Below are 53,011 nucleotides of genomic sequence, written 5' to 3' on the forward strand. Positions count from 1 at the left end.
TTGCGGGCGCGGCGCACCAGGGCAGCGGTGCCCAGCAGGGCGACCGTCGCGCCCGCGGCGCCGGCCGCGGTGGCGTCCTTGCGGCCCAGGCGGCGGCCCGCGACCGTGTGCCGGCCCGCGACCTCCTCCAGCAGCTCGGCCAGCACCTCCTCGTTCGTCCACCGGGGGCGCCAGCCCGCCTCGTGCAGCCGGCTGCCGCTGACCACCCACGGGTGCATCGTGTAGGCGAGGTCCCCGGCGGGCGACGGCGTCAGGCCGATGCGGTGCAGCCGGGCGGCGGCGCCGAGCGCCACCGAGGACGGCAGCTCCATGCGCCGGATGCCGGACAGCTCCTCGACCTCCTCCTGCTCCAGCCAGCCGTCGCAGCCCACCGCCAGCTCGCCCTCGACCTTCTCCAGCGCCGCGTACTGCAGGGCGCTGACCAGGTCTTCCACGTGGCAGAACTGCCAGGCGGGGCGGGAACCGGCGACGACGAGCAGCCGGGGCGACTCGAAGTAGCGGGTCAGCGCGGTGTCCGTGCCGCCCACCAGGACGGTGGGGCGCAGGACGGTGACGTTCAGGCCGGGGTGCGCGCGGGGCGCGCGGTGCGCCAGGCGCTCGATCTCCAGGAGGTCGCCGACCCCGGTGGCGTCGGCGGTCGCCCGCAGCTCGGCGTCCTCGGCCAGCGGCACGTCGTTGTCCGGGAGCGCACCGTAGACCATGGCGGAGGTGCAGAGCACGACCCGGTGCACGCCGGCGGCCGCGGCGGCCGTGAGGACCGTCTGCGTACCGCGCACGTTGTACGCCGTACGGGCCGCGGCGTCGGTCTCCAGGTCGAGGTCGACGGCCAGGTGCACGACGACGTCGGCGCCGCGCAGCTTGTCGGCGATGGCCGGGTCCCGGACGTCCAGGACGTGCCAGTGGGCCTCGGCGGCCTCGCCGCGCCGCTCGTCGATGGCCACCACCCGCTTGACCTCGTCGGACTCGGTCAGCGCCTGAGTCAGCAGGGCGCCCACCCCGGAGGCGGCGCCGGTGACCGCGACGACGGGGCGGCGCAGCGGCCGGGCGGGCGCGGCATCCGCCTGCTTGCCTGCCTTGTCGGTCTCGGCCGCAGCGTTTCGCGCTGCGCGAACGGTCGGATCTGGGGAACTCACCGGGCGTCTCCAGCGGTTGTCTTCAGTGCGTAGGCGTGCTGACGCGTACGTACCAGGTGGCGTCCATCCTGCCGCAGGCGCCGGGACGGCGAAGCACCGAGCCCCGAAGCGGGGCGGGTGTCTAGGCTGGAAGAGAATGTCGGGCAGCCGCCGCCGGCCCCGGGCCGGCGGCCCTACGAGCCGAGGAAACCCGTGAGTGACACCCCATTTGGATTCGGCCTTCCGCCGGAGGAGCCGGAGGACGGCGACAACGGCAAGAAGAAGGGCGGCCAGGGAGGTAGCCAGGGCCCCGCGAACCCGTTCGGATTCGGCGGCGGGAGCGGCGGCGCGGACAACCCGTTCGCGGCGCTCTTCGGCGGCATGGGCGGTCCGGGTGGCGAGATGAACCCTGGCGATCTTGGCGCCGCCTTCCAGAAGCTGGGCCAGATGCTCTCGTACGAGGGCGGTCCGGTGAACTGGGACATGGCCAAGGACATCGCGCGCCAGACGGTCGCGCAGGGCGCCGAGGACGGCACCAAGGACGCCAGCGTCTCCCCCGGTGAGCGGGCGGCCCTCGAAGAGGCGGTACGCCTCGCCGACCTGTGGCTGGACGGCGTGACGTCGCTGCCCTCCGGCGCGAGCACGGTCTTGTCGTGGAGCCGCGCCGAGTGGGTCGAGGAGACCCTGCCGGTGTGGAAGGACCTGGTGGACCCGGTCGCCGAGCGCGTCGGCGCGGCCATGGGCGACGTACTGCCCGAGGAGATGCAGGCCATGGCGGGCCCGCTGCTCGGCATGATGCGCTCCATGGGCGGCGCCATGTTCGGTACGCAGATCGGGCAGGCGCTGGGCGTCCTGGCCGGCGAGGTCGTCGGTTCGACGGACGTCGGGCTGCCCCTGGGCCCGGCCGGCAAGGCCGCGCTGCTCCCGGGCAACATCGCCAACTTCGGCTCCGGCCTCGGCGTCCCCGAGGAGGAGGTGCGGCTCTACCTGGCGCTGCGCGAGGCCGCCCACCAGCGGCTCTTCGCCCACGTGCCGTGGCTGCGCTCGCACCTGTTCGGCGCGGTCGAGGGCTACGCCCGCGGCATCAAGGTCGACACGACCAAGCTGGAGGACGTGGTCGGCCAGCTCGACCCGCAGCACCCCGAAGAGCTGCAGAACGCCCTTCAGCAGGGCATGTTCCAGCCCGAGGACACCCCGGAGCAGAAGGCGGCGCTGGCCCGTCTGGAGACGGCGCTGGCCCTCGTCGAGGGCTGGGTGGACGCGGTGGTGCACGCCGCCGCCTCCCCGCACCTGCCGTCGGCCGACGCGCTGCGTGAGACGCTGCGCCGCCGCCGGGCGACCGGTGGCCCGGCCGAGCAGACCTTCGCCACCCTCATCGGCCTGGAGCTGCGTCCGCGGCGCCTGCGGGACGCCTCGCGGCTGTGGGCCCTGCTGACGGACGCGCGGGGCCTGGACGGGCGCGACGCGCTCTGGGAGCACCCGGACATGCTGCCGACGGCCGCCGACCTGGACGACCCGGACGGCTTTGTCCACCACGAGCAGCTGGACTTCTCCGAGCTGGACAAGATGCTGGGCGAGGCCGCGGGCGGTGCCGGGAAGCCGGACCTGTCCAAGGAGACCGGCGAGAGCGCCGGGCAGGACGCCTCCACCGGGGATGCCTCCACCGAGGGCGGCAAGCCCGAGGACGACGGCGGCAAGGGCGACAAGGGCGACCGCGACAAGTGACCCTTCACGACGACGCGGCGCGGGTCCTCAAGGAGTGGCCCGCGCCGTCCCCTGAGCAGGACCGGTTGCGGCTCTCCTACCTGGATCACCTGGCCGCCCATCCGGACGGCATGCGCAAGCCGTGCAAGGACGGGCACATCACGGCCAGTGCCCTGGTCATCGACCCGTCGCGCGGCCGGGTACTGCTGACGCTGCACCGCAAGCTCAAGATGTGGCTCCAGATGGGCGGCCACTGCGAGCCGGAGGACGCCACGCTCGCGGACGCGGCGCTGCGCGAGGCACGCGAGGAGTCCGGGATCGCGTCCGGGCTGACGCTGCTGGGCGGGCCGGTGCGCCTGGACCGGCATCTGACGCCGTGCGCGTGGCATCTGGACGTGCAGTACGCGGCGCTGGCGCCCGAAGGGGCCGAGGCGGTGATCAGCGACGAGTCGCTGGACCTGCGGTGGTTCCCGTATGCCGAGGTGGCGGACGTGGCGGACGATTCGGTCGTACGCCTCATGGAGCACACCCGCGCGCTTCTGTAGGACGCGCCCCGGCCGCCCGCGCTCCCTCGTACGGAGGGGGCGCGGGCGGCCGATGTGCGCGGGCGCGGACGGCCTGCGGGCGGGCGGCCGGGGGCGGCAGCAGGGGCGCGCCTCAGTTGGTGAAGATGTTGCCCTGGTTCTGCCCGTGGGCGCCCTGCTGCCCCATGCCGAACTGGGCGGCGAGGCCGGAGCCGATGACGGCGTTCTGCGGCGGCAGCAGCTCGCTGGGCTGGACGAGCGCGTACCCCTGTCCCAGGAAGCTCAGCTCCCAGCCCTCGCCCGTGCTGCCGCGGCGCCGCCACACGCCGGAGGAGTGCGTCTGCGCCTGCATCTGCACCCGGAGCGAGGCGGACCAGGCGACCACCGCGTCGGCGTCGGCGTTGACGTACTTGTCCGGGGTGACCTGCATCATCAGCGGCTGGCCCGAGGTCATCAGCACGACCTTGCCCCGGCCGGAGATGTTGAGCTGGTACTTGCCGGTACCGGAGATCCCGTACTGGCTGTCCACCGAGATCACCTCCCAGTGCAGGCCGGAGTCCAGCGCCAGCACATAGCTGCTGTCCACGGTCAGGCCGTCGTGATCGACGTCCATGACGTGCACGTACTGCGCGAGGTTGGCCAGATAGACCGTGCCCTGGCCACTGACGCGCATCAGGTCCAGGCCCTCGCCGGACGCGGCGCGGGCGCGCTGCTGGCCGGGCGTCTGGTAGTTCCCGTCGAATTCCAGCAGTCCCTGGTAGGCGACCATGCTGCCCTTACGGGCGAGCAGGTCCTCGTGCCCCTGTAGGGCGACCCGCAGCAGCTGCGGGTTCTGCAGGGCGTACCGGTCCTGGGTCTGTGCCTCGGTGTAGGCGAAAAGCGGACTCTGCATGATGGCCTGACGTCCTCCCCCTCAGCCCCGGGCCCGGAGCCGGTCGGTGCTGTCCTCACTGGGCTGTACGACGACGAAGCCCTGGCCGGAGAAGCCGAGCTGGTACGCCTCGCCGCTGCCGCGCCCGATCATCGAGGACGCCTTGAAGCTGCGCTTGCCCTTCATTTTCAGATTCGTCGACCAGGCGACGAGCGCGTCCGGGTCGACGTACGTCTCGTCCTCGCCGCGCCCGCAGTCCACCACGATCGGGGTGCCGCGGGAAGTCAGCGCGACCCAGCCGGTGCCCGAGATGCCGACGTTGAAGAGCCCCTGGCCGGCGAACTTCGCCATGCCCTTGACCCGCTGCACACCCCATTGGAGGTGGGCGTCGAAGGCCAGGAGGTTGGTGCCGTTGACGGAGATCGACTCGTCGTTCAGGTGCACGCAGACGACGTCCGCGCCGTAGTCGGCGAGGTAGAGCAGGCCGTCGCCGGTGCACTTCATCAGGGGCGCGCCCTCACCGGTCAGCCACTGGGAGGCCATCTGGCGGACCGCGGGCGGGTTGGGCTCGTACTGGACGAAGCCCTCGTAGGCGACCATCGAGCCGGTGCGGGCGAAGACGTCCTGGCCGCTCTGCATGGCGATCTTCACCATGGCGCTGCCGTGGTTCTCCATGCGGGCGGCTGGCGCGGTCGGGGCGTAGCCCGGAACGTGCTGTTCGTACATGGCGGGCTCCCTCAGACCTCGTAGGGCTGGACGACGATGAAGTTGCCGGGCGCGCCGCGGAACTGGAGGTTCACGCTCTCGCCGGAGTGTCCGGGATACGCGCTGCGGCGCAGGCTCACCTGGCTGGAGATGATCACCTGGGAGGCGGCCGACCAGGCGACGATGGCGTTGGCGTCCGCGAAGGTCGTCGGCGTCACCGGAAGGACGACCGGGGTGCCCCGGGTCTTGACCACGACCGTGCCGGTGCCCTGGAACTGCAGGGTGAACAGCGCGCCGCCCGGGATGCCGTGCCCCTCGACGCGGCGGACCTCGTGCTGGAGCGACTCGTCGAAGGCGAGCACGCTCTCGGCGGACACGCAGATCGCGTCGCCCTGGAGCTCGATGGGGTGCACATGGGCGCTGTTGTCCGCGAAGAACACCTGGCCCTGGCCCGTGCAGCGCATCAGCTGCATCTCCTGGCCGGTGGCGTTGCCCACGATGCGGCCTCGGATGCCGGCGCCCTTGTAGTTGAAGTCGACCTTGCCCTGGTAGAGGACCATGCTGCCCTGACGGGCGAGCACCGGCTGCCCGTCGACGCCGAGGTCGGCGCGGATCAGCTTCTCGTTCTGCAGGGTCCACCGCTGTCCCGTGGGGGCCTCGCGGTACTTCTCCAGGACGACACCGAGGCCGGGGCCAGCGCCCTGGGCCTGCGGCTGGCCGTACGGGGCGGGCTGTCCCTGCGGACCGCCGTACGGGGCCGGGGGCTGGCCGGGGAACTGGCCGGGCGGCTGACCGTACGGGGCCTGGGACGGTGCCGGAGGGGGCGGCTGGGGCGGCTGGACCGGCTGGCCGTACGGCGGGGGTGCCTGCTGGTACGGGTCCTGGCCGAACGGCGGCTGCTGGCCGGGCGGGGCGCCGGGGGGCGTCATCGGCGCCGCGATGGTCGGGGCGCCGTGCATCTGCTGAGGGGGCTGAGACGGGGACGGCTGGGCCTGAGGCGGCTGCGTCTGAGGTGGCTGGGCCTGTGCCGGAATCTGTGGCTCCGGGTGAGGCGGGGCCGGCGGCTGGGGCGCCCCGTGGGGCTGCCGGCCCTGGGGAGCGCCCTGAGGCGCGTTCGGGGGCGCGCCGAAAACCGGGGCGGGCGGCTGCGGCGCGGCGGGGGCCGGGGCGGGCTGCCCCTGCGCCACAGGGGCGGCGAAGCCGGGCGGCGGTTCGGAGGAGACGGGCGGTGCGAAGCCCGGCACGCCGCCCTGCGGCGCAGGCTCGGGCGCGGCGGCGGGCTCTTCCTCCGCGACCTCACCACCGAAGTTCTTCAGCAGCGCTTCCAGGCCGCCGTCGAAACCCTGCCCTACCGCCGCGAAGCGCCACACGCCCTTCATGTAGAAGTCGCCGAGCATGACGGCGCGCTCGGTGGTGAACTCGCCACCGTTGAACGCGTATCGGGCGACCTCCTCACCGCCCGCGACGATGCGCACGTAACCGGGCCCGACCTGCGACATCTGGCCCGCGCCGTCCAGCGCGGCGGTGAAGGAGAGCTTCTGGACGTGCTGCGGGATGCGGTCGAGCGTGACCCGGAAGGACTCGGTGTCGCCCGCCTGGGGACCGAGCTGCTGGATCGCTCCCTCGGGCGACGCGGGCTGGTTGAAGAAGACGAAATACCGGTCGTCGGAGAGGCGCTCGTCCGCGTCGAGTCCGAAGCAGCTGATGTCGAAGGTCAGGCCGGGGCCCGCGATCTGCACACCCACGTACAGATCCGTCCCGGCCGTCAGGTCACTGATCCTGGCCTTGTGGCCCCGCTGGAATTCCCTGGCCATACGTAACGACCGTCCCCCGCTCCCGCTTTGCGCTCTGATGACGTCGCGCCAGGCTAACCGCTGCCGCTGACAGCGGACGATGCCGGGGCGCGGCGCGACCCGGGCGGAAACGGTCCTATTCCGTACGGGCCGCGGGCAAATGCGGCAGCCGCTCCGCCGCGACCACCCCTTCGAGATAGCCGCGCGCCCGCTCCGTACGCGGGTATGACTCCAGGAGCTGCCAGAAACGCTGTCCGTGACCAGGGACGAGAAGATGCGCCAGCTCGTGGAGGAGTACGTAGTCGATGACGTACTCCGGCATTCCCTGGAGCCGGTGCGAGAGGCGGATGCTGCCCTCGGCGGGCGTGCAGGAGCCCCAGCGGGTGTTCTGGTTCGTCACCCAGCGCACGGTGTCGGGCCGGGCGCGGCCGTCCAGGTACTGGACCGACAGGCGCTCGGCGCGCTCGGCCAGGTCGCCGTCGCCGAGCATCCGCTTGCTCTCCTGCGCGGCGAGCTTGTCCAGCATCACCGTCACCCAGCGCCGTTCCTCGGCCTCGGACATCCGGGCCGGGATCAGGACGATGGTGCGGTCACCCTCCCGGTAGGCGGAGACCGTACGGCGCCGCCGCGAGCTTCTGCGCACCTCGACCGGGCTCGTCGCGGAGGCCGTGGCCGCGGGGCGCGCGGCGGTCCTGCGTTGCGGGTCTGCGGCTCGGCGCAAAGGGTCGGCAGGCACGCCCCGACGTTACCCGCTGCCCGTACGGGAAGTCCCGTCCCCCGGTTCTGCCATGCGCCCGAAACACTCAGAGGCGGGTACGGCTTGTACGACTATTGCCTGCCGGCTGTGGATAACTTCCGACACCCGCGCGGCGGGCGGTGGATGCTGGGACCGCTGGACGAGATCCGATCGACGGGGGAGCGGGTTCATGTATCCGATGCTCAAGCCCGCGCTGCGGCGCGGCTGGCGGGACCGGGAAACGGTGCGGTTCGGGGTGGCCCCGGCGCACGCGGTGGAGCTGGGCCCGGTGGACACGGCCACCGGGAGTTTTCTGGCCTTGATCGACGGCACGCGCAGCGTGGCGCAGTTGGTGGACGCCGCCGAGTCGCTGGGCCTGCCGGGCGAGCACGCGCGGCGTGTGGTGAGCCGGCTGGGGCGGGCGGGGCTGCTGGACGCCCCGGCGGCGGGCGGACCGGCGGCCGAGGCGGTGCGCGCGGACTCCGGGGCCTTCGGGCGGCTCCGGGCGGATCTCGCCTCACTGTCCGTGCGGCATCCCGAGGCCGCGGGCGGACTGGAGCGGATGGGGGCGCGCCGTGCCGTGCGAGCGCGGGTACGCGGCGCCGGGCGGGTGGGCGCCTCGGTCGCGGCCCTGCTCTCCGCGGCGGGCATCGGCCGGGTGGAGGTGCAGGACGGCGGAAAGGTCGAGCCGTGGGACGTGGTGCCGGGCGGTGTGCGGGCGGAGCAGATCGGCGTGCGCCGCGACACCGCCGCCCGCGGCCTGGTCCACCGTTCCTCTCCCTGGTCGCGGGCGCCCCGGTCCGGGAGCGGGCCGTCGGACGCGGGGGAACCGGGCCTCGGGCTCGTCGTGATCGCCCCGCGCGACGGCCTCGCCGCCTACGCGCCCGACCCGGTCCTGTGCGAGCCCTTTCTGACCGCGGGAATCCCGCATCTGTTCGCCGGGGTGGTCGAAGGGACCGGCGTGGTGGGGCCGCTGGTCCTGCCGGGCGGCTCCTCCTGCGCCGGCTGCCTGGAGCTGAGGCGTACGGACGCGGAGCCGGCCTGGCCGCGGCTGCTGGCGCAGTGGCGGTCGGGGCGCGGCGCGCCGGCCGTGCCCGCGTGCGACGCGGCCCTGGCGACGGCGGTGGCGGGGCTGGCCGCCGTGCAAGCGCTGGCGTTCCTGGACGGCCAGTTGCCACCCTGCACGGGAGCCCGGATGGAGGTGGCGCTGCCCTGCGCGGACTGGCGGACGACAAGAATCGCGGCGCATCCGGAGTGCGGCTGCGGCGCGGCGGTGCCCGACGCCGCCCCGGGCGCCTCGGCTCCGCCGCGGCGACACGTAACAATGGCGGAGTAACCCCGGTTGGGGACAGTGTGAGTTGGAGGGGCGAATGTCAGATCTTCCCCGCAAGGCGGTCACCCGTACCGCCAAGCTGGCCGCGCTGCCACTGGGATTCGCCGGCCGCGCCACCTGGGGCCTGGGCAAGCGGATCGGCGGCAGGTCGGCGGACCTCGTCGGCCGCGAGCTCCAGCAGCGGACCGCCGAACAGCTCTTCCGGGTGCTCGGTGAGCTGAAGGGCGGCGCCATGAAGTTCGGGCAGGCGCTGTCCGTCTTCGAGTCGGCGCTGCCGGAGGAGATCGCCGGCCCGTACCGCGCCGCGCTCACCAAACTTCAGGAAGCCGCACCGCCGATGCCGACGGATTCGGTGCACGCGGTGCTGGCGGAGCGGCTGGGCGAGGACTGGCGCGAGCTGTTCACGGAGTTCGAGGACAAGCCGTCGGCCGCCGCGTCGATCGGGCAGGTGCACCGCGCGGTCTGGCACGACGGCCGCGAGGTGGCCGTCAAGGTCCAGTATCCGGGAGCGGGCGCCGCCCTGCTGTCCGATCTGTCCCAACTGGGCCGGTTCGCCCGGCTGCTCGGGCCGCTGATCCCCGGCATGGACATCAAGCCGCTGATCTCCGAGCTGCGCGACCGGGTCTCCGAGGAGCTGGACTACGCGCTGGAGGCCGAGGCCCAGCAGGCGCACGCGGAGGAGTTCGCCGACGATCCCGACGTGTTCGTGCCCGCCGTGGTCCATCAGGGCGATCAGGTGCTGGTGACCGAGTGGATGGGCGGCGTGCCCCTCTCGGAGGTCATCTCCGGCGGCAGCCAGGAGGAGCGCGACCGGGCGGGGCAGCTCCTCGCCCGCTTCCTGTTCGCCGGCACCGCGCGCACGGGCCTGCTGCACGCCGACCCCCATCCGGGGAACTTCCGGCTGCTGACCGGCGACGCCCCCGACGGCCCGGCGGACAAATGGCGGCTGGGCGTCCTGGACTTCGGTACGGTCGACCGCCTGCCGGACGGCCTGCCGCCCACGATCGGCACCTCGCTGCGCATGACGCTCGACGGCGAGGCCGAGGCGGTCTATGAGCTGCTGTGCGAGGAGGGCTTCGTGAAGGAGTCCATCGAGCTGGACCCCGACGCGGTGCTGGACTATCTGCTGCCGATCATCGAACCGGCCCAGGCGGACGATTTCACCTTCACCCGCTCCTGGATGCGTACGCAGGCCGCGCGTATCGCCGACCCCCGCTCCCCCGCGTACCAGCTGGGCCGCCGGCTCAACCTGCCCCCCTCGTATCTCCTCATACACCGGGTGACGCTGAGCACGATCGGTGTCCTGTGCCAGCTGGGGGCCACCGTTCGCATGCGTGACGAACTGCAGTCCTGGCTCCCCGGCTTCACCCACGCCGAGACCACCGCCCCGTCCATACCCGAACAGAGCCACTCCACGGCGGAGGAAACAACGGCCTGACCTGTGCGGTGGCCCGGCGCCGGCGCCGGGCGTCGCCGGCCACCCGCCCCGTGCCTTCATCTGGTCGCGACCGGGTCCAAGTGGGATTCGATCATGCGGAGGTTGGCACGGGTGCAGGTGTCGCACAGATGCTGGCGTCTGCCGTCGGCGATGGTGCAGGTCCAGGTGGGCGCGGCACCCTCGGCGACGGCGCCGCACTGGGCGCACTTCGCGTTGCCGGTCGCCAACTCCGCCTGTTCGTGCGTCTTCTGGTTCATCAGCCGACAATATCCCCGGCACCGCCGGTAAAGGGGGCAGAACGCCCCAGGGGCCGCCCAGTTGGACAGCCCCCGAGTTCTGTGGTGTTGCGGTGACCGCTTGATGCGGCGGTGACACCGACGGGCGGCGCCGGCACGCCCTGGATGCCGGGCCGCCGGCGGGTCACTGCATGACGGCCATGGCCAGAGCGCGCCGGGCGCGCAGCGACGCCCGCTCGGCGCGGCGCTGCATCCGCCGGGCCGCGACGAGACGCTGAGCCTTGCGTTCGGACTCGGCCTCCTGCAGGCGCTGTTGCATATGTGCGCGCGCCAGAGCTTCTGGGATGAGTTGCATTTCACGGGTCCTGTTCTGGCGCGACTCGATCACGCCGGAGTTCGTGGGTGCGGTGGTGTCGGTGAGGGAGGGGTTGTTCATCGGGTCCTGCTTCTGGGGGTCCCGCTGGGCGGGACGGTCGATCGTTCCGGTGCTGCTGGTGTAGGTGCCGCCGAGGTTCATGCCGCGACCGGGTTCTTGCGCGGACGGCCACGCGGACGCTTGCGGGGCACCACGACGCCCTGGACGAACAGCTCGCCGCCCCAGACGCCCCACGGCTCACGACGGTCCTTGGCGCCGGCGAGACACGCCTCGCGCACCGGACAGGTCTGGCACAGGGACTTGGCGTACTCCACGTCGGCCGGGGTCTCGGCGAAGAAGACCTCCGGGTCGTAGGTACGGCACGGCACGGCGGCGCCGAGTCGGTCGATCTCGTCGTCGAGCTCGGTGAGGGGCAGCAAAGGGGTCTCCTGGGAGTCGGGCGGGGGGATCAGGTCGGTGGCGACGGACGGGGTGTGCGTCTGGAGTTGCACGGTGGTGTGTTCCTCGTCTGTTCGGCCCGGCTGGTGGCTGGGCTCATGGGCAAAGCAAAAGGGCCGCGGATCCCGGTGTGGGTTCCGCGGCCCTGGAAGGTGCCGACCTGATCATGCCGATCAGGCTGGATCTCTCCAGGGTTCGTGCCCGCGGTGGGCCCACGTGTCCTGCTGCGTCTGGTACTGCTTCCGGGATTCGGCACCGTTGGCCGCCGCGCGGTTGAGGGCATGCGCATTCGCTGCCTGTGCCGCTGCCGCTACTGCAGGTGCCTGGGTCGGTCGCTCGTCGCACTCGTCCATGGGCAGGAACGCCAGGGACGCGGCACGGGAGACCTCAAGACCGGACAGCCGACCGAAGGCGGACAGACCGGTGCCCAGGAGCGAGGCGTCGAGCGTGCAGGTGGCGACGACCGAACGATCGGTCATTTTCTGGGTCTCGATGAAGCTGATCACTGGTCTCGCCTCCTCTCGGCGTCTCGGCGGACCGGAAAATCCGGTCCGGGCTTGTTCAGTACAACACGAATCCAGCGGATCCCGGAAGGCCCGTCGTCTTCGTGCCTGTGAAGGCTATGGGGATGCGCTCCGCGCGCGCAAACTATTTTTCTGACGACTTTCCGGAGCTTCTTGCACCGCCCTCCGGGAGATCGTCCTCCGACGGCTCGTCCGCTGCCGGAACGGGCTCCTCACCTGCGCACAGCGTGAGGACGTCGGCACCGAACCGGCCCAGCTTGCGTGCCCCCACACCAGGGATGCCCGCCAGCTCCCCTTCCGTTCCCGGTACGGCCTCGGCAATTGCCATCAGGGTCTTGTCGGTGAAGACGCAGTACGCCGGCTGGCCCAGTTGCCGGGCACGCTCGGCCCGCCAGTCGCGCAGCCGCTCGTACAACGCCTCGTCGAGCTCACAGGGGCAGCCGTCGCAGCGCATGAGCTTCATCTCACCCGCGTCGGTGAGCGTCTTGCCGCAGACCCGGCAGCGGGCGGGCGACCGGCTCCGACGCCTGCTCGCGCCCTTGGCGCCCCCGGCGCCCCGCTCGATACCGCCCGCGGCGCCTGCCGCCGCACGGCGCGCCCCGCCTCCCGACCCGGGCCGCAGGCCGTCCAGGAAACGGCTGGGGCGCCGCACGGCCCGGCCCCCCGGAGAACGCGACAGCGACCACGACAGGCCCAGGTGCAGACGGGCCCGGGTCACGCCGACGTACAGCAGGCGGCGCTCCTCCTCGACCTGCTCGTCCGTCTTGGCGTAGGTGATCGGCATCATGCCCTCGGTGAGGCCGACCAGGAAGACGGCGTCCCACTCCAGGCCCTTGGCGGCGTGGAAAGAGGCGAGCGTCACACCCTCGACGGTCGGCGCGTGCTGGGCGTTGGCCCGCTCGTCCAGCTCGGCGACGAGGTCGGCGAGGGTGGCCGCCGGGCGGGCCTTGGCGAAGTCCTCGGCGAGCCGGACCAGGGCGGCCAGCGACTCCCACCGGTCCCGCACGGCGCCGGAGCCGGCCGGGGGAACGCTCGTCCACCCCATGTCGCTCAGCACCGCCCGCACCTCGGACGGCAGGTCCACGGCGTCGTCGAGGAGCGCGTCGTTGGCACCGAAGCGGGCGGCGCCGCGCAGTTTGACGCCCGCCTCGCGCACCTCGGGCCGCTCGAAGAACCGCTCGGCGCCGCGCAGCTGATACGGCACACCGAGGTCGGCGAGAGCCTGCTCGTAGACCTCGGACTGGGCGTTGATGCGGAAGAGGACCGCTATCCCGCTCGCCGGCACCCCGGCGGCGATCAGGTCGCGGATGCGGCGGGCGGTGCCCTCCGCCTCGGCGGGCTCGTCCCCGTACTCCACATACGTCGGCTCGGGTCCCGCGTCCCGCTGCGAGATCAGCTCCAGGCGGTGCTCGGCGGCGCGGCCGCGCGCCTGGGACAGGAGGCCGTTGGCGAGGTGCACGACCTGGGGGGTGGAGCGGTAGTCGCGGACCAGCTTGACGACCGTCGCGTCCGGATGGCGGGTGCGGAAGTTCAGCAGGTGCTCGGGGGTGGCGCCGGTGAAGCTGTAGATCGTCTGGCTGGCGTCGCCGACCACGCAGAGGTTGTCGCGCTCGCCGAGCCACAGGTCCAGCAGCCGCTGCTGGAGCGGGCTGACGTCCTGGTACTCGTCCACGACGAAGTGCTGGTACTGGGCGCGGACCTGCTCGGCGATGTCGTGCCGGTCCTGGAGGACGCCGACCGTCAGCAACAGCACGTCCTCGAAGTCGATGGCCCCCCGGTCCCGCTTGAGCTGCTCGTACGTCCCGTAGATCTGTCCGATCTCGGCCGGGTCGCGGGGGGCCTCGCGGCCGGCCTTGTGGAGGGCGGCCGGGTAGTCGGCGGGCACGGTCTGGGTGACCTTGGACCATTCGATCTCGCCCGTGACGTCACGCAGCTCGTTGCGGTCCAGGCGGATACGGCAGCGGGCGGCGGCCTCGGCGACCAGCTGGACCTTGCGCTCCAGCAGCCGCGGCACGTCGCCGCCGACCGCCTTGGGCCAGAAGTACTGGAGCTGGCGCAGGGCGGCGGAGTGGAACGTACGGGCCTGCACCCCCGCCGCGCCGAGCTGGCGCAGCCGCCCGCGCATCTCCCCCGCCGCACGGGCGGTGAACGTGACGGCGAGCACCGTGGAGGGCTGCAGGATGCCCGCACGCACCCCGTACGCGATCCGGTGGGTGATCGCCCGGGTCTTGCCCGTCCCGGCGCCCGCCAGGACGCACACGGGGCCGTGCAGGGCCGTGGCGACCTCGCGCTGCTCGGGGTCGAGGCCGTCGAGCACCGCGTCGGCACCCTCGGGCGCGGCCGGGAACTGGGTCGCGGCCGCTACCTGCGGGAAGAGAGTGGAGTCCGATGCTGCTGTCACCCCGCCATGCTGCCAGGTCGACCGGGTCGGCCGGGAAAGTTGTCCACAGCCGCCACGCCGCGGTCATACGAATCCCCGCGCCTACGGATGCGGAGCCCTTCGCGCACGGGAGCGCTCCGGGAAGGGCCGGGAATGGTCCGGGGCGGGCAGGCGTTGCCGTACTGCAAACACGCCGAGCTTGAAGGAGCGCGAGGACCCATGGCGGGCACTGTGACGATGTACAGCACCACGTGGTGCGGCTACTGCCGTCGGCTGAAGGGCCAGATGGACCGCGAGGGGATCGCTTACACCGAGATCAACATCGAGCACGACCCCGAGTCCGCGGCCTTCGTCGAGAAGGCCAACGACGGCAACCAGACCGTCCCCACGGTCCTCTTCCCCGACGGCTCCACCCTGACCAACCCGTCCCTGGCCCAGGTCAAGCAGGCTCTCGGCGTCTGAGCCCCAGGCCGCACGGGTTTTCGCAGGCGGACCCCCGGCCGCGGTGGCCGGGGGTTTCGTCGTGCCGTGATCCGGGGCTCGTCACGTCCTGACCTCGTCCATGAGCATCCGCAGCGTGAGCGAGTGCTTCTCGGGCGGGAGCCGGTTCAGGGCAGCCTGTGCGCAGGCCACACCGCCGGCACGGTCGCCGGACCGGGCCAGCATCAGGCCCCGGTGCAGCTCCAGGTGCGTGGCGAAGCGCGGCAGGCTCACCGGGAGCTCGCGGCGTGCCTGCTCCTGGGCCTCGACGGCTCCCTTCTCCTCCCCCACCCGGGCGAGCAGCAGGGACAAGAAGACGTTCATACGCCACCAGGGGACCGCGTAGTCCGACGTCTGCTCGTGGCTGCCGACCCGGTCGAAGAGGCGACGGCCATGGTCGGCGAGGCGCACAGCGGTTGCTCCGTCGCCCCGTACGGCTGCTGCGTGGGCTTTCCCCATCACGGCGTTCACGAGCCCGAGAGACGGCTTTTCGGAGATCGCCATGGCCTGGTCGGCCAGTATGTCCGCGACGCCCAGGGAAGCGCCCTCGTAGCCGAGGGCGATCGCGGCCCGGCCACGCACCCACACGCGAGCCTGTTCGTCTCCGGACCGGTCGGCGGCACGGGCAGCCGTGCGGTACCAGGAGACGGCCTTGGAGCCGTCCGAGCCGGGGAACGTCTTGGCGTACAAGGTCATCAGCCGCGCGGCCACCGACCACAGCCGGGGGTCGTCGAGCTGCTGCTGCACCACGACGAGCTCGCCGGCCACGCGGCGCTGGATGTCAGCGGCCCCCATCGACATGTAGTCGGTGCCGTACGCGGCCAGCTTGGCTTCCCAGTGCTCCACCGACGGGCCGCCGCGCAGGCGCGCGGCGAACCCCACGCTGAGCAGGTCCGATGCCACGATGGGAGCTATCGCGGTGGCAGCGATGTCGCTGATGAAGGTACGCCGATCCGCTTCCCCCTCAAGGATGGCCAGCGGCACGTCCAGGACGGCCGACAGGTGCCGCAGGTGGTAGGCCCCCGGCGCCACCTTGGAGCGTTCCCACCGGCTCATGTACTCCCGCGTCAGCCCCGTACCGAACGCCTTGTTGATCTCCGATGCCAGGCGCCCCTGGCTCCAGCCGCGGGCCTTGCGCAGGTTCCTGATCAGCTCCCCGATGGGCATGGGTCCATGATGCCCCTGCCCACCTCCTCGAACAGCGCAAAGAACGCTGTCGGGGCGGAACTTGCCCCTATGGATGCCACTGGGCGCGAGCCCCGTGGCGGCCGACCGTATGGATATGACCGAAACCCCAGCGGACAGGCGTGCGGCGTGCGAGATCTGCGAGCTGTTGAAGGACCTCGAAGCCGAGGGGCGGGAGAGCCGGGACCAGTCGATGGAGGTGGACGCCCGGGTGCGGTATCGGCGGCATATGAGGGAGGCGCACCGGCGGGAGATTCCGCTTCCGCGGTGAGCGGCGGGGCGTGGTGTTGCCGTGTCCCTTTCCGTGCGGCCTCTGTGCGGCCAAGGGCAGGCAGCAGGGAGCACCCGCCCGGCGGGGGAAAGGGCCGGGGCCCGGTGGGGCCCCGGCCGGGTGGTGCGGGTTACGGCTTCGGGAGGGGCTTGCCGTACCAGAGTTCGATGAGGCGGGCGGCGATGGAGATGCCGTACGGGGGCAGGACCTCGCCGGATTCGAAGGCGGCCTTCAGATCCTCGCGGGAGAACCAGCGGGCCTCTTCGATCTCCTCGCCGTCCACCTGGATGTCGGAGGACGTGGCGCGGGCCATGAAGCCGAGCATCAGGCTGGAGGGGAAGGGCCACGGCTGGCTGGCGACGTACTCGACGTCGCCGACGACCACGCCCGCCTCCTCGAAGACCTCCCGGGCCACCGACTGCTCGATGGACTCGCCGGGCTCCACGAAGCCCGCGAGGGTCGAGAAGCGGCCCTCCGGCCAGTGGACCTGGCGGCCGAGCAGGGCGCGGTCCTCCTCGTCCGTGACGAGCATGATCACGGCCGGGTCGGTGCGCGGGTAGTGCTCGGCGCCGCAGGCGGGGCAGCGGCGGATGTGGCCCGCCGCCGCGATGACGGTGCGCTCGCCGCAGCGGGAGCAGAAGCGGTGCAGGCGCTGCCAGTTCTCCAGGGCGACGGCGTGGACGAGCAGTCCGGCGTCGCGCGGGGAGAGCAGGAGGCCCGCCTCGCGCAGGCCGGCGGGGCGCGCGGACTGGTCCATGCGCCCCGGCAGCGAGTCCTTCTGGAGCGCGAAGTAGCGCACGCCGTTCTCGTCGGTGCCGAGGAAGTAGCGGTGCGTCTCGGTGAGCGGCGCCTCGAAGGACGGCGTCATGACCAGTTCGGTGCGGCCGTCGGGGGTGTCGTCGACCAGTGCCTGGCCTCCGGAGACCACGAAGACGCGCGTCGTCGGGTGGCTCCAGGCCGCCGCGAGCCAGGCCTCGTCGAGGCGGTGGTGAGCGGCTCTGTCGATGCCGCTCGGCGCGCTGAAGGTGATCGGCCGGTCGGCGCTGTGGTCGGTCCAGGTGGTCACTGCGGTTTCCAACTCCCCCTATGGCGTGGGTGATTGCTGCATACGGGCACGGTCGCCGGGAGGGCGGCGGTACGGGCCGCGTGGGCGTGGTGAGTGTTCGGGGTGGGCGGGCGGTGCGGGTGCGCCTGGTACGGCCGGGGCGCGCGTCGCGGCACAGGCACGACACCCGCCGTCAGACACGGTCCGGGCGCGAAGCCCGCCACCGGTCCCGCTCGCGATCCGGGCACGGGGCCCGCCATCGGGCACGGCGCAGGCGCGGAGACCGCCGCCGGTCACGGCCGAGGCGCAACCGGCGGTCCCGGGCACGGCCGGGACGCGAAGCGCGGTCCCGCACCCGGGCACGGCCACAACGTGTGCCCCGCCCCCGCCCGGAGCCGCGCCCCCCGCTTCCGCCCAGGGCGCGGCCCCGCTCGTGGCTGACGGAGCGGGTGTTGTTCTCGCTGCCCGGGGCGCGGGCCCGGGTGCCGGTTCGGCGCGGTCAGCGGTCAAGCGACGCGCCAGTTCTCCGCCAGGTCGCCCCACAGGTGCGCGGCGGTTTCGACGCCCTTCATGAGGAGGTCCAGTTCGACCTTCTCGTTCGGGGCGTGCCAGCCGTCCGAGGGGACGGATATGCCGAGGAAGAGGACCGGGACGCCGAGGACGTCCTGGAGGTCGGCGGCCGGGCCCGAGCCGCCCTCGCGGGTGAAGCGGATCTTCTGGTTGAAGGCGCGGCCCATGGCCCGTACGACGGACTGCAGGGCGGGGTGGTCGAGCGGGGTCAGGCAGGGGCGGGTGGCGCCCCAGAAGGTGATCTCGTGGCGGATGCCGGCGGGGAGACGGGCGGCGACCCAGTCCCGTACGGCCTGCTGGACGCCGGCCGCGTCCTGGCCCGCCACCAGGCGGAACGACAGCTTCAGCTGCGCCGCGGACGGCACGATGGTCTTGCCGCCGGGGCCCTGGTAGCCGCCGCCGATGCCGTTGACCTCGGCGGTGGGGCGGGCCCAGATGCGCTCCAGGGTGCTGTGGCCCGTCTCGCCGAGGGCGGCGTGGGAGTGCGCCGTACGCAGCCACTCGGACTCGTCGAAGGGCAGCTCGGCGAAGAGCTCGCGCTCGCGGTCGGTCAGCTCGACGATGCCGTCGTAGAAGCCGGGAATCGCGACGCGGCGGTCCTCGTCGTGCAGGGCGGCGGCCAGGCGGGCGGCCTCGGTGGCCGGGTTGGGCACCGCGCCGCCGAAGGAGCCGGAGTGGATGTCCTGGTCGGGGCCGTACAGGTCGATCTGGCAGTCGGTGAGGCCGCGCATGCCCGTGCAGACGGTCGGGGTGTCCTTGGACCACATGCCCGTGTCGGAGACGATGACCGTGTCGCAGGCCAGACGGTCCGCGTGCGTGACGATGAGCGCCGGGAAGTTCGGGGAGCCGGACTCCTCCTCGCCCTCTATGAGGAGCTTGAGGTTGACGGCGGGGGCGGTGCGGCCGGTCGCGGCGAGGTGGGCGCGTACGCCGAGGGTGTGGAAGAACACCTGGCCCTTGTCGTCGGCGGCGCCTCGCGCGTACAGCTTGCCGTCGACGGTCTGCGGCTCGAAGGGGTCCGTGTGCCAGCCGTCCTCGCGGGCGGCGGGCTGGACGTCGTGGTGGCCGTAGACGAGGACGGTGGGGGCCGTCGGGTCCCCGGAGGGCCACTCGGCGAAGACGGCGGGAGCACCGTCCGTCTCCCAGATCTCGGCGGTGGGGAAGCCGGTCGCGGTGAGCCGGCCGGCCAGCCATTCGGCGCTGCGGCGCACGTCGGCGGCGCGCTCCGGATCGGCGGAGACCGAGGGGATGCGCAGCCAGGCGGCCAGGTCGTCGAGGAACTCTTCGCGGTGGACGTCGATGTAGGCGCGGACGGCGCTGTCCGAGGTGGTGCTCATGTGTCCGAGCCTATCCGGCTCGCGGGCGCGGTCCGCCGCCGGTCTCATCGATCTTGTCAGGTCCGCCGTCATCCTCCGTCACCTGCCGTCACCGTCGGCGGCGGGGTCATGGGCGCCGGCCTCGGCGGGGTCGCGGGCGCCGGCTTCGGTGGCGTCGGCTTCGGTGGCGTCGGCGGTCAGGGCGTGCTCGCCGAGCAGGATGCGCTCCAGTCCGGCGCGGCCGGGGAGCCGCTGGGGGCGGACCGTCTCCCCGCTGCGTACGTACAGGAAGGCGGCGTCCACGGCGGACAGGGGCAGGCCGTGCTGTTCGGCCCAGGCAACCCGGTAGAGGGCCAGCTGAAGCGGGTCGGCCGTCTGCGCGTGGTGGGTCTTCCAGTCGATGATCTCGTAGGTGTCCCCCTGTGGCCCACGGCTGCGGTAGACGGCGTCGATACGGCCGCGGATCACCCGGCCCGCGAGGGTGATCTGCACCGGGACCTCGATGCGGTACGGGGTGCGCTTGGCGTACGGGGTGCGGGAGAAGGCCTCCTTGAGGGCTTCGAGGTCGTCCTCGTCCGGGATCGGGGCCGCTTCACCGGCCGCTTCCTGTGCGCGCGCTTCGTGGCCGTACGCGCCGCCCGGCAGCTCGTCGGGGCCGAGCATGGGCAGGGTCAGCTCCTCGAAGCGGGATTCCACCCAGGCGTGGAAGCGCGTGCCGCGGCGGGCTGCGGGGCGCGGCGGGTGCGGCATGGGCCGCGCCAGCTCCCGGGTGAAGCCTTCCGGGTCGGAGGCGAGCCACAGCAACTGCGAGGCGCTGAGCGAGGACGGCAGCGGGACGTCGCGGACGCTCGCGCGGGCGCGGCGCAGCTCGTCGGCGAGCGCGTCGAGGTCGCGGTCCCAGGAGGCGACGGTGCGGCGCTCCTCGGGGAGGAGAGAGGCGTCCGGGACGTCGTCCTTCGAGGGAAGGGATTTCGGGTGAAGGGGGGTGGGGCCGGGGGCCGGTGCGGCTTCGGGGGCGGGGGCCTGTGCCGGTACGTGGGCAAGCCCGTCACCGCCGCGTGCGGCATCGCCCGCGGCACGGCCCGCCCGGCCCTCGTCCTGCGGGTACGCGGAATCGTCCGGGCGCACGGGGCCCTGCGGGTGCACGGGGCTCTGCGAGTACGCGGGTCCCTCCGGGTGCGCGGGCCGTTCGGCGCTCCAGGCGTCCCAGTCGGCGAGGTCGTGCTCGGAGCCGGAGCCGCGGGGGTCGGTGCCGGGGTCGGAGTCGGGCCCCTGGGCGTCCTCGACGGCGTACGCCTCGGCATACCTGCCCTCGTACGGATCGTCCTCGGGCGGCGGCGGCCACTCCGGGTCGTACCCCGGCACGGCCCGCTCCGGCACGGCCCGCCCCGGCACCGGGGCGGCGCCGCCCGCCGCGGGATGCGGGGCGTCGTGGGCGACCGCGGCCTCGGAACCACCGGTGGCGGTGGCGTGCGGCGGTGTGGCGGCGCCCGGGGCGTCCGCCGGATACCCGTCCAGGTAAGCGAGAACCGTCGCGGCCGCCTCGCGCCGGCGCCGCTTCGCGTCCGCGTCCAGCGGCAGCGGCCACTCCAGCTCGGCCTCCGCCTCCTTCAGCGACGGGTTCTCCGCGCCCTCCTCGGGGGCCTCGGCCCATGCGTCGATCTCGCCGTGGCCCGCCTCGCAGTGCGCGCGCAGCGCCTCCAGGAAGGCCGACGGGCCGCGCGGGCGCTTCTGGTCGGGGCCCCACCAGTGGCCGGAGCCGAGCAGCAGGGAGCGCGGGCGGGTGAAGGTCACGTAGCCGAGGCGGAGTTCCTCGACGGACTGGTGGTCCTTCATCGCCTCCTTGAAGGACTTCAGGCCGCGGCTGCTCCAGTCGGCCACGTCCGGCAGGGTCGCGGCGTCGCCGCGCAGGGCGTGCGGCAGCACCTTGGGCTGGGTGAGCCAGGAGTCGCGGGACTGCTCGCTGGGGAACTGCTTGCCGACCAGCCCGGGGACGGCGACCACGTCCCACTCCAGGCCCTTGGACTTGTGGGCGGTGAGCACCTTGACCGTGTTCTCGCCGCCGGGCAGCGAGCTGTCCAGGCCCTTCTCGTGCTGGACGGCCGTGCGCAGGAAGCCCAGGAAGGCGAGGAGCGTCGCGTCGCCGTCCAGAGCCGCGCCGCCCTGCTTGGCGGCGAATCCGGCGGCGATGTCCAGGAAGGTGCTAAGGGTCTCCCGGCGGCGGGCCGCCAGGGCGCGCGGGGACGCGGACAGCTCGACCTCCAGGCCCGTCACGGCCAGCACCCGGTGCAGTACGTCCATCAGGGGGTCGCCCAACGCGCGCCGCAGCTCGCGCAGTTCGCGGGCCACGTAGGCGAAGCGGACGCGCGCCTCGGGGGAGAACGGCAGTTCGTCGTCGGGGCGGCCGTCCGACTCCAGGAACGTGTCGAGCGCGTCGGCGAGCGAGATCGTCTCGGCCGGGTCGACGCCCTCCACGGCCTCCGCCAGGCGCCGTTCGGGGTCCTCGGACTGACCGGGGCGGTGGACGAGCAGCCGCGCCCGGCGGCCCAGGAGGGCGAGGTCGCGGGGGCCGATCCGCCAGCGGGGGCCGATCAGCAGCCGTACCAGGGAGGCGTTGGCCGTGGGATCCTGGAGGACCTCGCACATCGCCACCAGGTCGGCGATCTCCGGCAGGTGCAGCAGCCCGGACAGGCCGACGACCTCCACCGGGATCTCGCGCGCGACCAGCTCGCCCTGGATGCGGGCGAAGTCACCGGCCGTACGGCACAGTACGGCGATCTCGCCGGGCGGGGTGCCCGTGCGGACCAGGTGGGCGATGCGGTCGGCGAGCCAGGTCATCTCCTCCGCGTGGGTGGGCAGCAGCGCGCAGCGCACCACGCCGTCGCGCTCCGCTCCGGGGGCCGGGCGCAGCGCCTCGACGCCCTCGTGCATGTCGCGCAGCGGCGCGGCGAGCCCGTTGGCCAGGTCGAGCAGGCGGCCGCCGCTGCGGCGGTTCTGGCTGAGGGCGGAGCGGCGGGCGGGGCTGCCGTCCTCGAAGGGGAAGTGGTCGGGGAAGTCGTCCAGGTTGGCGACGGAGGCGCCGCGCCATCCGTAGATGGCCTGGCAGGGGTCGCCGACGGCGGTGACCGCATGGCCCGTGCCGCCGCCGAACAGGGCGGACAGCATGATCCGCTGGGCCACGGAGGTGTCCTGGTACTCGTCCAGGAGGACGACCCTGAACTCCTCGCGCAGCAGCGCGCCCACCTCGGGGCGGGTGGTCGCGAGGGTCGCGGACAGGGCGATCTGGTCGCCGAAGTCCAGCAGCTCGCGCCGCCGCTTCTCGTTGCGGTACGTCCCGACCAGCTCCAGCAGCTCCAGGCGGCCACGGGCCGTCTCGGGCACCTTGCGCAGGTCGGCGTTGGAGAGCTGCACCCCGTCCAGGGCGGCGAGCAGTTCGGTGTCGTACGTCCGCAGGCGGTCCGGCTCGACGAGATGCTCGGCCAGCTCGCCGTCGAGCGCGAGGAGGTCCTCCACGAGGGCGGGCAGCGACTTCGTCAGCGCCGGATACGGGCCGGGGGCGGCGCGCAGCACCCGGGCGGCGAGCTGGAAGCGGGTGGCGTCGGCGAGCAGGCGGGCGCTGGGCTCCAGGCCGATGCGCAGGCCGTGGTCCTTGAGGAGGCGGCCCGCGAAGGAGTGGTACGTCGAGATCCGGGGCTCGCCGGGGACGGCGTCCGCGTCCGCCGGGCCGCCGCCCGGGGCGCCCGCGCCGCCCACACCGGCCGCACCGCCCACGCCGAACGGATCGGCCGGCTCCGTCACCCCGGCCGCGGCCAGGGCCTTGCGGACCCGCTCGGCCAGCTCGCCCGCCGCCTTGTTCGTGAACGTCAGCCCGAGCACCTGCTCCGGGGCGACCTGGCCCGTACCGACCAGCCAGACCACGCGCGCGGCCATGACCGTCGTCTTGCCGGAACCGGCGCCGGCCACGACGACCTGCGGGGCGGGCGGTGCGGTGATGCAGGCCGTCTGCTCCGGGGTGAACGGGATGCCGAGGAGCTCCTTGAGCTGCTCGGGGTCGGTGATGCGAGCTGACACATCCGAGACCGTATCGGCCCCCACTGACAATCGCGGCAAACCCCAGCTGAGGGGGTCAGCGCCACCGCCTCGGCCGGTGATCGCCCACCGGGGCGCGTGCGTCACCCCACGGCGCACCGCCCGTCTCCCACCGGCGTGCCGTCCGTCACTCCACCACGTGCCGCCCCTCGGGCAGCGCCGAGCAGGAAGCGCGGAACGCGCAGTGCGTGCAGTGCTGCCCCGTCGTGGGCGAGAAGCGCTCCTCCAGGACCCGGCCGGCGGCGGTGGCGAGCAGCTCGCCCACCCATTCCCCGTCCAGGGGCGCCTGCGCCTGGACGGCGGGGAGCGCGTCGCCTCCCTCCTTCTGAGGAGCGCCGAGCCGCAGGTGTACGAGTTCCGCGCCGCCCGGCTCGGGCCGCCGCTCCTCGAAGGCTGCGTCCACCGCCCCGGCGCCCACCGCCAGCTGGTACACGGCGAGCTGCGGGTGGCGGGCGACCTCCGGGCCGGTCGGCTTCTGCTTGCCAGTCTTGAAGTCGACGACGTACGCGCGGCCCTCCGCGTCCCGCTCGACGCGGTCCATGCTCCCCCGGATGCGGACAGCGTACTCGCCCGCTTCGAGCGTGACGTCGAAGGCGTGCTCGGTCGCGACGGTCTCGCGGCCCAGCGTGCCGCGCTCCATCACGTGCCAGCGCAGGAAGCGCTCCAGCGCGGCGCGCGCGTTGTCCTTCTCCTGCCGCGACTTCCAGGGCGCGTCGAAGGCGAGCGCGTCCCATACGGAGTCCAGGCGCTCCATCAGGACGGACAGGTCGGCGGGCGTACGGCCCGAGGCGACTTCGTCGGCGAGGACGTGGACGACGTTGCCGAAGCCCTGTGCGGCGGACGCGGGCGCGTCCGCCTTAACCTCGCGCCCCAGGAACCACTGAAGGGCGCAGGTGTTGGCGAGCTGGTCCAGCGCGCTGCCGGAGAGCGTCACGGGACGGTCGCGATCGCGCAGCGGCACGGCGCTGTGCGTCGGCTCGTACAGGCCCCACCACTGGTCGGGGTGGGCGGCAGGCACCAGCGGCTGGCCGTCGTCGTCGCGCAGCGCCGCCAGCTTCGCCAGCCGCTGCGCTGCGGCCTCGCGCAGCGCGGGAGCGGCCTGCGGGTCGACGGTGGTGGCCCGCAGCTCGGCTACCAGCGCGGCGACCGACAGCGGGCGGCGGGGGCGCCCGGTGACGTCCTGGGGCTCCACGCCCAGTTCGGTCAGGAAGCGGGACGGCTGGTCACCGTCGTCGGACGCGGCCTTGACGGCGGTGACGACCAGGCGCTCGCGGGCCCGGGTCGCCGCCACGTAGAACAGCCGGCGCTCCTCGGTGAGCAGTGCGCCCGGGGGCAGCGGCTCGGCCAGTCCGTCCCGGCCGATCCGGTCCGCCTCCAGGAGTGAGCCGCGGCGGCGCAGGTCCGGCCAGAGCCCTTCCTGTACGCCCGCGACGACGACGAGCCGCCACTCCAGGCCCTTGGAACGGTGCGCGGTCATCAGGCGCACCGCGTCGGGGCGTACGGTCCGGCGGGTCAGCGTGTCGGCGGCGATGTCCTGGGCGTCCAGCTCCTCCAGGAAGTTCAGCGCGCCCCGGCCGCCGGTACGGGCCTCCGCGCGGGCAGCGGTCTCGAACAGCGCCACGACGGCGTCCAGGTCACGGTCGGCGTTACGGGCCGCCGCGCCGCCGCGCCGGGCGGTCCGCTCCAGCCGCTGCGACCAGGTGGGAGTGCCGCTCCACAGGGCCCAGAGGGCCTCTTCCGCGGTGCCGCCGCCGGCCAGCAGGTCCCGGGTGGTGCGCAGCAGCTTGCCGAGCTGCTGCGCGCCCCGCGCGTACGCCGGATCGTGTGCGACCAGGCGCTCCGGTTCGACGAGGGCCCGCGCGATCAGTTCGTCGGAGGGCCGCGGTACGTCGTGCCCGGCGGCCCGCTCCTCCTCGCGCAGCGCCCGTCCCAGCCGGCGCAGGTCGGCGGCGTCCATGCCGCCGAGGGGGGAGGTGAGCAGCTCTATGGCCGTCTCGGCGGAGAGTCCGTGCGCCGTCTCGGCAGCCGACCCCGGCCCGCCCTCGCCCTCGCCCTCGCCCTCGCCCTCGCCCTCGGAAGGTTCCACCGACGCGCCCGACGCCCCCGCCCGACCGGCCGCTCCCGAAGCCGCCACCCCCGAAGCCGCCACCCGCAGTGCCGTCAGCAGCGGCGCCACCGCCGGCTCCTGCCGCAGCGGCAGCTCGTCACCGTCGATCTCCAGCGGCACGCCGGCCGAGGACAGCGCCCGGCGCACGCCGGGTATGGAACGGCCGCCGGCGCGTACGAGGACCGCCATGTCCCGCCACGGCACACCGTCCTCCAGGTGCGCGCGCCGCAGGATGTCCGCGATGTTGTCCAGCTCGGCGCCCGGCGTCGGGTACGTGAAGACCTCGACGCGGCCCCCGTCCCGTACCGCGGCGAGGTCGCGGTGCGCCCGTACCTTCTGGGCCGGGAGGCGGGTCAGCGGCATTCGGGAGGTGAGCCGCCGGGTGGCCGCCAGGAGGGCCGCGCCCGAACGGCGGGACGTGCCGAGCACCTCGACCGGGGCCGGGGTGCCGTCCCGGCGCGGGAACGCCGCCGGGAAGTCGAGGATGCCGTTGACGTCGGCGCCCCGGAACGCGTAGATCGACTGGTCCGGGTCGCCGAAGGCGACGAGGGTGCGGCCGTTCCCGGCCAGCGCGCGCAGCAGCCGGACCTGCGACGCGTCGGTGTCCTGGTATTCGTCGACGAACACCGTGTCGTAGCGCGCCGCCAGGTCCGCCGCGACCTCGTCGCGCTCCGCGAGCAGTACCGCGCGGTGCACCAGTTCGGCGTAGTCCAGCGTGCCCTGCGCGTCCAGCACGTCCAGGTACTCGGCGAGGAACCCGGCCGCCGCTCCCCAGTCGGGCCGCCCCGTACGCCGCGCGAAGTCGGCGAGCGCCTCCGGGCCCAGCCCCAGCTCGCGGCTGCGGGCCAGCACCGCGCGCACCTCGTCGGCGAAGCCGCGCGTCGTCAGGCAGGCCCGCAGCTCGTCCGGCCAGCGCACCCTGGCCCGTCCGGCGGCCGCCAGTCCGGCCTGCCCTTCGAGCAGCTCGCGCACGACGAGGTCCTGTTCGGGACCGGACAGCAGCCGCAGCGGGTCGGCGAACAGGTCGGCGTCCTGATGGACGCGTACGAGCGCGTAGCAGTACGAGTGGAAGGTGGTGGCCTGCGGGGCGGCGGCGCTGCCCAGGCGCGCGGCGATCCGGTCCCGCAGTTCGACGGCGGCCTTGCGGCTGAAGGTCAGCACCAGCAGCCGCTCGGGGTCGGCGCCGTCCCGTACCCGCCGGGCGACCGCCTCCACGAGCGTCGTGGTCTTGCCCGTGCCGGGACCGGCGAGCACCAGCAGCGGCCCGGCGCGGTGGTCAACCACAGCGCGCTGGCGTGCGTCCAAAACAGGAGGGTCCGCCGGTCCCGGCCGGGTACGCACCAGTCGGTACGCGCCGGAGGCATCCCGCCGCGCCGGCCGCCGGCGCGGCTGCGCGGACGGCATGGCCGAGGCCGAGAAGGAGGAACTCACGTGGATCGCCGGTCCTGGGAGGAGGTGCTGGTCGTGGTGCGCACCGCGGTGCGGGGTGTGCCGGTGCGGCCACCGCGCCGGACGCCGGGCGGCGGGGCGGTGGTGCGGGCCGTGCCCGACGCTACGCCAGGTGGCGCACGAGCCGCAGTCCGTCCCACGACCGTACGTCGGATGCCGGCATCCGTGCCGGGCGCGCCGGACGCACGCCTCGGGTCATACGGGCAGAACGCACCGTTCGGGTCGTACAGACAGGGCGCGCCGGGAGCGCCGTACGGCCCATCGGGAGCACCGGCAGCGCCGTACGACCCATACAGGCCATACGGGCGGACCGCGCCGGACACGCCCGTAGCGCGCGGCCGGACGGCCGGTGCGCGGCGCCCGGCCAGGGCGCCGGGGGCGCCGCGCGCCGGACCCGCGTACTCCGAATGGACGCACGACGGCCGGACGCGTCACAGCCCGTCCCAGGCCTCCACCGCACCCCCATACGGACGAGCACCCTCCGCGCCCGCAGAAGTCACCGGAGCGGCCGCCTCTCCATACCCCCCGCGCGCCTCCTCAGCCCGGCGCCCCCGGATCGCGCCCGTCCCAGCGGGCCCGCCGCATGTCGAGGCGCGGAATGTGCCCCTCGGCGGACCGGGGCGCCTCGCGCAGCGGTGTGCCTTCCTCCTGGTAGTGCGCCATCGCACGCAGCTCGCTGCCCGGCAGCAGCTGCCCGTCGGCGCGCACCACGCGCCACCACGGGACGGCGCCCCCGTACAGGGCCATCACCCGGCCCACCTGGCGCGGCCCGCCCACGCGCCGCCCGCCGCCGGCCCCCGGGGACGCGCCGGAGGAGGGCGTGGGCGGCTCCTCCCCCGCGAGCCACTCGGCGACGTCGCCGTACGTCATCACGCGGCCGGGCGGGATCAGCTCGGCGACGCCGAGGACCCGTTCCGCGTATTCGGGGATCTCGTCCGCGCCGGGGGGCGGCGGGCTCCCCTCGTCCTCGGGTCCGCCTGCGCGCTCCGGAAGGTCTCCCGCTTTCCCACTCATTCGGACCATCCTGCACCACACCACCGACAGTCCCGCCCCGTCCGCGCGGCGGCCCGCCGACGGCGTGCGGGGGCGGGCGCGGCGGCGTATGTTCCGTTTCCCGGCCCTTCGAAATGCACCCTGATGCCCTCCGCCTTCCCTCGGTCATGCCACCATCTTCCGGGCGGTGACTGGTGATACGAGATCAAAAAGAGACGGCCGAACAGCAGGGTGCGGTGCCTCCACGGGAGGCCGGCACCCCTGAGGCGCTGTCCTGCGCCGCCCCCGCCCGGGGGGACGGGAAACCACGGGGGAAGCCGTCACAGGCTTCCGCGACCGAAAAGGCGAGCACGATCGAGAAGGCCGGAAGAGCCGACGAGCCCGCGAGTCCGGAGGGGCCCGAGCAGCCCCCCCGGACCGACACGGCGACCGCTTCCACCGGAGCGGGGGACACGGCAGCAGAGGAGAGCACCGCCGCCGGGGCGGCCGGGGCGGACAGCGCGTCCGCGGCCACCCGTACGGGCGCACACCAGGCAGCCACGGACGACAGACCACACCGGCCCGCCGACAAAGCCGGGCAGACCGGACAGGGCGAGCAGACCGAACAGGGCGGCCTGACCGGCCAGAGCGGCCAGAGCGACGATCCCGCCGCCCCCGGCCAAACCGGCAGAGCAAGCAAGCCCGGCAAACCCGGAAAGACCGCCAAGGCCGACAAGGCAGGCCGGACCGACCGTCCGGCCCCACCGCACGACCACGTGGGCAGCGAGTTCCACGTCGACCAGGTCTCCGGTGACGAGCCGCTGCTCCCGGCCCGCGTGCACCGCCCCTCCGACCTGATGCGCCTGCTGCTCGGCATCGTCGGCATCGCGCTGGTGCTGCTGCTGGCGACCTTCGCCCACGGCACGACCCAGGGCTTGCAGCGCGACATCGGCGAGGGTGCCGGGATGGCGCCGCGCCTGCTGATCAACTTCGCCGGGCTGGCGTCGAGTGTGGCCGTACTGATCGTGCCGGTGGCGTTCGCCGTCGAACGGCTGATCAAACGCGACGGGCTGCGGATCGCGGACGGCGTGCTGGCGGCGGTGCTCGCGCACGGCGTCTCGCTCGCCACCGACCTGTGGGTCGCCGAGGCGGCCCCGGAGTCCATCCGGGTCGCGCTGACCCAGCCGCTGGCCAACGGCGGGCTGACGCCGCCGGTGCACAGCTACCTCGCGCCGGTCATCGCGTATATGACCGCGGTGGGCATGTCACGGCGCCCACGCTGGCGGGTGGCGATGTGGTGCGTGCTGCTGCTCGACGCCTTCGCGGTGCTCGTCGGCCGCTACACGACGCCGTTCGCCATCGTCACCACGATCCTCATCGGCTGGACGGTGGCCTTCGGGACGCTGTACGCGGTCGGTTCGCCCAATGTGCGCCCCACCGGGCAGAACCTGCTCGCCGGGCTGCGCCGGGTCGGTTTCCACCCGGTCAGCGCGGTGCGCGCCGAGGACATCGGCAACCCCGAGCACCCGGAGCACGCCGACCGCGGCCGCCGCTACATCGTCACCCTGGAGGACGGCCCGCCCATCGACGTGACCGTCGTGGACCGTGAGCGGCAGGCCCAGGGCTTCTTCTACCGCGTCTGGCGCCGGCTGTCGCTGCGCGGCATCAACCAGCGCCGCAGCCTGCAGTCGCTGCGCCAGGCGCTGGAGCAGGAGGCCCTGCTCGCGTACGCGGCCATCGCGGCCGGGGCCAACGCGCCCAAGCTGATCGCCACCTCCGAGCTGGGCCCGGACGCGGTGATGCTCGTGTACGAGCACATCGACGGCCGGGCGCTGGACTCGCTGCCGGACGAGGAGATCACCGACGAGCTGATGCGCAACGCCTGGCGGCAGGTGGCGTCGTTGCAGTCGCGGCGCATCGCCCACCGGCGCCTGGTCGGTGACGCCCTCCTGGTGGATCGTTCCGGCAAAATCTTTCTGACGGATCTGCGCGGCGGCGAGATCGCGGCGGGCGACCTCGTGCTGCGGATGGACATCGCGCAGCTGCTGACCACGTTCGCACTGCGGGCCGGCGCCGAGCGGGCGGTGGCCGCCGCCGTCGACGTGCTCGGCCCGGACACGGTCGCCGACAGCCTGCCGCTGCTCCAGCCGATCGCGCTCAGCCGCACCACCCGGTCCACGCTGCGCCAGCTGGCCCGCGAGCGCTCCGCGCGCGAACGCGAGGCGGTCCTGGAGGCGTCGCGCGCCGCCAAGGAGCGCAAGGCCGCCGAGGCGGCGCGGCGGGAAGGCGCGCACGCCGCGGAGGGACCGAGCAACCGCAAGGCGCTGCGCGCCGAGAAGAACGCCGAGCGGCGGGCGGTCGACGAGGCACTGGAGGAGGCCCGCGAGGAGGACCTGCTCTCGCAGATCCGCCAGCAGGTGCTGCTCATCCGGCCGGCGGCGCCGGTCGAGCCGGCCCGCCTGGAACGGATCAGGCCGCGCACCCTCGTCAGCTGGATCGCCGGTGTCTTCGCCGCGTACTTCCTGCTCTCGCAGATCACCCACGCCAACTTCGGCCAGGTGGTCGGCGAGGCCCAGTGGCTGTGGGTGGTGGCGGCGCTGGTCTTCTCGGCGCTGACCTACCCGGCGGCGGCGATGAGCCTGCTCGGCTTCGTACCGGAGAAGGTGTCCTTCCTGCGGACGGTGATCGCGCAGGTGGCGGGCAACTTCGTCAAGCTGGTCGCGCCGGCCGCGGTGGGCGGTGTGGCGCTCAACGCCCGCTTCCTGCAGCGCTCCGGCATCCGGCCCGGTCTGGCGGTGGCGAGCGTGGGCGCGTCCCAGCTGTTCGGCCTGGGCTGTCACATCGTGCTGCTGCTGACCTTCGGCTATCTGACCGGCACCGAGCGCACGCCGTCGCTCTCCCCGTCCCGCGCGGTGATCGCCGGTCTGCTGACGGCGGCGGTGCTGGTGCTGGTGGTGACGGCGGTCCCGGCGCTGCGCAAGTTCATCGCCACGCGCGTACGGTCGCTGTTCGCCGGCGTGGTGCCGCGGATGCTGGATGTGCTGCAGCGCCCGAAGAAGCTGGCGATCGGCATCAGCGGGGCGCTGCTGCTCACGGCGGCGAACGTGATGTGCCTGGACGCCTCGATCCGCGCGTTCGGCGGTGGCGGGCAGCTGAGTTACGCGGCCATCGCGGTGGTCTTCCTCGCGGGCAACGCGGTGGGCTCCGCGGCGCCGACCCCCGGCGGCGTGGCCGCCATCGAGGGCGCGCTGACCGCCACCCTGTCGCTGGCGGGGCTCACCCCCGACATCGCGTTCCCCGCGGTGCTGCTCTTCCGGCTGATGACGTTCTGGCTGCCGGTGCTGCCGGGCTGGATCTCGTTCACCCACCTGACCCGCAAGGGCGAGATCTGAGCACCGAGTACGGCGATCCGTACGGCGAAGGGCCCGCACACCGGGTGGTGTGCGGGCCCTCGTGCTCCGTACGGCGGGGCGCCGGTCAGTAGACCGGCTTCTCCGGCTCGACCGTGTTGACCCAGCCGATGACGCCGCCGCCCACGTGCACCGCGTCGGCGAAGCCCGCGGACTTCAGGACGGCGAGGACCTCGGCGGAGCGGATGCCGGTCTTGCAGTGCAGGACGATCTTCTTGTCCTGCGGGAGGTCCTGGAGGGCGTTGCCCATCAGGAACTCGTTCTTCGGGACCAGCTTGGCGCCGGGGATCGAGACGATCTCGTACTCGTTCGGCTCCCGGACGTCGATGATCTCGATCTTCTCGTCCGTGTCGATCCACTCCTTGAGCTGCGCCGGAGTGATCGTGGAACCGGCCGCCGCCTCCTGGGCCTCCTCGGACACGACGCCGCAGAACGCCTCGTAGTCGATGAGTTCGGTGACGGTCGGGTTCTCGCCGCAGACCGCGCACTCGGGGTCCTTGCGGACCTTGACCTGGCGGTACGTCATCTCCAGCGCGTCGTAGATCATCAGACGGCCGACCAGCGGGTCGCCGATGCCGGCCAGCAGCTTGATCGCCTCGTTGACCTGGATGGAGCCGATGGACGCGCACAGCACGCCCAGGACGCCGCCCTCGGCGCACGAGGGGACCATGCCGGGCGGCGGGGGCTCCGGGTACAGGCAGCGGTAACAGGGGCCGTGCTCGCTCCAGAAGACCGACGCCTGGCCGTCGAACCGGTAGATCGAGCCCCAGACGTACGGCTTGTTCAGCAGCACGCAGGCGTCGTTGACCAGGTAGCGGGTGGCGAAGTTGTCCGTGCCGTCGACGATCAGGTCGTACTGGGCGAACAGCTCCAGCACGTTGGTGGAGTCGAGGCGCTCCTCGTGCAGGTTGACGGTGACGTACGGGTTGATGCCCAGCACCGTGTCCTTGGCGGACGCGGCCTTGGAGCGGCCGATGTCCGCCTGGCTGTGGATGATCTGGCGCTGGAGATTGGACTCGTCGACCTCGTCGAACTCCACGATGCCGAGGGTGCCGACGCCGGCCGCGGCAAGGTACATCAGCGCGGGCGAGCCCAGACCGCCGGCGCCGACGCACAGCACCTTCGCGTTCTTCAGCCGCTTCTGCCCGTCCATCCCGACATCCGGGATGATCAGGTGGCGGGAGTACCTGCGGACCTCGTCGACGGTGAGCTCCGAAGCGGGCTCGACCAGGGGTGGCAGCGACACGGGGACTCCGTTTGTCGGTATCTCGATGGGCGACCCCCCGCCCCGGGGCAACCCCGGAGCAAGGGACGGTGGTCTTCCCGTAACACTGCCACGCCCTTCTTCATTCCGAGACACCAGGTCCGATACGCGAGACGAATTCGTCCCAGTAACCGGGCAGCGACTCCCAGGCGTCCCCTCCGCGGTCGGCGCGGTCGGTGAAGTAGACCGTTCCGGCGCCCTGCCAGCGGGCGATGCGCAGGGCTTCTTCGAGATGGGTGCGGGGCACACCGTGCACGAGGTGGCAGAAGCGCGCGGCCGGATGGTCGGCGGTCCACTCCGCCACTTGTGACCAGCGGTAGTCGGCCCAGCGCCCGGCGAAGGTGACGAGCTGGTCGGCGGCCTCCGCGTAGCCGGGGTACGGGTGGCGGCCGTGCCCGGCGACGAGGTGCGCGCCGTCGCACAGGGCCCGCAGGGTGGTGGTCAGGCGGCGCGTCTCGGGCAGGAGTGTCCGGTCCGTGGGACAGCGGTCCAGATAGAAACCGTCGACCTTGTACCAGTCCAGGAAGCGGTGCGCGTCGGAGACCAGCTCGCCGAAGGGGCGGGCGCCGTGCTCCAGGTCGAGGTGGCCCAGCAGCCGGACTCCCGCGTCCCTCAACTGGGCGGCGGCAGGCAGGCAGTACGGGTCGGGCCGCACCCCGGGACCCCGCGCGACATCGAGCACCACCCAGTGCAGCGCCGCCGCGCCGCCGCGCGCCCCCGGGGACCGGCGCGCGCCTCCGGTGCACGCCGCCCCCCGGGAGAGGCGCAGCAGCTCGGCCCACTCCGTGGGCGCCATCAGCGGGTGGGCGAACCCCGGGACGCCGACGCCCAGCGGCGCCGCGCCGGTCACGGCGGCCCCGGTGGTCATGGACGTCGTCAGATACGACATGCGGCCTCCATCCAGATATCGGCGAGGGACTCCTCCAGCCCGATCCGCGGCCGCCACCCCAGGCGGTCGCGGGCGGTGCGCACGTCCGCCTGCTGCCAGCTCCCGCACCCGTCCGGATAGGGGTACGCGGGAGGGACGGTCCCGTGTTCAGAGGCCGGCCCCGGAATGGCGAGGCGCGCGGCGGCGGGCCCGCCGCCGACGTAGCCGGGCGGGGTGTCCAGCTCGTGGAGCGAGCCGCCGAACCCGGCGACCCGGGCGAGCAGGGCGGCAGCCTCGCGCAGCCGTACGGCGTGCCCCGTACCGATGTTGACGACGCCCTGCGCGGCGGAGAGCGAGGCGGCGTGCACGGCCCGCGCCACGTCCCGTACGTCCACGAAGTCGCGCTGTACGCCCAGGCCGCCCAGCTTCAGCTCGTTGTCCCCGGACTGCATCGCGCGCCGCATCGCCTCCGCGAGGCGGCCGAGCGGTGAACCGGCCGGGGTGCCCGGGCCGACCGGGGAGAAGACCCGCAGCACGACCGCGTCCAGGCCGGAGCCCAGGACGAGTTCGGTGGCGGCCAGCTTGCTGACGCCGTACGGGCCGCCGGGGCGCGGTACGGCGTCCTCGGCGGTCGACGAGCCGGGCTGCGAGGGCCCGTACTCGGACGCGCAGCCCAGGTGCACGAGCCGGGCGCCGCAGCTGCTGCGCCGCAGCGACTCGCAGACGGTGGCGACCGCGACGGTGTTGTGCCGGGTCAGGTCGCGGGCGCCGCCGCGGGTGGTGCCCGCGCAGTTGACCACCACGCCCGGGTGGACGGCGTCCAGGAAGCGGGTGAGGGCGCCCGGACTGCCGGAGGCCAGGTCGAAACGGACGTCCGCGTCGTCGCCGCGCCCGAGGGCGGTCAGCTGGACGGCGGGGTCGGCGAGCAGCCGGTCGGCGACGTAGCGGCCGAGGTACCCGTTGGCGCCGATGAGCAGCACCCTCATCGCGCGACCCCCCGGTCCCGGTGTGCTTCGGTGGGGTGGACGTTCATGATGTCGTTCTCCTCGTACGGGGGTTGGGGGACGTGATCCGGCACCGGCGGTGGTGACCGCCGCCACGGGGGCCGGGTGGTGGCGGTGTGCGCCGCTCGGGTGGCGGGCGTCCGGAGAGGGACCGCCGGCCCCGTGGGAGCGGTGGCCGGCGTCTTGCGGCGGCCCGCGCGCCCGCCGGGGATGGTGGCGTGCGCGCAGGCGGCGATGGCACGCGCGCCGGGAGTGGTGGCGTGCGTGCCGGAGAAGACAGCGTGCGTATCGCGGGTGGCGACGTGGGCGGGGTCATGGCCGGTCCGCCTCCGCGGTTACGGCGGCGGGGGCCGCCGCGGCCGGTTCCGGGGCGTGTGCCGAGGCGCCGGTGAGGGCGCGCAGCGCGTACAGCAGCAGGCCGGTGGCGGGCAGCGCGCAGGCGACGGCCGGTACGGCGGCCGGGCCGAGGTGGGTGACGGCTGCCTCGACCGGCCCGCCCAGCCATTCCAGGCCGGGCAGCCGCGCGGCCGTCACGCAGGCCAGGGCGGCGGCCTCCAGCGCGACGGCGGCGGCCGGGCCCGCGAGGGCCGCGGCCGGGAAGCCGTGCCGGGCGAGCAGCCGCGCCAGGAAGAGCAGGATGCCGAGGGCCGAGGCCGCCGCTACCGGCCCGGCTCCTCCGCCGCCCGCCGCCGCGTCCGCGGTGGCCGACAGGGCGAGCAGCGCCGCGCACTGCATCACGGTGGCGGCCAGTAGCAACGGCCTTACGCGGGATGCGCATTCGTCCAGGCACCGGCTGTCCGCCAGCCCGCGGCGCGCGCGGACCGCGAACCAGTGCGCGCACCAGGCGGCGGGCACGACGGCGCACGTCAGAGAGAGGGCGGTGGAGGTGGTGTCGGCTGTCGGGGTGACGGCGGCCAACTGCGGCAGTACGTGCGGGAAATCGGGGCCGCCGGTCAGCAACTGCCGCAGCATCCAGTCACCGCACAGCGCGTACCCGGCCAGCCAGCAGGTCCAGAGGCCGACGGCGCGGGCGGACGGATACCGGGCGCGGAGTGGTCCGTGGCGGACGCACAGACGCAGGGCGAGGACGGTCAGGGCCGCACCGGCTGCGCCGACGACGGCTTGTACGAGCGGAGTTGACGGCACGTCAATCAAGCCGGTCGGTACGGGTGTGGGCGCGCCCCCGGCGGCGGCGACCGCGGCCAGGGTCGCGGCGCACACCGCGCCGGGCAGCAGGTGCAGCGCCGCCCGGACGCCTCTCCCCCGTCGTACGGGCGCGGGCACGGGCCCGGCCTGGGGCGGGGGTTCGGCGCGCGAGACCCGGGCGTACAGCTCCTCGGCCAGCGAGAAGACGTCGCGGTGCCGGAAGCGGGCGGCCGTGCGGTCGGTGACGCCGTGCGCCTCCAGACCGGCGGCGATCTCCAGCGGGTCGACGGCCCGTTCGCACAGCGTCCGGTGCCGGTGCATGAGCGTCTTCACGGGGTCGGCGGGGCCGCGCCGGAGCGGCCGGGCGGGCGAGTCGCGTACGGGCAGGGGGTCCGGTGCGGCGGCGGGCTGCGAGGCCGTGCCCGTTTCCGGGGCGGCGGCGGGCGGCGGGGCCGTGGCCGCTTCCGGCGGGGCGTCGGTGCCGGGTCCGGTGCCGGTCTCGGCTGTCGTCACGGTCGCGCTCCTCTCTGGCGCTCGGCGCGGGCGCCTGCTCCGGCAGCGGCCGGTTGGGAGGACGGTTCGGCTTTGGCCGGGGCGGAGGGCGGTCCGGCTGCGGCCGGGGCGGAGGGCGGTCCGGCGGGCGGTTGGGCCGCGGGCGGTCCGGCGGTGGCCGGTTCCGTGGCCGGGGGGCGCGCGATTCGGGTGGCGGGCGGGGGCGTGTGGCGCGCGCCGCCGGCGGCCGGTCCCGTATCCGGTTCCGCCCAGCTCGGGGCGCGGCCGGTCGGCGGCGCGACCTGTGCGGCACCGCGTACCACGGCCCAGCGGCCCGGCACCCGGGACTCGGCGGGCCGGGTGAAGAGGCGGGGCGCGGCGTCCCGGTACGGCGCGGTGCCGGGGGGCCGGGGGTGCGGCGTACGGGACATCAGCTCCAGGTAGATGCCACGAAATGCCGCGATGTTCTGCTCCACCGTGAACAGTTCGAGTGCGCGGGCGCGCGCGGCGGCGCCCAGGCGGGCGCGGCGGCCCGGGTCGCGCAACAGTGCCAGGCACGCGTCGGCGAGCGCGCGCGGGTTGCGCGGCGGTACGACCAGGCCCGTGCCGCCGATGACCTCGCAGACCGCGCCCGCGTCGGTGGACACCGTGGCGCGGCCGCTGAGCATCGCCTCCACCAGGGAGCGCGGAAAGCCCTCCGACACGCTGGACAGGACCAGCACCGAACCGGCCGCGTAGGCGTCCTGCGGGCGGGGCACGTCCGGGCCGCCGATCTCCTCGAAGGAGACCGGGTTGTCGCCGGCGGTGCACGCGTCGGCGGCCTCGTCGGGGAAGAGCTGGGCGGCCAGTGCCCGGCAGTGCGCCAGGTAGGCGGCGTCCTCCGGGCCGGTGCCCGCGGCGCCGATCACGCGCAGGGTGGCGTCGGGTTCGGCCCGGTGGACGCGTGAGAAGGCGTGCAGCAGCGAGACGAGGTCCTTGGCGGGCCCGACGGTGCCGGTCCACACGAGCGTCATGGAGTGATCGGCCGCGGCGTCCGGTACGGCGGTGAAGCCGCTCGCGTCCATGCCCGGGTGGACCGTGCGCAGGCGCTCCCGGTCCGCACCGCAGCGCTCCTGCCAGCGCCGGGTGCGGGTGTTGCCGGGGGTGACGAGCGCCGCCCCGGCGTACGTCTCGGCGGCGAGGGCCGTGTCGAAGGCGCCCAACAGGGCGCGAACGGGGGCGCTCTGGTGTGCTCCGGCGCGCGCGAGATAGCGCTCGCGCAGGCGCACGCCGTACTCGGTGAGCAGGAGGGGCGTACCGAAGAAGCGTTTGGCCAGCAGTCCGGGGAGGGCGACGGCGCCACCCGTCGTGGCGTGGCACAGGTCGACCGCGGCGAGCCCGCCGGCGGCACCGCAGGGGTACGTGTCGCCGCCGTACCAGTCCAGGGACAGGGGGCGCAGGGCGCGCTCCAGCTCTTCGGTCACGGCCAGCAGGTCGGACACGCGGACACCGTGCGCGGCGCGCAGGGCGCCGGGAGCGCGGCAGGCGCTCTCCAGGATGCGTACGGCCTGCTCGGAGCGGAGGAGTTCGGGCAGGCCGCCGTGGTCGCGGGCCAGCAGGGCGAGTCCGTAGAGCCCGGCGGCGAAACGGTCCGCCAGGTCTTCACGGCACCCCTCGCCGGCCGTCGGCGGTATGCCGGAAAGGGTCTGATCGCCGGACGTCCCCGCCGCGGCGGGCCCGGCGGGGGTGAACCCTGCGGCGGTGAACCCGGCCGCGAGCTCGCCGTAGCACTCCGCGAACCGCCGTCGCGCACGCCGCCCGCGCGCCCCGGCGCGCCGTCCGCCGCCCCGCCACCGGAGCGTGCCGGGAAGCTCCCCGTACAGGGGCGCGGTCCGCATCACCCGGGCGCGGCCCCGCGCGCTCCCGCCACCCGCCCCACGCCCCGGCGAACCGGCATCCGCCGTACCTTCCACACCGCGCTCGGGCCCGGCCCCGGGGCCACCCCCGGGGCCGCGATCGAGGACGTAGACCTCGAACTCGTGGCCGGGGAGCCCGCGCACGAGCCGGTCGCGCCACGCACGCGTCTCACCGGACGCGTCCGGGCCGCCACCCTCGGTGAGCAGACCAATGCGCACGAGCGCACCCCCGTTCTTCCTGATAGGCGTCCGACGACGGCGGCCCCCTTCGGGAGGCCCGCCGCTACCTGCAGGAAGAAGCTACGCAGAGATCCCGGTGACACGACGGACGGTTGTCCGTCGCGCCACCGGAAGGGGTGAAGAGACGTAACTTTCCACCCCAGTGGGCGTTCTGGCGCGCTATGTGGCAGTCACGCCACAGCACGCAGCGCCCGGCGCCCGGCCGACGCCTCGGGGTCGAGCACGGGCACCGCCGCCAGCAGGCCCTTCGTGTACGCGTGCCGGGGCCGCTCGTACACCTCGTCCGTGGCGCCCTCCTCCACGATCCGCCCGTCGCGCATCACCGCGACCCGGTCGCTGACCGCCCGTACCACCGCCAGGTCGTGCGCGATGAAGACCAGCGCGAGGCCCAGCTCCCTGCGCAGTTCGCCGAGGAGCTCCATGACCTGCGCCTGTGTGGTGACGTCGAGCGCCGAGACCGGCTCGTCGCAGACCAGCAGCCTGGGGCCGGGGGCGAGGGCACGCGCGATGCCGACCCGCTGGCGCTGTCCGCCGCTGAACTCGTGCGGGTAGCGGTGGTACCACTCCGGGTCCAGGCCGACCCGCTCCAGCAGTTCGCGCGCCCGGCGCACGACACGCGCGTCGTCCCGGTCACCGGCCGCGCGCAGCGGGTCGGCGACCGATTCGCCGATGCTGCGGCGGGGGTTGAGGGAGGACACCGGGTCCTGGAAGACCATCTGCAGTTCGCCGCGGAAGGGGCGCAGTCCGCGGTCGCCGAGCGTGCCGATGTCGCGGCCCCGGTAGCGCAGCGTCCCGGCGGTCGGGTCCAGCAGGCGCACGAGCATCCGCCCGAGCGTCGTCTTGCCGCTGCCCGACTCCCCTACGAGGCCCACGGTTTCGCCTTCCCGGACGGTCAGCGAGACCTCGTCGACCGCGGTCGTACGGTTTCTCCGGCCGCCGAACTCCCGGCGCAGGCCGACGGCTTCGAGCAGTACACCGTCCTCGCTGCCCTCGGTACGCACCCGGCGCCGGGCCCGCTGGTCCGGCTCCGCGTCCACCCGCGGCACCGCGGCCAGCAGCTCCTTCGTGTACGGCGCGCGCGGCGCGAGCAGCACCTCGCCGACCGTGCCGTGCTCCACCGCCCGGCCCCCGCGCATCACGAGCACCTCATCCACGCTCCCCGCGACCACGCCCAGGTCGTGGGTGACCAGGAGGAGCCCCATGCCGGTCTCCGCCCGCAGTTCGTGCAGCAGGTCGAGGATCTGCGCCTGGACGGTCACGTCCAGCGCGGTGGTGGGCTCGTCGGCGATCAGCAGGCGCGGTTCGCAGGCGAGCGCCATGGCGAGCAACGCGCGCTGGCGCATGCCCCCGCTGAACTCGTGGGGCCGCGCGCGGGCGCGCCGGGCGGCGTCCGCGATGCCCACGCGCTCCAGCACCTCGACGGCGCGAGCGCGCGCCGCGCGCCGCGAGACGTCCGGCCGGTGCACCCGGTACACCTCGGCGATCTGGTCGCCGATCGCGTAGTACGGGTCGAGCGAGGACAGCGGGTCCTGGAACACCATCGCGGCCGAACCGCCGCGCAGTCGACGCAGTTCGCGCTCGTCCGCGGCCCGTACGTCCGTACCGGCGACCCGGACCGTGCCGCCCACCCGCGCGCCGGTCCCCCGGTGCAGGTCCAGCAGGGCCGCCGCGACGGTGGACTTGCCGGAACCGGACTCCCCCACGATGCCCAGGGCCCGGCCGGGGGCGAGCGAGAAGGAGAGACCGTCCACGGCCCGGACGGCGCCGACCTCGGCATCGGCACCAGCAGCGCCCCCGCCACCAGCACCGCCACCCCCTGCGCCGGTTTCGCCTCCCCCGTCCCCGTCCCCGCCGGGAAAGGTGACCGTCAGATCCCGTACCTCCACCAGGAGATCCGGCGCCGCAGCGGCTGCGTGCTCGGAGGTCATGTCAGGGCCACCCTTCGGTCGGCGAGTGCGTAGAGGATGTCGGCCGCCACGTTGGCGACGACGACGGCCACGCCGGTGGCCAGCACCACGCCGACGACCACAGGCAGGTCGACGACGCGCACCGAGTGGACCAGGAGCTGTCCGACGCCCGGCAGTCCGAAGAGCGTCTCGGTGAGGACCGCGCCGCCGAACATGGTCCCCAGGTCGAGCGCGGTGAGCGCGATGACGGGCGGCAGGGCGCCGCGCAGCGCGTGCCGGGTGACGACGGAACGTTCCCGCACGCCGTACGCGCGGAAGGTGCGGATATGGTCCTCGGCCAGCGTCTCCAGCGTCGCGGCACGGGTCAGCCGGGCGTACTTGGCGGATTCCAGCAGCGCCAGCGCCGTCCAGGGCAGCAGCAGGTTCCAGGCCCACTGCTCCGGATCCTCGGTCAGCGGGACGTAGGAGGGGAACGGCAGCCATTGCAGGTACGCGCAGAAGATCATCAGCAGCAGGAGCCCGGTGATGAAGACCGGGGTGGCGGTCCCGGCGAGGGTCAGCCCGGTCAGGACGCGTTCCGTCGTGCCGCCGCGGCGCAGCGCGGACAGCAGGCCGGTGCCGACGCCGAGCAGCAGCCAGAGCACCATCGAGCCGAGCGCGAGGGACGCGGTGACCGGCAGCCGGTCGCCGAGCAGCTCGGTGACGGGGGTGCTGTTCTGGTAGGAGAGGCCGAGGCAGGGCGCGTCGCAGTGCAGTACGGCGGTGCCGGACGAGAAGTCCCGGCCGGCCACCAGGCCCTGGAGGAAGTGCAGGTACTGGGTCAGGACGGGTGCGTCCAGCTCCAGCCGTTCGCGTACCTGCTGGATCTGTCCGGGGTTGCAGCGCGGGCCGCAGGCCAGCTTGGCAGGGTCGCCGGGGGCGACGTAGAAGAGCGCGTAGACGGCGACGGTCAGCAGGAAGAGGACCAGGAGCGCCCCGCCGAGGCGGCGCAGTGCGTAGGCGGTCATACGAGCGCCTCCTTCTCGCGGGAGGCGTCAGCGGACTTCGGGGCGCCGTCCGCGGACCGCCCGGTGCGGCCCGCGCGGGTACCGACCCGCAGCCGGGACCGTTCGCGCGGATCGAGCGCCGTACGGACCGCGTCGCCGAGCACCGTGAACGCCAGCACGGTCACCAGCAGGCAGCCCGCCGGGAGCAGGACGTACGTCGGGTCGGCCCGGAACCAGGTCGTCGCGGTCGACAGCATCTGTCCCCAGGACGCGGTGGGCGGTTTGACGCCGATGCCGAGGAAGGACAGCGACGCCTCGACGACGATGTTGCCGGGCACCAGGACCGCCGCGTAGGTGATCACCGGTGCGGCGAGCGCGGGCAGCAGCTCGCGCCGTGCCACGCGCAGCGGTCCCGAGCCGCCGAGCCGGGCCGCCGCCACGTGGTCCAGCTTCTTCAGGGCGAGCGTGCGGGCGCGCACGATCCGCGAGGTGCCGAACCAGTTCAGCAGCCCGATGACCAGCACCAGCAGCAGCGGGCGCGAGAAGTCGGCGGGCACGATCGCGGTGAGCGAGATCGCGATGACGAGCATGGGCAGCGCGGTCAGCACCTCGGTGAACCGGGAGAGCACCTGGTCCATGACCCGGTTGCCCAGCCCGGCCGCGAGGCCGACCACCAGGCCGATCAGGACCTGAACGGCGGTGGCGCCGAGCGCGATGAGCAGGGAGACCCGGGCCCCGTACAGGAGCCTGGCGAACATGTCGCGGCCGGTGCCGGGCTCGACGCCCAGCCAGTGGTCGGCGCTGATTCCGCCGTACGGCCCGAGCGGTACGCCGCCGCGCGCCGAGTCGATCAGGTCGTCGTGGTAGGTGGTGGGGTCCTGGCCCTCCAGCGCCGCCAGCAGCGGGGCGCCGAGGGCGAGCAGGACGAGGGCGAGCAGGACGGCGGCGGAGGCCACGGCGGCGGGACGCTGCCGCAGCCGCCGCCACGCCGATCCCCGCTGTCGTGGGGTCGTGTCGGTCACCGGTGTCACTTGACCGCGACCTGGGAGATGTCCAGCACGCCGTCCCAGTCACTGATGACGACGTTCTTGATGTCCTTGCCGTACAGGCGCTTGTAGACGGGGTGGAAGAGCGGTACGGACAGGGCCTGGTCACCGATCTTCTTGTCCAGCGCGCCCCACCGGACGGCTGCCGCCTTCAGGTCGGTCAGCTTGTTGATCTCGTCGATCTCGTGGTTGACCGCCGGGTCGTCGAGCTGCGCGTGGTTGAAGTTGAAGGCGTCGCGGACGATCTGGCGGCCGTCGAAGATCGGCGCGAGGAAGGGGCCGCCGGACGGCCAGTCCGCTCCCCAGCCGCTGATGAACAGGCCCGGCTCGTCGTCGACGCTGTGCACCTTCTCCTTGTAGTCGTTGTCCTCCAGGCCCTGGAGCTTGACGGTTATCCCGGCCTTCTTCAGGGCTTCCTGGACGGCGGTGGCGATGTCCGGGCTGGTCTCGAAGTTCTTGGCGGTGGAATGGGTGAGGGTGATGCTCAGCCCGTTCTCGTACCCGGCTTCCTTGAGCAGTTCCTTCGCCTTCGCCGGATTTCCGGTGCGGCCCGCCGGGAACGGGTCGTACGGGGTGTGGCCGAAGGACTTTCCGTTCGGGAGGAAGGTGGTGGCCGGTTCGGCGAGGGCCGATCCGCCCGCCGCGTTCACCACGCTCTGCCGGTTGACGGCATAGGCGACGGCCTGGCGTACCTTCGGATTGTCGAAGGGCTTCACCTTCGGGTTGAAGGCGAGGTAGTTGGTGTAGCCGAAGTGGCCGGTGCCGACCCGCTTGCCGAGGTCCGCGTCGCCGCTGATCTGCGCGAGTTCGGCCGGGCCGAGGTTGGTGTCGGTGGTCACCGCGGCGGCGTCCGGGCCGGCGCCGGTGGACAGCCGCTGGTTGACGACCGCGGAATCCAGGCCCGACTTCACATCGATCGTGTCGGGATAGGCGTGCCGTTGGGAATCGGTCTTCTCGGACCAGTGCGGATTGCGCCGCAGGACGAGGTGTTCGCCGTCACCGGTGTTCTTGACGACCTTGTACGGGCCCGAGGAGAACGGGTGTTCCTCGTATTTCGTGCCGGTGTCCTTCGCCCTGGGCACCGGCGCGAACTGCGTCTGGGTGGCGAGCAGCGGGAATTCGCCCTCGGGCTTCTTCAGGTGGAAGACGATGGTCTTCGCGTCCGGGGTCTCGATCGACTTGAGCCCCTCCTTGCTCTTGTCCTTGTACGGGCCCTGGTAGCTTTCGCCGCCGACCAGCCAGTCCCGCAAATAGGGCGCGCCGCCGGACAGTTCGGCGGCGAAGGAGCGCTCGACGCCGTATTTGACGTCGGCGCTGGTGATCGGCGAGCCGTCCTCGAACTTCAGCCCGTCCTTGAGCGTGTACGTCCACACGGTGGCGTTCTCGCTGGGCCGGCCGGTGTCGGTGGCGAGGTCCGGTACGGCCTTGGCGCCGGCCGCGCCGTTCTCCCGGTTGCGGGTGGTCAGCGTACGGAAGACCAGGGTCGGTACCTTGCCGCCGCCGGAGGTGTAGAGGCGGGCCGGGTCGAAGTTGGTCTGCGGCTGGGAGTTCAGGACGGTGAGGGTGCCGCCCTTGGCGGGCGCGGCGCCCGCGCCGTCACCCGCCGCGGTGTCCTTGGGGCCGCAGGCGGTGGCCCCGACGGCCAGCGCGACGGTCACCGCGGCGGTGGCCACGCGTCGGGCGGTGGGCAGCTGGCGGTCGGGGGACGGCTCGGCCATGGGGGTGGGTGCCTTTCGCAGCGGGACGTACCCACGGAAGGCGGCAGCAGGAGCGCGGTGAGGCGCGGGACCGCCCCTGCGGACACGTTCGGGTGAGATACGTGGAGACGCGGGGGATGCCCCGGCCCGGGGTTCTCGCGTCGCCGCGTGGATACGGCCCCGAGATGCGCGGGCCGTCGCGGCGCGCTTCCGCGCGGCCGGGGGCGGGCCTCAGCGACAGTGGATGTCGGCCACGGACTGCGCGGACACACCGATCAGCGCCAGCTCGAAGGCGGCGTGTTCGAAGGTGTGTGCAGGGCGCGGCATGGGCCACAGACTGTACGAATGTTCGCCCGCTGGCAAAGGTGTCCCGGAATGAGAGACAGAACGTCCCAAATTCCGGTATGCCGGGGGCGGCGGTCCGGTGGCCACCGCGGTCCGGTGACCACCTCGGTCCGGCGCCCCGGGCCACCGGTCCCGCCCGGCTCAGTCCCCGTCAGGTTCCGTGCCCGCCCGGTGCGGTGCCCGCCCGGGCCCGTACCGCCCGGACCCGTACCCGCCCGGTTCAGTGCCCGTCCAGGAACGGCTTCAGTGCCCGTCGGGGAACGGCCAGGCGTTGGGCCGGCAGGTCGCGCCGTCGGTCGTCAGGAACTTGGTCTGCTGCATCATCACCGGCGCCAGGGCGCCTTGGCGCCCGCAGCTCTCGTGGTTGCGCCCGAGCCGGTGGCCGACCTCGTGGTTGATGAGCATCTGCCGGTACGCGTGCATCTTGTCCGGCCCGTAGGTCTTGGCGCCCTGCGCCCACCGGTACGCGTTGATCATGACGCGTTCGGTCGCCGCGGAGTCGCACGACACGTTGTCCTCGGTCGTGTCGAGCCCGGACTTGGCGCACCACTTGCCGGTGGTGCCGGGGCTGGCCAGCGTGATGACGAAGTCGGCGTCGCCGGAACCCACCCGCTGGAAGGTGCGCCGCCCGCCGTGCGCCCAGCTCCGCTCGTCGTTGAGGGTCTTGTGCACCGCGTCGGCGAACAACTGGCCGTCGAGGCCCATACCGTCCTCGACGTCGACCCGGTAACGCAGCACGCGGCCGTGGCCGGGCGCCTTCGCGTCCCCGCCGGTCGGCTTGAACTGCCCCGAGGCCGCCAGCTTCTCGTCCAGCGGGAAGACCTTGGCCATCTTCTGGTCGTACGAGGCGGGGGCCGCCTGCTGCGTGGGCCGCGTGTTGGAGCGCGAAGCCGCCTCGGCGGCCCGGTCCTTCTCCCCCATCGCCTGCGCCTTGCTGTCTTCCTGCTGCTGCTCGGTGACCTGTCCGGCCACCACGACCGCGAGCACGGTCGTCACGGCCGCCGCGGCCACGCCGGTGAAGGTACGGCTCTTGGCGGTCTTCCGGCCCGGGCCGGGTCCCGCGCCGGGCCGGGAACCGGAACCGGTCCGGGGTTCCTGGGCGCCCGGGCCGGCAGCGTCCAGGTCGCCGTCCGGCTCGTCGGCCGCGCCGTCGCCCTCCCGCGGGAAGACCACCGACCGGCCGGTGGAACGTCCGGGTCCGGACTCCGGGGCTCCGGCCGCGAACACGTCGTCGTCCGTGTTCGCCGGACCGGCGGGGCGGGGTCCGCCCGGCGCCGTCTCGAAGGCGTCGACGTACTCCTGACGCGGCGTCGGGGCCCGGCCCTGCGGAACGAACGGCGATCCGGCCGTACCCGTACCCGTCGAGGTCGGGCCGAGAGCGGGACCGCTCCCGGCACCGGGGGCGGGCCTCGCCGCGCCCTCGCTGCCGTCCCCGAAGGGGGTGAATCCGTGCGCCGGGGTGGCCGGCGGCGACTGCGGGGCGCCGGCGGGGTGCCCGGCGGCCGGTTCGGTTGCGGGACGCCCGGTGACCGGTCCGGCGGCGGGGTGCCCGGCGGCCGGGCGGCCGTCGCGTGGACGCGGTACGCGCGGTGTGCCCTGCGCGGGCGTGCTGCCGGGGGCTTCCTGCGCGGGCGCGTTCCGGGGCGTGCGTTGCGCGGGCGGCGGCCACGGTGCACCGGCCGCGGGCTCGTGGCCGGGCACGCGAGCCCCGGTCCCGTACCGAAGTGCGCCCTGCGCGGGCTCGTGCTCGGGCGTGCGCTGCCGGGGCGTCTGACGGAACTCGCCGAACCGGGTCGCGTCATGCGGCGCGCTCCCGGCGCCGCCCGCCTCGGCGGCCTCCCCGCCGCCTTCCGAACCGGCCTGCGCCCCCCGTCTCCGGCGGCCCGTGCCCGGCCCGGGGGCGGGTACGGCGCCGGCTGCCGCGCCGGACCCGTCCGCCTCGCCCACCTCAGCTATCCCGGAGGTGTCACCGGCGGTTGCGGCCGGGCCCCGGCGGCTGTGACGTCCCACTCGGCCTGTCAGCTCCTACCCACGTCGGAAGGCGTGCTCCCGGCTGCGGCCTGTCCCGCGCCGGCGATCGCGCCCACCCCGACCGCACCACGCGCGGCCGCTTCGTCGTCCAACAGCTCGCGGAAGGCCCGCGCCACCGTTTCCGGGCACTCCATCATCGCCACGTGCCCCGTCTCCGGCAGCGTCAGCAGCCGGGAGCCGCGGAAAGCGGCGGCCGCCCGGCGTGCCATCCGGAAGGAGACCAGGCGATCGCGCCCACCGTAGACGAGAAGCGTGGGCGCCAGCACCCGCTGCGCCTGGCGCCACAGATTGTGCTGCCCGCCGAGGGTGTACGCATTGACGATGCCCCGTGCGGAGCGCGTCATCACCTCCCAGAAGTAAGGGAGTTCGAGGCGCCGGGTGTACTCCTCGACGGCGGCGGTGAAGCCGTCCGGGGACACCAGGGCGGGATCGCCGTAACACAGGGCCAGCACCTCACGGGTGCGCCGCTCCGGCGACCAGTCCCGCGTCAGCCTGCTGAACAGCCGGGTCACACCCGGCACGGCGAGCAGCCCGGTCGGCACCGCGGACAGCTGCGGCGGCAGCTCGGGCAGCGCGGGCGAGATCAGCGTCAGGGTCCGTACGAGGTCCGGGCGCACCGCCGCCACCCGCGTCGCCGCGGCGCCGCCCATCGAGTTCCCGAACAGGTGCACGGGGCCGCGGGCGCTCGCGTCCAGATAGCGGATGACCGCCCGCGCCTGCGCCGACACCGAGTAGTCGCCGTCGTCCGGCGGCGGCGCGTCGCCGAACCCGGGGAGGTCCAGCGCCTCGCCGTCGACCCGGTCGGCGAGCAGCGGCATCATCGCGGACCAGTTCTGAGAGGAGCCGCCGAGGCCGTGGACGTAGAGCGCGGGCGGCAGGCCGGGCCGCTCGCCCGGCACCCCCCGCACGCTCAGCGTCAGGCCCGGCAGGCCCACGGAACGCACCGTCTCCCCCGCACCGACACGTGAGGGACGGCCCGCCGGGGGCACCGGGAGTACGGCCCGGGCGTCCGGCGATCCGGTCGACTCCGTCGAAGACATGCGTCGATGTTACGAGACGATCACGCCGCCGATCGTGTGTTCGCGCTCACACACCGCATCGCGTTTCGCAACCCGCTCTCTTAGGCTCGGACAGGAAGGGCACCCGTGTGATGAGCGCTCGCGTGCGGACGCTCGCCCTGGCCTCCGAAGTACGTGAGAGAAAGGGAGCCACCATGCCCGTCGACCCGACCGACCCGGACACCTTCGAGGACGAGACCGACGCCTCGGAGTTCGATGTCGAAGCACCGGAAGCCGACGCCGCCGAGCAGCACGCGGACGTCGCCGCACACCACGACGAGCCGCTGACCGGCATCGACCCGGACGCCGCGAACGTGGCGGACGTCGCCGAGCAGGCCCGCGTCGTGGATCTCGACGAAGACGATTACCGATGACCTGGGGCCATATGTCGGCTTCCCACAGCGTTCGGCCACAGATTTTCTCGCCCGTGACCACGCGCACCCGGGTTACCCAAAAGTACGATGGCGTCCGCGGCGCACCGCTGTGTGTGCGCCGCGGACGGAACGACACCTGGGAGGCAGCGTGAGCGCCATCGAGCAGACCGAGGCGGCACGCCCGCGGGGCACACGCCTGCCACGCCGAGCCCGGCGCAACCAGCTCCTGGGCGCGGCCCAGGAGGTCTTTGTCGCGCAGGGTTACCACGCGGCCGCGATGGACGACATCGCCGAGCGCGCCGGCGTCAGCAAGCCCGTGCTCTACCAGCACTTCCCGGGCAAGCTGGACCTCTACCTGGCCCTGCTGGACCAGCACTGCGAGGCACTGCTGCAGTCGGTGCGCACCGCGCTGGCCTCGACGACCGACAACAAGCAGCGCGTCGCCGCGACGATGGACGCCTACTTCGCGTACGTCGAGGACCCGGGCGGCGCCTTCCGCCTCGTCTTCGAGTCCGACCTGACCAACGAGCCCGCCGTGCGCGAGCGGGTCGACAAGGTCTCCCTGGAGTGCGCCGAGGCGATCAGTGAGGTCATCGCCGAGGACACCGGCCTGTCCAAGGACGAGTCGATGCTGCTGGCCGTCGGGCTGGGCGGCGTCTCGCAGGTCGTGGCGCGCTACTGGCTCTCCTCCGAGAGCACCGTGCCGCGCGCGACCGCCGTACAGCTGCTCACCTCGCTCGCCTGGAAGGGCATCGCGGGCTTCCCGCTGCACGGCGCCGAGGGCCAGTGAGCCGGGCCGCCGGCCGCTGACGGCCGGCCGGTCCGCGGGGCCGCGGCGGGTGCGCGCCGCGGGTCCGGCGGGGCGGCCCACCGGACCCGTACCGCACTCGCGTCCCTTCCCTGTTCGCTGCGGGCGTGCTCCGCGGCGTCCTGTCCGTCCGCTCACCGGGCTAATGTGTGCTGCGTACGGCGCGGATTGCCGCGCACCTGCCCCGGGCCGCGCCCCGGGGCACCGAGACCGTCGGAGGGACAAAGCCGTGGAGGTCAAGATCGGCGTGCAGCACGCGCCCCGCGAGATCGTTCTGGAGAGCGGGCAGACCGCCGAGGACGTCGAGCGAGCGGTGGCGGACGCACTGGGCGGCAAGTCGCAGCTGCTGAGTCTCGTGGACGATCACGGCCGCAAGGTCCTGGTCCCGGCGGACCGGCTGGCCTATGTGGAGATCGGCGAGCAGACCGCTCGCAAGGTCGGTTTCGGCACGCTGTAGCCGGCCGCGGGCCCCTGAGGAGGCCCGTGCGCACCCGTCACGAGCGGCGGCCCGGAGAGATCGTCTCCGGGCCGCCGCCGTGTGTTCCGCCGCCCCGCGGACTCGGTCCGCCGACGAGGGTTGCCGCGCATTCCCGCTGGGTACGACGGCCTACGACCGATTTGTGTCGTCCAACCGGTCGTAACCGCGGGAGGGATAAGCCATGGTCCTGGAAGCTCTCGGCTCCGTGATCGTCGGACTCGCCATCGCACTGGCCGCCGCACACCGGCTGCCCGGCCGGTTCCCCTCGCGCCCCCTGACCCTGACGACAGGCCCCGCCGCGGCTCTCCTCGGCGCCTTCCTGGCCCACTCCATCCTGGGCCCGGACCACTTCGTCCAGACGCTGCTGGCCGCCGGCGGACTGAGCGCGGCCATGCTCTCGCTGCTGGTCCGGCCGAGCCGGAGGCTGGTGCCGGTGCGGGGGATGGCCCGGTAGGGCCGGACCCGCCGCACCGGCGGGGCCGGCCCCGTCGCGGGCGCCGTCTACGCGGCGAGCCCCAGCGCGGCCATCCGCTTCGTGTGCGCCTCGGTGATCCGCGAGAACATCCGCCCGACCTCCGCGAGGTCGAACCCGTCGGCCACACCGCCCACCAGCATCGTCGACAGCGAGTCCCGGTCGGCCACGACCCGCTGCGCCTGGGACAGCGCCTCGCCCATCAGCCGCCGCGCCCACAGCGCGAGCCGCCCGCCTACGCGCGGTTCGGCCTCGATCGCGGCCCGTACCTTCTCGACGGCGAACGTGGCGTGCCCGGTGTCGTCGAGGACGCCGAGGACCAGGTCCCGGGTGTCGGAGTCGAGCCGGGCCGCCACCTCGCGGTAGAAGTCGCTGGCGATCGAGTCACCGACGTACGCCTTGACCAGGCCCTCCAGCCAGTCGGACGGCGCGGTCTGCCGGTGGAACTCGTCCAGCGCCGCCGCGAACGGCTCCATCGCCTCGTTCGGCTCGGCCTCGATCTGCGCGAGCCGGTCCCGCAGCCGCTCGAAGTGATGGAATTCGGCCGACGCCATCTTGGCCAGCTCCGCCTTGTCGTCCATCGTCGGTGCCAGCTTCGCGTCCTCCGCGAGCCGCTCGAAGGCGGACAGTTCCCCGTAGGCGAGCGCGCCCAGCAGGTCGATCACCGCGGCCCGGTACTGCGGCTCCGCGGAGGCCGCCGCCCAGTCCTGAGCGGCGATCCCGGTGTGTTCTTGCGCGTCGTCGGCGGTCTGCGCTGCTGCGTTGTCAGGCGTCTCCATGAAGCGCACAATAGCCCGCTGTGCAACCGGGGGAAGTGGCTGGTCAGCCACTCCCGTCCCACCCGACCGAACGATTGCCCGGACACACGTGTGGCTATCCGGGGTATGGTGGTAATGCGCCCGCCGAGTATCGGTGGGTTGTTCCACACATGCGGATGCCCGGTCGGTGGCCCGATCGGCTCCAACCCGACCGCCCTCTTTCGCGGCGCGTACGAGACGTACGCACAGTGGGAGGGACACCGCTCGCGGTATGAGTGCTTGAGCGAAGGCAGTGGTCCCGCGCCGTCCGGCCGATCGAGGCCGGCCCGTACGAAACCGTGCGAGGGCGCGGTACGACCCCCTTGGCCGCCTCGTGCCGCGTCTCACAGAAGAGGCAAGATTCTGTCTACGTTCCGAGAGCTCGGGATTCTCCCCGAGACCGCCGAGGCCCTTGAGGCCGTCGGCATCACGTCCCCCTTCCCCATCCAGGAGATGACGCTCCCCGTGGCCCTGTCGGGCTCCGACGTCATCGGCCAGGCCAAGACCGGCACCGGCAAGACCCTGGGTTTCGGCCTCCCCCTGCTGGAGCGCGTCACCGTCCCCGCGGACGTCGAGGCGGGCCGGGCCAAGCCCGAGCAGCTGACGGAGGCCCCGCAGGCCCTCGTGGTGGTCCCCACCCGTGAGCTGTGCCAGCAGGTCACCAACGACCTCCTGACCGCCGGCAAGGTCCGTAACGTGCGGGTGCTGTCGATCTACGGCGGCCGTGCGTACGAGCCGCAGGTCGAGGCCCTGAAGAAGGGTGTCGACGTGGTCGTCGGCACCCCGGGCCGCCTGCTGGACCTGGCGGGCCAGAAGAAGCTGAACCTCTCGCACGTCAAGGCGCTCGTCCTGGACGAGGCCGACGAGATGCTGGACCTCGGCTTCCTGCCGGACGTCGAGCGCATCATCAACATGCTGCCGGTGCGCCGCCAGACCATGCTGTTCTCCGCGACCATGCCGGGCGCGGTCATCGGCCTGGCCCGCCGCTACATGTCGCAGCCCACGCACATCCGCGCCGCCGCGCCGGACGACGAGGGCAAGACCGTCGCCAACATCAAGCAGCACGTCTTCCGTGCCCACTCGATGGACAAGCCGGAGATGGTCACCCGCATCCTCCAGGCGAACGGCCGCGGCCTCGCGATGATCTTCTGCCGTACGAAGCGGACCGCGGCCGACATCGCCGACCAGCTCGCGCGCCGCGGCTTCGCCTCCGGCGCGGTGCACGGCGACCTCGGCCAGGGGGCGCGCGAGCAGGCGCTGCGCGCGTTCCGCAACGGCAAGGTCGACGTGCTGGTCTGCACCGACGTCGCCGCCCGCGGCATCGACGTCGAGGGTGTGACGCATGTCATCAACTACCAGTCCCCCGAGGACGAGAAGACCTATCTGCACCGGATCGGCCGGACCGGCCGCGCGGGCGCCAAGGGCACCGCGGTCACGCTGGTCGACTGGGACGACATCCCGCGCTGGAAGCTGATCAACAAGGCGCTGGACCTGCCGTTCGACGAGCCGGAGGAGACGTACTCCACCTCCCCGCACCTCTACGAGCTGCTGGAGATCCCCGAGGGCACGACCGGCGTACTGCCGCGCGCGGCACGTACGCGGGCCGGGCTGGCGGCGGAAGAGGTCGAGGACCTGGGCGAGACCGGCGGCCGCGGCCGCGGTCCGCGCCGGGGCGCCCCCGCCGTCGAGGAGGAGCGCCCGCGCCGCAACCGCACGCCGCGCCAGCGCCGGCGCACGCGGAACGGCGCGCCCGTGGACGCTTCGGGCGCCCCCGAGGCGCCGGGTACGGCCGAGGGCGGCAGCGCCGCCACCGACGGACCGCGCCAGCCGCGCCGCCGCCGTCGCACACGCGGCGGCTCCGGCAGCGCGTCGGCCGCCGTGACGCCGGTCCGTGACGAGGCGGCGCCGGCCGCCGAGAACGTCGCGTCCGAGGCCGCGCAGACCGCCGACGCCACCGCGGCGCCGGCCAAGCCGCGCCGCCGCCGCACGCGGGGTTCCGCGAACGCCGCCGCCAAGGCGGAGGCGGCCGCCGCGACCGCGGTCGACACGGCCGAGGGCCCCGCCGAGACCGTCAAGGTCCCGGCACAGGCCGTCGCCGAGGCGCCGGTCGCCGCGGAAGCACCGGTCGCCGCCGAGGCCGTCGAGGCCGAGGCGCCCGCGAAGACCCGCCGCCGTACGCGCAGCGCCAAGCCCGCGGCGGAGGCCGCTGTGGAGGCGGCGGAGAGTGCGGAGACGGTTGTGGAGGAGGCTGCTTCTGCCAAGCCCCGCCGCACGCGCAAGACCGCGGCCGCCGCGAAGGCCGAGGCAGCCGTCGAGACGGCCGAGGCCACCGAGCCCGTCGCGGAAGAGGCTGCGGCCAAGCCGCGTCGTACGCGGAAGACCGCTGCCAAGAAGGCCGAAGCTGTCGTCGAGACGGCGGAGGCCGCCGAGCCTGTCGCGGAGGAGGCTGCGGCTGCCAAGCCGCGCCGCACCCGTAAGACGGCCGCCACGAAGAAGGCGGAAGCCGCGGTGGACACCGCGGAAGGCGCGGAGACGGTCGCGGAGGAGGCTGCTCCTGCCAAGCCGCGCCGTACGCGCAAGACTGCCGCCGCGAAGGCCGAGGCCGCTGTCGAGACGGCCGAGGCCGCCGAGCCTGTCGCGGAAGAGGCTGCCACCAAGCCCCGCCGCACTCGCAAGACGGCCGCCAAGAAGGCGGACGCGGCTCCCGCCGCCGACGCCGTCGCGGAGGAGGCTGCGCCTGCCAAGCCGCGCCGCACCCGCAAGACGGCCGCCACGAAGAAGGCGGAAGCCGCGGTGGACACCGCGGAAGGCGCGGAGACGGTCGCGGAAGAGGCTGCGGCCAAGCCCCGCCGTACGCGGAAGACCGCCGCCAAGAAGGCGGACGCGGCTCCCGCCGCCGACGCCGTCGCGGAGGAGGCTGCGCCTGCCAAGCCGCGCCGCACCCGCAAGACCGCCGCCAAGAAGGCCGTGGCGGAAGCGCCGGCCGAGGGCTGATCCCGACCGCGCCGACGGCCCGGTTCCCGCGTGTGGGGGGGGCCG

The 53,011-nt window shown here is 73.7% G+C and carries 41 protein-coding genes (1 of these 41 running past the window's edge); 12 read left to right on the forward strand and 29 right to left on the reverse strand.

Annotated features, from left to right (window positions below; translation table 11 throughout):
* Positions 1-1,133: the 5' portion of an SDR family oxidoreductase gene (locus ACFV57_RS06720; RefSeq protein WP_385226414.1), read on the reverse strand. The gene continues 19 nt to the left of window position 1, outside the view; only the first 1,133 of its 1,152 coding nucleotides appear in the window; the start codon lies at positions 1,131-1,133; its stop codon lies off the left edge, out of view.
* A 192-nt stretch (positions 1,134-1,325) separates the two neighbouring features.
* Between ACFV57_RS06720 and ACFV57_RS06725 the strand changes: the two genes are divergently transcribed.
* Entirely contained in the window at positions 1,326-2,837 is a 1,512-nt protein-coding gene (locus ACFV57_RS06725; protein WP_385226415.1) for a zinc-dependent metalloprotease, read from the forward strand.
* Positions 2,834-3,361, forward strand: coding sequence for an NUDIX hydrolase (locus ACFV57_RS06730; RefSeq protein WP_385226417.1), 528 nt, complete (start codon positions 2,834-2,836; stop codon positions 3,359-3,361). The genes ACFV57_RS06725 and ACFV57_RS06730 overlap by 4 nt, the downstream gene beginning before the upstream one ends.
* A 112-nt stretch (positions 3,362-3,473) precedes the next feature.
* Here the strand turns inward: ACFV57_RS06730 and ACFV57_RS06735 are convergent, their stop codons facing one another.
* The 4 genes from ACFV57_RS06735 to ACFV57_RS06750 all read right to left on the reverse strand — a co-directional run bounded on the left by ACFV57_RS06735 (position 3,474) and on the right by ACFV57_RS06750 (position 7,445).
* Positions 3,474-4,232, reverse strand: a complete 759-nt coding sequence (locus tag ACFV57_RS06735; RefSeq protein WP_385226419.1) for an AIM24 family protein — start codon at positions 4,230-4,232, stop codon at positions 3,474-3,476.
* Positions 4,233-4,253: 21 nt separating this feature from the next.
* Positions 4,254-4,937, reverse strand: coding sequence for an AIM24 family protein (locus tag ACFV57_RS06740; RefSeq protein WP_385226421.1), 684 nt, complete (start codon positions 4,935-4,937; stop codon positions 4,254-4,256).
* A gap of 11 nt (positions 4,938-4,948) precedes the next feature.
* Positions 4,949-6,730, reverse strand: a complete 1,782-nt coding sequence (locus ACFV57_RS06745; protein WP_385226423.1) for a TerD family protein — start codon at positions 6,728-6,730, stop codon at positions 4,949-4,951.
* 115 nt (positions 6,731-6,845) lie between these two features.
* Complete coding sequence (locus ACFV57_RS06750; protein ID WP_385226425.1) at positions 6,846-7,445, reverse strand: M48 family metallopeptidase; 600 nt, start codon at positions 7,443-7,445, stop codon at positions 6,846-6,848.
* Positions 7,446-7,635: 190 nt separating this feature from the next.
* Here ACFV57_RS06750 and ACFV57_RS06755 point away from each other — a divergent pair, with 190 nt between their 5' ends.
* On the forward strand, positions 7,636-8,781 hold the full coding sequence (locus tag ACFV57_RS06755; protein ID WP_385226427.1) for a ThiF family adenylyltransferase: 1,146 nt from the start codon (positions 7,636-7,638) through the stop codon (positions 8,779-8,781).
* A gap of 34 nt (positions 8,782-8,815) precedes the next feature.
* Complete coding sequence (locus ACFV57_RS06760; protein ID WP_385226429.1) at positions 8,816-10,216, forward strand: ABC1 kinase family protein; 1,401 nt, start codon at positions 8,816-8,818, stop codon at positions 10,214-10,216.
* A 56-nt stretch (positions 10,217-10,272) separates the two neighbouring features.
* On the opposite strand, the gene ACFV57_RS06765 is transcribed toward ACFV57_RS06760, so the two are convergent.
* The 5 genes from ACFV57_RS06765 to ACFV57_RS06785 form a co-directional block, all read right to left on the reverse strand.
* The gene (locus tag ACFV57_RS06765; protein WP_385226431.1) at positions 10,273-10,473 is read right to left on the reverse strand and encodes a hypothetical protein; all 201 of its coding nucleotides are present in this window, start codon (positions 10,471-10,473) and stop codon (positions 10,273-10,275) included.
* Positions 10,474-10,636: 163 nt separating this feature from the next.
* Complete coding sequence (locus tag ACFV57_RS06770) at positions 10,637-10,969, reverse strand: hypothetical protein (RefSeq protein WP_385226433.1); 333 nt, start codon at positions 10,967-10,969, stop codon at positions 10,637-10,639.
* A complete protein-coding gene (locus ACFV57_RS06775) occupies positions 10,966-11,319 on the reverse strand; it encodes a WhiB family transcriptional regulator (protein ID WP_003984433.1) in 354 nt (117 codons plus the stop codon). The genes ACFV57_RS06770 and ACFV57_RS06775 overlap by 4 nt, the downstream gene beginning before the upstream one ends.
* Before the next feature lie 120 nt (positions 11,320-11,439).
* Positions 11,440-11,772, reverse strand: coding sequence for a hypothetical protein (locus tag ACFV57_RS06780; RefSeq protein ID WP_385226435.1), 333 nt, complete (start codon positions 11,770-11,772; stop codon positions 11,440-11,442).
* Between the two features lie 142 nt (positions 11,773-11,914).
* Complete coding sequence (locus ACFV57_RS06785) at positions 11,915-14,191, reverse strand: ATP-dependent DNA helicase UvrD2 (protein ID WP_385226437.1); 2,277 nt, start codon at positions 14,189-14,191, stop codon at positions 11,915-11,917.
* Positions 14,192-14,389: 198 nt separating this feature from the next.
* On the opposite strand from ACFV57_RS06785, the gene ACFV57_RS06790 reads away from it, so the two are divergent.
* Positions 14,390-14,632, forward strand: a complete 243-nt coding sequence (locus tag ACFV57_RS06790; RefSeq protein WP_385226439.1) for a mycoredoxin — start codon at positions 14,390-14,392, stop codon at positions 14,630-14,632.
* Between the two features lie 81 nt (positions 14,633-14,713).
* On the opposite strand, the gene ACFV57_RS06795 is transcribed toward ACFV57_RS06790, so the two are convergent.
* Positions 14,714-15,817, reverse strand: coding sequence for a helix-turn-helix domain-containing protein (locus ACFV57_RS06795; RefSeq protein ID WP_385226441.1), 1,104 nt, complete (start codon positions 15,815-15,817; stop codon positions 14,714-14,716).
* A 115-nt stretch (positions 15,818-15,932) separates the two neighbouring features.
* Here ACFV57_RS06795 and ACFV57_RS06800 point away from each other — a divergent pair, with 115 nt between their 5' ends.
* Positions 15,933-16,106: a hypothetical protein gene (locus tag ACFV57_RS06800; protein ID WP_385226443.1), complete on the forward strand. Its 174-nt coding sequence runs from the start codon at positions 15,933-15,935 to the stop codon at positions 16,104-16,106.
* 130 nt (positions 16,107-16,236) lie between these two features.
* Here the strand turns inward: ACFV57_RS06800 and nudC are convergent, their stop codons facing one another.
* The 5 genes from nudC to ACFV57_RS06825 form a co-directional block, all read right to left on the reverse strand.
* Positions 16,237-17,172, reverse strand: a complete 936-nt coding sequence (nudC, locus tag ACFV57_RS06805) for an NAD(+) diphosphatase (RefSeq protein ID WP_385226445.1) — start codon at positions 17,170-17,172, stop codon at positions 16,237-16,239.
* A 485-nt stretch (positions 17,173-17,657) separates the two neighbouring features.
* The gene (locus ACFV57_RS06810; protein ID WP_385226447.1) at positions 17,658-19,058 is read right to left on the reverse strand and encodes a dipeptidase; all 1,401 of its coding nucleotides are present in this window, start codon (positions 19,056-19,058) and stop codon (positions 17,658-17,660) included.
* Between the two features lie 78 nt (positions 19,059-19,136).
* Complete coding sequence (locus tag ACFV57_RS06815) at positions 19,137-23,108, reverse strand: ATP-dependent DNA helicase (protein WP_385226449.1); 3,972 nt, start codon at positions 23,106-23,108, stop codon at positions 19,137-19,139.
* Positions 23,109-23,253: 145 nt separating this feature from the next.
* The gene (locus ACFV57_RS06820; protein WP_385226519.1) at positions 23,254-26,637 is read right to left on the reverse strand and encodes an ATP-dependent helicase; all 3,384 of its coding nucleotides are present in this window, start codon (positions 26,635-26,637) and stop codon (positions 23,254-23,256) included.
* 582 nt (positions 26,638-27,219) lie between these two features.
* A complete protein-coding gene (locus tag ACFV57_RS06825) occupies positions 27,220-27,696 on the reverse strand; it encodes an MGMT family protein (protein WP_385226451.1) in 477 nt (158 codons plus the stop codon).
* 815 nt (positions 27,697-28,511) lie between these two features.
* Here ACFV57_RS06825 and ACFV57_RS06830 point away from each other — a divergent pair.
* Entirely contained in the window at positions 28,512-31,046 is a 2,535-nt protein-coding gene (locus tag ACFV57_RS06830; RefSeq protein ID WP_385226521.1) for a YbhN family protein, read from the forward strand.
* 85 nt (positions 31,047-31,131) lie between these two features.
* Here the strand turns inward: ACFV57_RS06830 and moeZ are convergent, their stop codons facing one another.
* From moeZ to ACFV57_RS06890, 12 genes are all read right to left on the reverse strand, one after another.
* Positions 31,132-32,310 (reverse strand): adenylyltransferase/sulfurtransferase MoeZ, encoded by a 1,179-nt coding sequence (moeZ, locus tag ACFV57_RS06835; protein WP_385226453.1) that lies wholly within the window; start codon positions 32,308-32,310, stop codon positions 31,132-31,134.
* Positions 32,311-32,410: 100 nt separating this feature from the next.
* On the reverse strand, positions 32,411-33,217 hold the full coding sequence (locus ACFV57_RS06840) for a spherulation-specific family 4 protein (protein WP_385226455.1): 807 nt from the start codon (positions 33,215-33,217) through the stop codon (positions 32,411-32,413).
* Entirely contained in the window at positions 33,205-34,182 is a 978-nt protein-coding gene (locus tag ACFV57_RS06845) for an NAD-dependent epimerase/dehydratase family protein (protein ID WP_385226457.1), read from the reverse strand. Before ACFV57_RS06845 ends, ACFV57_RS06840 begins: the two co-directional genes overlap by 13 nt.
* Before the next feature lie 330 nt (positions 34,183-34,512).
* Positions 34,513-35,859 carry a hypothetical protein gene (locus ACFV57_RS06850; protein WP_385226459.1) on the reverse strand — a complete coding sequence of 449 codons (1,347 nt, stop codon included), beginning with the start codon at positions 35,857-35,859 and terminating at the stop codon, positions 34,513-34,515.
* Positions 35,856-37,952 carry a glycosyltransferase gene (locus ACFV57_RS06855; RefSeq protein WP_385226461.1) on the reverse strand — a complete coding sequence of 699 codons (2,097 nt, stop codon included), beginning with the start codon at positions 37,950-37,952 and terminating at the stop codon, positions 35,856-35,858. Before ACFV57_RS06855 ends, ACFV57_RS06850 begins: the two co-directional genes overlap by 4 nt.
* 191 nt (positions 37,953-38,143) lie before the next feature.
* Positions 38,144-39,901, reverse strand: a complete 1,758-nt coding sequence (locus ACFV57_RS06860) for a dipeptide ABC transporter ATP-binding protein (protein WP_385226463.1) — start codon at positions 39,899-39,901, stop codon at positions 38,144-38,146.
* Entirely contained in the window at positions 39,898-40,887 is a 990-nt protein-coding gene (locus tag ACFV57_RS06865; protein WP_385226465.1) for an ABC transporter permease, read from the reverse strand. Before ACFV57_RS06865 ends, ACFV57_RS06860 begins: the two co-directional genes overlap by 4 nt.
* Positions 40,884-41,897, reverse strand: a complete 1,014-nt coding sequence (locus ACFV57_RS06870) for an ABC transporter permease (RefSeq protein WP_385226467.1) — start codon at positions 41,895-41,897, stop codon at positions 40,884-40,886. The genes ACFV57_RS06865 and ACFV57_RS06870 overlap by 4 nt, the downstream gene beginning before the upstream one ends.
* Positions 41,894-43,630: an ABC transporter substrate-binding protein gene (locus tag ACFV57_RS06875; RefSeq protein WP_385226469.1), complete on the reverse strand. Its 1,737-nt coding sequence runs from the start codon at positions 43,628-43,630 to the stop codon at positions 41,894-41,896. The genes ACFV57_RS06870 and ACFV57_RS06875 overlap by 4 nt, the downstream gene beginning before the upstream one ends.
* Before the next feature lie 210 nt (positions 43,631-43,840).
* Positions 43,841-43,936, reverse strand: a complete 96-nt coding sequence (locus ACFV57_RS06880; protein WP_385226471.1) for an Ms4533A family Cys-rich leader peptide — start codon at positions 43,934-43,936, stop codon at positions 43,841-43,843.
* A 261-nt stretch (positions 43,937-44,197) separates the two neighbouring features.
* On the reverse strand, positions 44,198-45,964 hold the full coding sequence (locus ACFV57_RS06885) for a DUF3152 domain-containing protein (protein ID WP_385226473.1): 1,767 nt from the start codon (positions 45,962-45,964) through the stop codon (positions 44,198-44,200).
* Between the two features lie 8 nt (positions 45,965-45,972).
* A complete protein-coding gene (locus tag ACFV57_RS06890) occupies positions 45,973-47,025 on the reverse strand; it encodes an alpha/beta fold hydrolase (RefSeq protein WP_385226475.1) in 1,053 nt (350 codons plus the stop codon).
* Positions 47,026-47,198: 173 nt separating this feature from the next.
* Here ACFV57_RS06890 and ACFV57_RS06895 point away from each other — a divergent pair, with 173 nt between their 5' ends.
* From ACFV57_RS06895 to ACFV57_RS06910, 4 genes are all read left to right on the forward strand, one after another.
* Entirely contained in the window at positions 47,199-47,417 is a 219-nt protein-coding gene (locus tag ACFV57_RS06895; RefSeq protein ID WP_385226477.1) for a hypothetical protein, read from the forward strand.
* 148 nt (positions 47,418-47,565) lie between these two features.
* Positions 47,566-48,207 carry a TetR/AcrR family transcriptional regulator gene (locus ACFV57_RS06900; RefSeq protein WP_385226479.1) on the forward strand — a complete coding sequence of 214 codons (642 nt, stop codon included), beginning with the start codon at positions 47,566-47,568 and terminating at the stop codon, positions 48,205-48,207.
* Between the two features lie 247 nt (positions 48,208-48,454).
* Positions 48,455-48,682 carry a DUF3107 domain-containing protein gene (locus ACFV57_RS06905; RefSeq protein ID WP_385226481.1) on the forward strand — a complete coding sequence of 76 codons (228 nt, stop codon included), beginning with the start codon at positions 48,455-48,457 and terminating at the stop codon, positions 48,680-48,682.
* Positions 48,683-48,884: 202 nt separating this feature from the next.
* Positions 48,885-49,157: a hypothetical protein gene (locus tag ACFV57_RS06910; RefSeq protein ID WP_385226483.1), complete on the forward strand. Its 273-nt coding sequence runs from the start codon at positions 48,885-48,887 to the stop codon at positions 49,155-49,157.
* A 47-nt stretch (positions 49,158-49,204) separates the two neighbouring features.
* Here ACFV57_RS06910 and ACFV57_RS06915 read toward each other — a convergent pair whose 3' ends face one another.
* Complete coding sequence (locus ACFV57_RS06915; protein ID WP_385226485.1) at positions 49,205-49,954, reverse strand: ferritin-like fold-containing protein; 750 nt, start codon at positions 49,952-49,954, stop codon at positions 49,205-49,207.
* A gap of 471 nt (positions 49,955-50,425) precedes the next feature.
* Here ACFV57_RS06915 and ACFV57_RS06920 point away from each other — a divergent pair, with 471 nt between their 5' ends.
* Positions 50,426-52,966: a DEAD/DEAH box helicase gene (locus ACFV57_RS06920; protein WP_385226487.1), complete on the forward strand. Its 2,541-nt coding sequence runs from the start codon at positions 50,426-50,428 to the stop codon at positions 52,964-52,966.
* Positions 52,967-53,011 lie beyond the last annotated feature (45 nt).

The organism is Streptomyces sp. NPDC059788, assembly GCF_042732265.1.
Lineage (GTDB): Bacteria > Actinomycetota > Actinomycetes > Streptomycetales > Streptomycetaceae > Streptomyces.

What these genes read in the sequence shown, in the direction of transcription:
- ACFV57_RS06735 (WP_385226419.1), bottom strand. Translation starts at nt 4,232, where the DNA reads ATGCAGAGTCCGCTTTTCGCCTACACCGAGGCACAGACCCAGGACCGG.
- ACFV57_RS06740 (WP_385226421.1), bottom strand. Translation starts at nt 4,937, where the DNA reads ATGTACGAACAGCACGTTCCGGGCTACGCCCCGACCGCGCCAGCCGCC.
- ACFV57_RS06745 (WP_385226423.1), bottom strand. Translation starts at nt 6,730, where the DNA reads ATGGCCAGGGAATTCCAGCGGGGCCACAAGGCCAGGATCAGTGACCTG.
- ACFV57_RS06755 (WP_385226427.1), top strand. Translation starts at nt 7,636, where the DNA reads ATGTATCCGATGCTCAAGCCCGCGCTGCGGCGCGGCTGGCGGGACCGG.
- ACFV57_RS06760 (WP_385226429.1), top strand. Translation starts at nt 8,816, where the DNA reads ATGTCAGATCTTCCCCGCAAGGCGGTCACCCGTACCGCCAAGCTGGCC.
- ACFV57_RS06765 (WP_385226431.1), bottom strand. Translation starts at nt 10,473, where the DNA reads ATGAACCAGAAGACGCACGAACAGGCGGAGTTGGCGACCGGCAACGCG.
- ACFV57_RS06770 (WP_385226433.1), bottom strand. Translation starts at nt 10,969, where the DNA reads ATGAACCTCGGCGGCACCTACACCAGCAGCACCGGAACGATCGACCGT.
- ACFV57_RS06790 (WP_385226439.1), top strand. Translation starts at nt 14,390, where the DNA reads ATGGCGGGCACTGTGACGATGTACAGCACCACGTGGTGCGGCTACTGC.
- ACFV57_RS06795 (WP_385226441.1), bottom strand. Translation starts at nt 15,817, where the DNA reads ATGCCCATCGGGGAGCTGATCAGGAACCTGCGCAAGGCCCGCGGCTGG.
- ACFV57_RS06800 (WP_385226443.1), top strand. Translation starts at nt 15,933, where the DNA reads ATGACCGAAACCCCAGCGGACAGGCGTGCGGCGTGCGAGATCTGCGAG.
- ACFV57_RS06810 (WP_385226447.1), bottom strand. Translation starts at nt 19,058, where the DNA reads ATGAGCACCACCTCGGACAGCGCCGTCCGCGCCTACATCGACGTCCAC.
- ACFV57_RS06820 (WP_385226519.1), bottom strand. Translation starts at nt 26,637, where the DNA reads ATGCCGTCCGCGCAGCCGCGCCGGCGGCCGGCGCGGCGGGATGCCTCC.
- ACFV57_RS06825 (WP_385226451.1), bottom strand. Translation starts at nt 27,696, where the DNA reads ATGAGTGGGAAAGCGGGAGACCTTCCGGAGCGCGCAGGCGGACCCGAG.
- ACFV57_RS06830 (WP_385226521.1), top strand. Translation starts at nt 28,512, where the DNA reads ATGCGCCTGCTGCTCGGCATCGTCGGCATCGCGCTGGTGCTGCTGCTG.
- ACFV57_RS06840 (WP_385226455.1), bottom strand. Translation starts at nt 33,217, where the DNA reads ATGTCGTATCTGACGACGTCCATGACCACCGGGGCCGCCGTGACCGGC.
- ACFV57_RS06845 (WP_385226457.1), bottom strand. Translation starts at nt 34,182, where the DNA reads ATGAGGGTGCTGCTCATCGGCGCCAACGGGTACCTCGGCCGCTACGTC.
- ACFV57_RS06860 (WP_385226463.1), bottom strand. Translation starts at nt 39,901, where the DNA reads ATGACCTCCGAGCACGCAGCCGCTGCGGCGCCGGATCTCCTGGTGGAG.
- ACFV57_RS06865 (WP_385226465.1), bottom strand. Translation starts at nt 40,887, where the DNA reads ATGACCGCCTACGCACTGCGCCGCCTCGGCGGGGCGCTCCTGGTCCTC.
- ACFV57_RS06875 (WP_385226469.1), bottom strand. Translation starts at nt 43,630, where the DNA reads ATGGCCGAGCCGTCCCCCGACCGCCAGCTGCCCACCGCCCGACGCGTG.
- ACFV57_RS06880 (WP_385226471.1), bottom strand. Translation starts at nt 43,936, where the DNA reads ATGCCGCGCCCTGCACACACCTTCGAACACGCCGCCTTCGAGCTGGCG.
- ACFV57_RS06890 (WP_385226475.1), bottom strand. Translation starts at nt 47,025, where the DNA reads ATGTCTTCGACGGAGTCGACCGGATCGCCGGACGCCCGGGCCGTACTC.
- ACFV57_RS06895 (WP_385226477.1), top strand. Translation starts at nt 47,199, where the DNA reads ATGCCCGTCGACCCGACCGACCCGGACACCTTCGAGGACGAGACCGAC.
- ACFV57_RS06910 (WP_385226483.1), top strand. Translation starts at nt 48,885, where the DNA reads ATGGTCCTGGAAGCTCTCGGCTCCGTGATCGTCGGACTCGCCATCGCA.
- ACFV57_RS06915 (WP_385226485.1), bottom strand. Translation starts at nt 49,954, where the DNA reads ATGGAGACGCCTGACAACGCAGCAGCGCAGACCGCCGACGACGCGCAA.
- ACFV57_RS06920 (WP_385226487.1), top strand. Translation starts at nt 50,426, where the DNA reads ATGACGCTCCCCGTGGCCCTGTCGGGCTCCGACGTCATCGGCCAGGCC.